This window comes from Streptococcus salivarius (genome assembly GCF_002094975.1).
Classification (GTDB): domain Bacteria; phylum Bacillota; class Bacilli; order Lactobacillales; family Streptococcaceae; genus Streptococcus; species Streptococcus salivarius_D.
In genome coordinates, this window is sequence record NZ_CP015283.1 from 1,244,217 (window position 1) to 1,301,887 (window position 57,671).

Below are 57,671 nucleotides of genomic sequence, written 5' to 3' on the forward strand. Positions count from 1 at the left end.
TAATTTCAATAGAAAACGGATACAAAAACGTCATGATTTTATAAAAAGATTCTTATATTCGTGATAGTTGTAGCCTATAAAAGAGTCTTCCTAATTTATTTATTTTTTCGTCTATAGATATGCTTGAAAGAGTAATTGTCCCCATACAGTTTGAGAAATAGAGTCTTTTTTTCAAAAATCATCCTGTGTAAAATAGAGGGCATAAAAACATGAGAGGTGATTGCAATGACAAATCGTTACGACTTAAATAAAAATTTGGCACAGATGCTTAAGGGGGGCGTCATCATGGACGTTCAAAATCCTGAGCAGGCACGTATTGCTGAAGCGGCAGGAGCAGCTGCAGTCATGGCCTTGGAACGCATTCCGGCCGATATCCGTGCGGTGGGTGGTGTGTCACGTATGAGTGATCCTAAGATGATTAAGGAAATTCAGGACGCTGTTAGTATTCCAGTGATGGCTAAGGTGCGTATTGGTCATTTCGTGGAAGCACAGATTTTGCAGGCGATTGAGATTGATTATATCGACGAGAGTGAGGTTTTGACACCGGCTGATGATCTTATTCATGTGGACAAAACCAAATTTGATGTGCCTTTCGTCTGTGGAGCAAAGGACCTTGGTGAGGCTCTTCGCCGTATTTCAGAAGGGGCATCTATGATTCGTACCAAGGGTGAACCTGGTACTGGTGATATTGTCCAGGCTGTTCACCACTTGCGACTCATGAATCAAGAAATTCGCCGTATTCAAAATCTCAGAGAAGATGAACTCTATATTACTGCTAAAGACTTGCAGGTGCCAATTGATTTGGTCCGTTATGTCCATGAACATGGCAAGTTGCCTGTTGTCAATTTTGCAGCAGGTGGTGTAGCGACGCCAGCAGATGCTGCTCTTATGATGCAGCTGGGTGCTGAAGGTGTCTTTGTTGGTTCAGGGATTTTCAAGTCAGGAGATCCGAAAAAACGTGCGGAAGCTATCGTCAAGGCAGTGACTAACTATAATCGTCCAGATATTTTGGCGCAAGTGTCAGAAGATTTGGGTGAAGCCATGGTTGGTATCAACAAGGATGAAATTGACATCTTAATGGCAGAGCGAGGAAAATAGATGACAAAAATCGGAATACTGGCTTTACAAGGAGCTTTTGCAGAACATGAGCAGGTCTTGAAAGCACTTGGGGTTGAAACGGTTCAAATCAGAAATCGACAGGATTGGGAAGCTCACGCTGATTTAGACGGGCTCATTCTACCAGGGGGAGAGTCGACAGTCATGGGAAAACTTTTGCATGATTTAGACTTGTTTACGCCGATTAAGACGAAAATTGATGCGGGACTACCTGTATTTGGAACCTGTGCAGGTCTGATTTTGTTAGCCAAAACCATAGTAGGGGACCAAACAAAACATTTGGCAAGCATGGACATCAATGTAGCCAGAAATGCCTATGGTCGCCAATTGGGCAGTTTTGTCACAGATGCTGAATTTAAAGGAATAGGGGAAATCCCAATGGTCTTTATTCGTGGGCCAATTATTGAAGCTGTTGGAGCAGAAGTGGAGATTTTAGCTCAAGTCAATGGGGCAATTGTGGCAGCTAGAGAAAAGCAGATGTTAGTGACCTCTTTTCATCCAGAATTAACGGGTGACGAAAGGGTACATGCTTATTTCCTAGATATGATTAATCAGGCAAAAGAAGAAAAGCTTTGATTCAAATTTCATAAATTCATTTACTTCTCCTTCACGCAAAAAAATCCAGAACCTAGGCCCTGGATTTAGGAGATTATGAAAAAGAAAAGTTTTAGGATAGTTATAGTATATAAATCAAAGCCTAAAGTTTTCTTAAAGTAGTAGGTGAGTATTTTTAAGAATTAACTATTGACCGTCTGACCATCCTATGCCAGTGGAACTATCATTGGGTACAACGTAATCATTAAGATTCATACCTGTTTGACTGTTATAGCCATTTCTATCAAAGAAACTGTGGTACTCAGGACCATCTTCAGGATTTCCGGATTTTTTCTCAAAGATATTTTCTCCAGTAAGCTTGTTATAGCCATTTGCATCAATATTACTGAGGTATTCAGATTGTTTTTCGCTAGAAGCAGTATTTGTAGTATTTTCGGTGGTAGAACTAGAGACAGTACCTGAATTCTTTTGAGTAGATTGTGTTGTTACGTTAGTTTGAGTACTAGTTTCAGAGCTATTATTGGTTTCAGTTTTTTGACTAGTTTCGCTTGTATCTCCATCTTTAATCTCAATCAACTTTTGATAAATCTTTTGAGTTAGGTCATTTTGTTGTGTAGCAGTCAATCTTCCAGAAGTTCGGATGATAATCGTACCATAAACATAATGAGATCCAGGATTTAACATAGCTGGGAGTCCGTCGAAAGCACTCAAATACTCATTTCGTTTTTGTGCATCTTCAACTGTTTTGTAGACTTCGATATTGCCACCAGCATCAGTTCCTTTAGTTACAATATCCTTTCCTTCAATAGTGTCAGTAACTAAACTATCAGTAAAATACACGGATGCTGTGTAACTACCTTGTTTATTCAATCCCTTATTTGGAACATTATCTTCGGTTGCTGACTGAACTCCTGTAATGGTATCAATTTCTTTAAGTTTACTTTCGATAAAGCTACTAGAAGGGTTGGTTATTTGTTTTAGTTGTTTAACACTTGTTGAATACTTTTGATTTAGCTCATCGAGTTTCTTTATTTCAGTTGTATAATCTAACGGTTTTTTAAGTACTTCTACCTGTTTGTTAATGTCACTTGTTGACTTTTTGATCTTAGGAATTTTTCGTTTTGCTTTCTCAGCAGAAGTGATTTCATTTTTTAATTCAGAGGAAAGATTTTCATCTAAAGGTTTGTCTTTATTACTTAGGAGTTGATTTGCTGTCTTTATTTTATCTTCTAAGAGATTATTCTTATTTTTTACCTTTTGAGCAATATTATTGAATGAGTCGACTGCCTTTTGATGGGGAGCAAAGGCTAGAAAATAATAAGCAGCAATAAGACAGAGAATTGGAATAAGTCCCCAGAGAGCATTTTTCTTGAGTTTATTTTTCAATTAATTACCTCCAAATATATGTTTTATAAATAAAAAAACAATTTTTTAATTATTCTAAATACTATACGATTTATTATACTTGAATTTTAGTATAATAGGAACCTTTTTTTGCTTTCCGAGTTAGTACTTTTTAAGTTAAACACAAAAAAATCCAGAACTTATGCCCTGGATTTAGGAGATTATGAAAAAGAAAAGTTTTAGGATGGTTATAGTATATAAAGCAAAGCCTAAAGTTTTCTTAAAGTGGAAAAAAGTTTACTTGTGATATGAAAAAGGAAGTTGACAGTTGGTCGACTTCCTTTTTAGCGATTCCTAAATCAAAGTAATTATGAGATATCAATAGTTGTTATTTGAATTATTTTCTTATACTTCACCAGGTCCCATCAAATGTCCATTACCGTCAGCATCGAATTTGAAGGCACCAGTGTTTGTTCTAACAATGGTATTTTCAGCGCGTGCCCCATTCTTAGCATCGTAATAGTGGACAGTTCCGTCATCGTCAAATTTGAATTCACCTCTAAGTTGTCTACCGTTTTGGTCGAAGTAAACATGAATGCCGTTTAAGGTTTGAGGTCCTGTCAGTTTATCCCCTTTAGCATCAACATAGTAGTAGAAATCTTCACGATCTAAATCTTTACTTTCTCTTGGGTACTGTCCATCCTGATCTACGAGATCATTTCCAGGAATGGTAATAGTGAAGTGGAAGATGCGATCACCATCGAGATTTCGGTAATTCCAGTTGTAGACATGAACAAAGCTATCAGTGACGAGAGCACCAGAGTTTTTATCATAATAGTGTCCATCAGGGGCGAAGCGTCCCTTGACTTGTGCGCCATTAGGAAGGAAGTAAAAGCGACTATTTCCAAAGGTTTGAGGTCCTGTTAATGGCTTACCATCAGCATCGAGATAGTACCAGGCAGTAGTATAGACATTTTGATTGTTGATGTCATCACGACCAATATAAGTTAAGATTTCTTTAAAAGCATTGGTTACGAGAGCACCAGAATCTTTATCATAGTATTTACCATTTGGTGCAAAATGTCCCTTGACTTGTATACCAGTGAAATCATCAAAGTAGACTTTAACACCATTGATAGTTTGTTCTCCCTTGAGTTTATCACCTTTATCATTGACGTAAACCCAGTTGCCATCTTCAGTTTCAAGATAGCGTTTTGTTACAAGTGCACCAGAGTCTTTATCAAAATAGCGACCATCCTCTGCAAAACGTCCTTTGACTTGTTTGCCATCCTTGTCAAAGTAGACTGGAATGTTGTCAACGAAGTTGAGACCGATGAGGTTTTTACCGTTTGCATCCTTGTAGTACCAGTTGCCCTCGTTATCACTATAATAGTGACCACCAAAAACTCGTGGTGCCTTGTCTAGGGAGATTGTAGGAATGACGGGAGTGTCTGTTTCTTCACCAGGTTCCATCAAATGTCCATTACCATTTGCATCGAATTTGAAGGCACCAGTGTTGGTTCTGACAATGGTATTTTCAGCGCGTGCACCGTTTTTTGCATCGTAATAATGAACGGTACCATCTTCGTCAAATTTGAACTCACTTCTAAGTTGTCTACCATTTTGGTCGAAGTAAACATGGATGCCGTTTAGGGTTTGAGGTCCTGTCAGTTTATCCCCTTTAGCATCAACATAGTAGTAGAAATCTTCACGATCTAAATCTTTGCTAGAAAGTGGGTAATGACTCATATCAATAAAGTGTGATTTACCGTCAGATCCTATAGCAGAGTCGTTCGGAATAGTAAGCATAAATTTAAGAACACGATTTCCGTCTTGATTTTGGAAATTCCAGTTATAAATATGAACAAATCTATTAGTTACAAGCGCACCAGAATCTTTGTCATAGTAATGTCCATCAGGAGCAAAACGTCCCTTAACTTGTGCTCCATTAGGGAAGAAGTACATGTTTGTACCACCAAGATTTTGAGGACCTTTAAGTGGCCGTCCGTCGGCATCAAGGTAGTACCAATCAGTAGTATAAATGTTTTGACCGTTGATATCATCACGACCAATATAAGTTAAGAGTTCTTTAAAGGTCTTGGTTACAAGAGCACCAGAATCTTTGTCATAGTATCGGCCATCCTCTGCAAAACCACCTTTGATTTGAATACCGTCTTGGCTAAAGTAAACAGGAACATTATCCACATAGTTCAGCCCGACAAGATTTTTGCCATTTGCATCCTTGTAATACCAGTTACCATTATCATCACTATAATAATGTCCACCAGAAATATGAGGTGCATTTTCAAGTGTTACAGAAGGTGTGACTGGCTTTTCATTTTCATCGATTGGGGCAGGTTGTACACTGTTTTTTGTAGGTGTTTTTGTTTCTTCGACAGGAACAGGTTCAGTGACTTTTTCTGCCGAAGTTTTTGTAGTAGAGGCTTCTGAAGTTGCCGTTTTAATAGGTATAGCTTTATTTGCCTGATTATCTTGATTGCTAATTTCTTGTTCAGAAGTGATTTCTACTGGTGATTCGCTTGCTAATTCAGATGATGCGACTTCACTGCTAGGAGCTTCACTAAGAACCGTACTTGTACTAGTAGGTAGCTCAGTATTAGTTGAAATAGGATTTGTAGTAGGTGCTTTGACCTCAACATTAGTTACTGCAGTTTCTTGTGCAGGTGCAAGAATCTCAGTTGGTTGACTAGAAGTTTCAGGTGTTTTCGCTTCATCCGCAAATGCAGGTCGTGCGAGTAAAGTAAAAGTAGCTAGAGCGGTTGCGCAAGAAAGTGCCACAAGGTGTTTCTTTGGGTTAGTCCTTTTCGTAATCATGATAAATTCCCCTTCATCTTAAAATCTTTTCAGTCTAAAAACTGAAATAATGCAAAAATAACTTAATTACAATTGATTGATGACTTAAATCTCTGTAAGGTAGCCGTTTTCATCAATATGATAATTTTTTCCATCAATATTGGCATTACGATTACGCCACATTTGACCATTGTTTGGATCGAAGTAAAGCTTATGTCCCTTGTAGTCTACAATTTCTCCCTGAACTCTTATTGGGAGACCAGCTGCATCACGGAAGTAGTAGTATTCACCCCAAACTTGTTGAAGTCCAGTTACTGCAATACCGTCTTTATCGAAATAGAGCCATCCAGGAATATAACCATGTGAATATTCAAAAAGCATATTCTTGTCGTTATAAATCATACGATTTTTGACAAGTTCACCAGTATAAGGTTCAAAGTAACGGATACCTTCTGGGAACCTAATAAATTGCCCCATAACATTGGTTTGGCTGTCATTGTTGTTGAATCCGATTCCTCGAGCTTGTCGTCCGTATTCAAAATAATAATATTCTTTTTCGCCTTTCTTTTGCCAGCCTGTAACGTATTGTCCGTCGTCGCCGAGGTAAAATGTTCCGAAATCCATGCTCTTATAGCCACCAGGAATTCCCCCTAGAGATCTGACATAGCGGTTTCGCCAAAGTTCACCATCATGTCCAAAGTAGTATGGCTTGCTATCAATGTAAACTTTATGGAAGTCATCCCAATCTCCTTGGTACCAAGGAATGGAGACTCTATACGCAGTGTCAGGATAGAAATAGTAACGGTTTCCATTAATATCTTGCCAGCCTGTTACAGCCACACCATATTTACCAAAGTAACGGTATTCATCGTGAGGAAAATCAGCTACCTTGACAAACTGTTCAGTTATCCTATGCCCTAGATTCTGGTCGTAGAAATAATAATGGTTATTACGTTGGACAGACTCACCTTTGGCTTGTTTACCATCTTCATGGAAATACACGTGCTGATTGTCAACAACGTGTGCGCCTATAAGGTCTTTACCGTCTTTTTTGTAGTGCCAACTACCTTGTACGTCACTATACCATTGACCACCTGTAATATTTTCTTCAGGATCTTCGTCTTGAATTTCTGTGTTTTCATCGTTATTGAAGGAAGAAACATCAGTCTTAAGTCGATTTTCTGAGATGTCCTCATATCTAGCGTTTTCCATACTAGCAGTTTCACTTACTGTAGCTCCTGTTTTAGAAGTAGGTATTTCTGATCTTGTTGAATTTGTTTCAGAGATAACTGTACTTGAAGCCTCTGAAGCGGGTTTAGCTGTTTCAGGAATAGCTGTAGTATCAGTGGTAACACTTGTAGCTTCGCTATTGATAATGCTTGTGCCTGTTGGTGCATCTGTTGTAGTTGCTGTTGGATTTTCATCAAGTGTCTTAGTCTCAACAGTAGCCACTACATTTTCTATAGCAGGTGCGACAACTTCGGTCTTAGCATTCGTATCAGATGCTTTTACTTCTTCCGCAAATGCAGGGCGAGCAACTAGGGAAAAAGCAGCTAGTGCGGTTACACAAGAAAGTGCCACAAGGTGCTTCTTGTACACGTGCCATGGATAATTCATTTCAGTATTCATGATAGACTCCTTTCATAAAATGAACACCGATGTTTGGGTGGTTATAAAGGAGCTCGCCGTTAAAATAGTGTTAAAAGTAGGCAAATCTGTTAAAACGACTGAGTCCCATATCTAAATCTCTCATGTCATGACCATAAGAAGATTTTATAGGGGAGCACGTCAAACGTGTGGCAAGGAGAATATGCTTATGCTGTGTAATTCATATCTAGAAACAAGTGTCTTCACTTATTTATCCTAATACTTTTATTTCTCTCCTTTCGTTTTATTATTGAATCCAGCCTATGGCATATGTCTTTAAATACAAAAAACTAGAACTTTTAGTTTGAAACATTCTCTCTAAAGCTCTAGTTTTGTATTATAGACAGATGTGTGTATGAAAAGAGCCTTAGATTATCATGCCAAAGTGCCTAAGGACCAGTTTTCATGCATAAAAAATTATTTTGACGTTAGAATTCTAAAGCCAAGTTCCTAATCCTAATCCCTCTGTAGTACACTTTCAACGTTTTGGTAAAACGCTTACATGCTCACCTATCTTTATTATAATACTTTTTTAATTACAAACAAGTTTTTTTACAAGATAATCGTAAATGTTAAAAAAATGTCATAATTGGGTTCTGTTTGAATGACAGTGATTGATTATATGAAAAAGGAAGTTGACCAACTGTCGACTTCCTTTTGTGTGAAATAATTGAAATTCATAGTCACTTGTAAATGACTATCGAAGGATATGGCCAACCCCGTCATTATCGAAGTAATAAGTAACGTGATTGATTGTCAAGGTTACATTATCAGCACGATTACCAGAGCCAGGAAGATAATAGTAAGTCTTACCACCTAAAATGATGAGTTTATCTTTAGCTTGTATACCCTTATATTGTCCATAATCATCATCGTAGAAGTAGACATGCTTGCCATCGATAACTCTTCTACCAGTCAGAATATTTCCCTTACTATTTGCATAATACCAGTTATTCTTATGTTCGAAGTATTTTCCGGTTACAAGGGCACCAGTCTCTTTGTCATAATAATGATCACCACGGTATGGATAATTAAACTCACCTTTCACTTTTTCGCCGTAGCTAAAGTAGTACTGAATTCCGTCCAAGTATTTAGCACCGTGAAACTTCTTTCCTTTTTCATCAACATAAAACTCTTTGCCGCCATCCTCAACCAATCTATCTGTTACTAAAGCACCGTTATCTTTATCGTAATAGTGATTATCAGGAGCAAAATGGCCTTTGTATTGGACACCATTGGTGCCGAAATAAACGTTGACGTTATCAATGGTATGAGCACCAAGGAGGAGGTAACCCTTGTCATTGACATAGTACCAGTTACCTTCGGAATCACTAATATAGCGGTTTCGTTCAGTTGATTGACTTTTAATGCTGAGGACACCAGATTGGTCTGCCACATAGGTCTTACCATCGAAATCAAAAGTTGTATCTTTAACCTTTCGACCGTTATCTTTATCAAAATAGTAAACCTTGCCATCGATATCAACGAACTCTCCCTTAGCTTGGCGATGAGTTCCTAAATGGAAATACATGTCATAGCCATCAATAGTTTCGGCACCAACACCAGGTTGTCCATACTCATCGTAGTAGTACCAGTAGCCCTCTTTATCTTGAGAAAAATGAGCGCTCTTAGGTCGAAGGTCCTTAAAATCACTAGAAATGAATTTACCAACCCCATCATTATCAAATTCATAGATATTTGGAAATTCTCTCATAATATAGTGCGTAGGAATATTCAATCGTCTATTTCTAGCAATAGTTCCATCATTGTAGAAGTAATAGTTATTGAAAAATCTGTGCACGACCATGTTTCCATCATCTTGGAAAAAGTACCTATTACCATTGATGGTTTGCCATCCTGTGACTGGTAGGCCATCGGCACCAAAATAATACCTTTCGAGTTCAGGATGTTCTTTGCTGTCATAATTGGAATAAGGAGCAAAGTCAAATCTTATTTCTTTAGCATAGTTTTCTTCAGGAATGAATCGTCCAGCTTTGAAGGTGACGAGTCGGTTCGTCACAAGGGCGCCGTTATCTGGGTCGTAAAAATAGGATTTACCATTGACCTTACGGCGTTCACCCTTGACCTGTCTACCATTCGAATCAAAGTAATAAGTCAAACCATCAATGGTTTGTAGTCCAGTAACTAGTTTTCCATCTTTATCCATATAGTACCAGTGACCACCATTATCTTGTAGAAAAGCTGGATGGTTATTTGCCACCGTAACGATACCATTAGGATCAATATTCAGTTTGAAATCACCGTTGTTGAGATGTGTGTCTTTAACTAATTGTCCTGCATTTTCTTTGCCAGCATCTCCAAACAGATAGAGCTTGTCTCCGACCACGTTCAAGCCATAGCTAAGTTGACCGTTTCTATCAGGATTAAAGTAATAGGTTTGTCCTTTGATATCTTGTAAGCCAGAAACTCGCACGCCATCGCTACCTAGATAGTAAGTTTGACCATTTTCTTCAACAAATTCATCATGGAGCATACGTGCACTATCTGTAAAGTAATAGAGTTTTCCATCAATAGTTTCGAAACCAGGATGTTCTCGCTCTTTTTTGAAATAATAGCGTTCACCATTAATATCTTGCCATCCCATAAGCTTATTACCGTTGTTATCGTAGTAATAAGTTACGTAATAAGGATGTCTTGTAGTGATAAGACTTCCTAGATAGTTTTCTGTTTCAATACGTTCTTCTTTTTCGGTAACAAATCCATTCCTTTTTTCAGTAAAGGCAGAACGGTCAGTTCCTCTTGTGGTATTTTCGTTTGGGATATCACCGACAGGTGACACATTCTCAGCTGTAACACTCTCACTAGTTGTTGCACTCACCTCAGAATGTGCAGTTTCAGAATTAGCTAGTTCCGAACTAGCTGTACTTGTGACTTCAGAGCTTGTTTTTTCAGAAATAGTTTCTGTTGAAGTAACTTCAGAGGTGACTACTGGTGTTTCTGATACTGTGGCGGCTTCGCTCGAAGCGGTAGCAACTGTGTTTTCTGCAGGTTTAGCTGTGGCTTCATTACTTGCTGGAGCATCGACGTCAATAGCGCCTTCTTTGATGATGGCTTCAACAGTTGCTTCATTAACAGGGGTAGGTTGTTCTTCAGCTGAAGCATAGTTAAGGCCAGCAAAACTCAATCCCAAAGCAAGTCCTGTCACTGCAATAGTTACCCAATGTTTTTTAACTTTGTGAAGTTTAAAATGTACTTTCTTTTCCATGATAATTCTCCTTTCATTGAAAGATAAATTGGAATTATATGTGTGAAATAAATATTATTCGTAAATATATTTAATAACTCTTCCATCACCGTTTTCATCGAAATGAACAACCTCAGCTTTCACCTTGTAACGAATTGAGTGATTAAAAGTAATGTCAACATTTTTAGCACGTTTTCCAGTTTTTGGGTAATAATAATGGTAGAAGTAGTCATTTCCCGCCCAAATTGTTCGCAATTCATCGTAGCCTAGTCTACCATCATCGTGAAAATAGTAGTAATCATCTCCAATCTTTTGTTCACCCTTATAACATTTACCATCACTACCAACATAGTAACGATAACCGTCAATGTCAACGAATTTGTCACGTCCTAAGTCAACAAGTTCACCAGTATTCTTGTCATAGTAATAACCATCATCAGCAACAATACCTTTAGCTTGTTTACCATCTTTATCAAAGTAAACCTTCACATTATCGATAGTTTTGTGTCCAGTTACCTTTTGACTATTTTCATCGACGTAGTACCAACTATTAGAATATTTTTTACCAAAATATCTAGTAATTGCACCAGTTGAGGTGTCTGCTAGACTAGGGTATCTATCGAATTGAAATACTTGAACATAATTATGGTCGATAGGCTCATTACCTAGGTCGGTGATAAAATGCCAAGGTTTTATTTGAACATAACGTTTTGTGACTAAAGCTCCGGTGTCTTTATCGTGATATCTACCATCTGGTGCGAAATCCCCTTTTAATTGTGGTCCATCAGGGTAGAAGTAGTAGTCCTCACCGTTAATAGTCTGATAACCTGACACCTTGTAGCCACTATTATCTAGGTAGTAGCGGAATGTAGTTGAGATACCATTAGCACGCCATTCACGAGCGATTCTTACAGTACGCTCTCTGAAAGTATTTCTTGCTAAGTTACCTGTATGTTTATCGTAATATTTACCGTTTTTTGCGAAACCTCCTTTTACTTGCTCTCCATTTTCATCGAAGAATACTGTTTCACCATTAATAGTATGCTCCTCTTTTAAAGCGATTCCTTCGGAACCAAAATAGTAAAATGGTTTTGTATCATCGCTAAATCCATTGTGGTTAGAAGGAACGTATAAGTTCCTAGCTAGATGACCATTATCATTCATATAATGGATATTGTGGTAGTCATCATAGAACAGTCCATTTTTTTTGATATCATCTTTCTTTTCAGTAATGACACCTTCTTGATCTGAAATATAAAGTTTATCGTTCACTTCAAAAAGTGTTCCAATGACACGCTCACCATTAATTTTATCGTAGTAGTATTTGTTTCCTCCTTGTTTAATAAACTCTCCTTTAGATTGCTTTCCGTTTTGGTCAACATAATACCATTTACCATTTATCATAACTGATCGGTTGACACCTAAATTAACACGAGCACCGGTATCTTTATCATAATAGTAACCATCGTCTGCGAACTGGTCTTTGATTTGTTCACCATAGGCATTAAAATAAACAGCAACACCATTTATTGTTTGGGGACCGTGAAGGAATTTTCCGTCATATCCTGCATAATAGGTGACTTTTCTAATTTTAGGGTTAAGATAGTCATTCTCTAGGTGATAGATAGTAACGTATTGATTTTTAACCATCATTCCTTGGTAGTCATAATAATAGCTGTTTTCAAATTCGTCGGTAACAATTTGGTTGCGATAGTTTAAAGCATATGGTACCTCAGAGAGTTTACCTTCATTATCAGCTTTATAGGTCTTTCCATCGATTTGAATAAGAGAGTTGATAACCATTTGTCCATTATGCAAATCATAGTAATGTTTTGGTAGACCTGAATTTGAGTAGCTAGCTTCACCTTTTAGTTGACGACCATTACCGTCAAAACAAACATGATAACTATCAACAATTTGGTTTCCAATGAGTTTTTGACCATTTTCATCGACATAGTACCAGTTTCCATTGTCTTCTACATAAGCATTAGTAACAAGTTCACCACTATCCTTGTCATAAAAGTGTCCATTCGGAGCGAAGTGTCCTTTAACTTGGACTCCACTGTCCTTAAAGTAAACTTTGACGTTATCAATGGTTTGTTCGCCAATGAGTTTATTGCCATCGGAGTTGTAGTAATACCAGTTGCCTTTATCATCGCTGACATATTGGTTATGGAATCTAGAATCACCTTGGATAGTAATGTTACCCTCTTTATCTGCGATATAATGGATACCGTTTAACTCAAAGGAAGTGTCCTTGACTTTACGGCCATTGTCTTTGTCAAAGTAGTAGATTTTATTATCAATATTAATGAATTCGCCTTTAGCTTGATGTCCTTCTGGACGAGATGATTCATGGAAGTAGAGTTCAAAGCCATCAATAGTCTTAGGTCCAGTGACTGGAAATCCGTCTTTGTTGAAGTAATACCAACGACCTTCGTAGTCCATCATAAATTGATTTTTTGGATATTCTATATTATTTTCTGAAGGAAGAGTATAGTAAATTGGGAACGGATAAGTCACAATGTTTAGTTGTTTATTGAGATAATCAGCCACCCCATTGTGGTCTGAATAAAATACATATGGCATAGACTTCCGAAGACCCTTTTCGATGATAGGAAATTGTTTGTTTTTGGCTAAGGCCCCTTTGTCATCAAAGTAGTAGCGTTTGTGATCTAATTCCATTAGTCTATGAACAGCAACTTGGCCATTGTCATAGATGTAATAGTCATCACCTAAAATTGTCTGACGACCTTTCTCAAGTGTGTTACCATTTTTATCGAAATAGTAACGTTCTAATCCAGGCATTACATAATAGTTTGGTTCGATATAAGCAGGTTCATTGAAGTAAACAACTTTACTATAGTTTTCTTCTGGAATATAGTGGCTGTCTTTGAATGTAATAAAACGGTCTGTTACTAGCTTGCCATCGTTTTCATCGTAAAAGTGGAGTTTATCGTCAACTTTCCTAAGTTGCCCTTTTACCATAGTGCCGTCATTGTTAAAGTAATATTGGAAACCGTTGATTTCTTTTGGTCCAGTAACCAGCTGCCCTTTTGTATCTACATAATAGGTAACACCATTTGCATCTGAAACGAAACTCTCTCTTTTATCTGTCTTTTTTGTGATACCTTCCGCTTCAACAGTGATGGTGAAATCGCCATCTTTTTGTGAGGTATCTAAAGTTGTTTTATCAGGAGAAGTACTTATGATGAGGTTTTCGTTGTTTGTAGGTGTATTTGTTGCACTTACCTCAGAATGAACAGTTTCAGAATTAGATGCTTCCGAACTAGCTGTGCTTGTGACTTCAAAGCTTGGTTTTTCAGAAACAATTTCTGTTGAAGCCACTTCAGAGCTAGCTACTGGTGTTTCTGACACTGTGGCAGTTTCGCTCGAAGCGGTAGCAGCTGTATTTTCTGTAGGTTTAGTTGTGGCTTCATTACTTGCTGGAGCATCGACGTCAATAGCGCCTTCTTTGATGGTGGCTTCAACAGTTGCTTCATTAACAGGGGTAGGTTGTTCTTCAGCTGAAGCATAGTTGAGACCTGCAAAACTCAATCCCAAAGCTAGTCCTGTCACTGCAATAGTTACCCAATGTTTTTTTACTTTGTGAAGTTTAAAATGTACTTTCTTTTCCATGATAATTCTCCTTTCATTTTAAACTGTCATTATTGAGAAGGAGTCTTTATAACTTCATTAACTAATGAGTGTTCCGTTTCCATCAGCATCAAAATGATAGGTTTCCCCTTTAATAGTAATGTCAATATTTGACAAACGGGCACCTGAGTTAGCATCGTAGTAGTGGATTTTACCATCGACGGTGACTAGTTCACCTTTGGCTTGTTTACCGTTACTGTGGAAGTAGACTGGAACATTGTCAATGGTTTGTTCACCGGTCAAGGCGTACCAGTTTGGACCAAAGTAATACCAACTACCTTCCCATTCATGGTATTGATTTTTAAGAGCAGCGCCTGTTGCTTCATCCAGATAGTAGATGTGGCTACTGTTAGGGATAGTATCACTGTAATACGCATAGATGAGCTCACCTCTACTTTGCATTCCGTAGTAGTATTTACGAGTAGGAAGTCCAAAGTAGTAGAGTTCGCCATCGATAACTTGAACGGAGACTAATTTGTTTCCCTTACCGTCTAAATAATACCAGTGATTATCTTTGGTTTTAACGAAACCAGCTTTTGTGACTTTTTTACCATCAAATCCGATATAGTCTCCACTATCTCCGTGGCCTGTGAATTCTCCGAAGGCCTGATGACCATCTCCAACGATAAGATTCACTTCTTCACCATGAACAATATGTGTTCCTGAGTAAACTTTTCTACCATCTTGACCAACATAATAGCGTTTGCCATCGACTTCGACGATTTGGTCTCGGACAGCAGCACCTGTGTCTTTGTCATAAAAATGATCAGCATTGGCAAAAATACCTTTGGCTTGGACACCGTCTTTATCAAAATAGACTTCTACACCACCTATAGTTTGAGCACCAATTAATTTATCGCCCTTATCATTGACATAGTACCATTTGCCATCTTTTTCGACATAACGGTTGGTAACGAGGGCTCCACTATCTTTATCATAATAATGGCCGTTTGGCGCAAAGTCCCCTTTAACTTGAGAATAGTCATCACGGAAGTAGACATTGACATAATCTATCACTTGTTCACCCTTTAAAGGATAACTAGATTTATCAACATAGTACCATTTACCTCCAGCAGTAACATAACTATTTTTGGCTGTAACTGGAGTCAATTTACCATTTTCATCTGCAATTGATGTTGGGTATCTATCATCTACAGCAATAAAAGTGAAAGCATTGGTGAGGATAGCACCTCTTACGCCGTTAATGTATTTAGAAAACTGAGCATAGTACCAGTTTCCATCAACTTGGAACAGTGGGTTTGGGCTGCCAGGGACATCATCTCTTAGTGAACCAGATTCATCAAAATAGTAGAGTTGTCCATTAATACGCTTGAATCCATGAACAACATGTCCATTTTCATCAGCATAAACGGAAGGTGTCCAGAGGTATCCTCTCAGGTACATGTATCTGATTTTACCCCAGCCATTATAGACTTTTTGTCCCTGTTCATTGTAATAACTTTCAGTACCATCAGGATTCTTGAATTTAGAATAATAGACCATGTCTGGTTGGAAGTAGTACTCTTTACCGTCGATGGTTTTAGGGCCAGTGTAAATATTACCGTCATTGTCATAGTAGTAATAAATGTCGTCGCTGGTTCCGTTAATGTAGCGAGTACTATGATAGAGGGCAATCTTATTATTCCAAAGTTCGCCATTTTCAGGATGGAAATAATATCCTTTACCCTCAATAACTACTCTTTGTCCTTTTGTTTGAAGCCCCTTGTCATTAAAGTGGTAAGTTTTGTCTCCAATTTCTTGAAGGCCAGTCACTTTTTCACCTGTCTTATCTACATAATACCAGTGGTTATCGCCAGTAGTAACAAAAGATTCAGTTGTTAGATGTCCAAGTTCACCATCATAATAATGTCCATCTTGGGCAAAGTTTCCTTTGACCTGTTTACCATCCTTGTCAAAATAGACATGCTGTCCATCAATTAGGTTTGGACCTGTCAGATCCTTGCCATCTTTTTTGTAATGCCAATTGCCTTGTTCATCACTATACCATTGACCACCCGTGATATTCTTTTCAGCAGAGGGAACTTGAGAATTAGGGGTATCAGTATCACTAGTTGTTGGTGACGAATTCTCAGCTGTAACACTTTCACTAGTCGTTGCACTTACCTCAGAATGTGTAGTTTCAGAATTAGCTACTTCCGAACTAGCTGTACTTGTGACTTCAAAGCTTGGTTTTTCAGAAACAGTTTCTGTTGAAGCGACTTCAGAGCTAGGTGCTGGTGTTTCTGACACTGTGGCAGCCTCGCTCGAAGCGGTAGCAGCTGTGTTTTCTGCAGGTTTAGCTATGGCTTCATTACTTGCTGGAGCATCGACGTCAATAGCGCCTTCTTTGATGATGGCTTCAACAGTTGCTTCATTAACAGGTGTAGGTTGTTCTTCAGCTGAAGCGTAGCTGAGTCCTGCAAAACTCAATCCCAGAGCAAGTCCTGTCACTGCAATAGTTACCCAATGTTTTTTAACTTTGTGAAGTTTAAAATGTACTTTCTTTTCCATGATAATTCTCCTTTCATTTTAAACTGTCGTTATTGAGAAGGAGTCTCTATAACTTCATTAACTAATGAGTGTTCCGTTTCCATCCGCATCAAAGTGATAGGTTTGCCCTTTAATAGTAATGTCAATATTTGACAAACGGGCACCTGAGTTGGCATCGTAGTAGTGGATTTTACCATCGACAGTGATTAGTTCCCCTTTAGCTTGTTTACCATCACTGTGGAAGTAGACAGGAACATTGTCAATGGTTTGCTCACCGGTAACTTTATCACCATTGACATCAACGTAGTAGAAATAGTCCTCACAATCGAAGTCTTTGCTTGAAAGTGGGTAGTGACTAATGTCTACTGGTATTGTGTTATCATTGGGATCAAGAATAAAATTATGTGGGTACTGGATAAAAAAGTTATCGACAGGATTACCGTATTTATCTTGAAATTTCCAGTTATAGATATGGACGTAACGGTTTGTTACAAGTGCACCAGTATCCTTATCATAGTAGTGTCCATCAGGAGCAAAACGTCCCTTAACCTGTGCTCCATTAGGGAAGAAGTACATTTTGACATAATCAAGTGTTTGAGGTCCTTTTAGTGGTCGGCCTTCCCTATCAAGGTAATACCAGTCCTTTGCATATATAGTTTCGCCATATATGGTACTACCAACGGAAGTCAATCCTTCTCTAAAAGTATTGGTCACTAGTTCACCAGAATCTTTGTCATAGAATTTACCGTTTTCAGCAACCCTTCCTTTGGTCTGAAAACCCCAAGGATTATCAAAGTATAGTTTTTGACCATTAATTTCAACTTCTCCTGTTGCAGCTGTACCATCTTTTGTAAAATAATACCAAAATCCATTACGTTCGAAAAAGCGATTTTTCAAGACTTTACCACTATGATCAACATAATAGACCTTATTATTTTCATAGATAAAACGATCTCGTAACATTTCTCCAATGTCATATTGTTTATACGTATTTTCTGGACGGAAGTAATAGAAATCGCCATTAATTTCCTGAAGTCCAAGAACTATTTGTCCTTTATCATCAAGGTAGTAGGTTGAATCATTTTCATTAACAAAGCCTGCATGGGTTACTTTGCAACCATTGTCTTTATCATAGTAGTACTTAGGCATGTAATAATATTTGGAGATAAACTTCGGATCTCTTACAAATCCTCCTTTAATCTGTTTACCATTATGGGGATCGAACATAACATCTTGTCCATCAATAATGTAGGCTCCTTTTAGTGGGCTACCGTATTTATTAACATAGTACCAATTACCATTAACTTCAACGTAACGATTGGTTACGAGATTTCCTGTATTGATATCGTAGTAACCTTTAAGGTCATTATATATATCTAAATAGGCCCCTTTGACTTGTTGTCCATTATCCCGGAAGAATACTCTTTGTCCCTTAATGATTTGGGAACCGATAAGGTTTTCTCCGCTTGCATTCTTATAATACCAGTTACCTTGTTCATCGCTATAGTAGCCGTTAGGGTTTGGAGCATCTTTACCAATCCCATTTTCATCAAAGTTATAAGTCATCCCATTGATCGTTAGGCTTGTATTTACAACACGAGCTCCAGAATCAGGATCATAGTAACGGAGGACCCCATTATCAAGAACAAGCTCTCCTTTAGCTTGACGGCCGTTTGAGTAGAGATAGACGATTTGTCCATTAATAAGGGTTTCCCCATCTTTAGGACGAATAGCATTTCCATCATCACCGTAGTAGTACCATTTATCATGTTCTTTAATTGTTTGTTTTTTGACTAACTGACCGGTTTCTGAGTCAAAATAGTAACGACGTGTAATGTTTGTGGGTGTTCCATATTTATTAGAAGTTGGAAGAGTCTTTCCATCTTCTAGCTCTATGCTGATTCCTTTTTGCATGACACCAGAGTCGATTTCGAAATAATAAAGATTACCATCAATCATACGAGTTCCTGTATATTTAGAACCGTCATTATTGATAAAAAATGTTCTTCCTTCTTTATCTTGAACGAGACCTTCTTTTCTAACCCTAGCTCCGGTGTTAGGGTCATAATAGTGCATCTTATCAAGATTACCGGAATACTTTTCACTAAAGTCTCCTTTGACTTGAGTTCCGTCATAATCAAAATAAACTTCTTGCCTATCAATGGTTTGTTCCCCCTTGAGAGGAATACCATCCTTGTCAACATAGTACCAGTTTCCCTTATATTCTAGATAACGTTTGGTTTGTAGTTGACCAGTATTATCATCAAAATAACGGTATAGTTTGTAATTTACGATTTGTGGTCCTTTAATTTGTTTTCCGTCCTCCCAGAAGGAGACTCTTACGTTATCAATCGTTTGATCTCCAGTAAGTTTTTTCCCATTAGCATCTTCATAGTACCAATTCCCCTGTTCATCACTGTAGTAGTGACCGCCAGTGATATTATTTTCAGCAGAGGGAACTTGAGAATTAGGGGTATCAGTATCACTAGTTGTTGGTGACGAATTCTCAGTTGTAACACTCTCACTAGTCGTTGCACTTACCTCAGAATGTGTAGTTTCAGAATTAGCTGCTTCCGAACTAGCTGTGCTTGTGACTTCAGAGCTTGGTTTTTCAGAAACAATTTCTGTTGAAGCCACTTCAGAGGTGACTACAGGTGTTTCTGACACTGTGGCAGCCTCGCTCGAAGCGGTAGTAGTCGTATTTTCTGTAGGTTTAGTTGTGGCTTCACTAGTTGCTGGAGCCTCGACGTCAATAGCACCTTCTTTGATGATGGCTTCAACAGTCGCTTCATTAACGGGGGTAGGCTGTTCTTCAGCTGAAGCGTAGTTAAGGCCTGCAAAACTCAATCCTAAAGTGAGTCCTGTCACTGCAATAGTTACCCAATGTTTTTTAACTTTGTGAAGTTTAAAATGTACTTTCTTTTCCATGATAATTCTCCTTTCATTTTAAACTTTTACATATCACAAATAAGGACTGTCATGAGAGTTTATGAAAAGTGAGCATTGGGTAGAGTCCCTAACGATGTAAGTTAATCTTTTTATGGCAATCCTTATTTTCTCCCAATCTCCTCAATTTCAGTATTGTGAGACTGTTCAAGGCAAACATGAGTTATAGATAAATAATTTTTTGTAACACGAGAATGGTTTGAAATATGTTCTCCTTTCTATGCTTAGACTATCTCGTTTTTTTTAAGGCTATGAGACACAAAAAACTAGAGCTTCCTAGTATGAGGTATCTCCTCTAGAGCTCTAGTTAGAAACGATGTTTTTTTAGAAATGAGCCCTAGTTTTATGGTTGAGCAACTTAGGAATGATTACCCTACAATAAACCGTATTTAGGCATTAGGTAACTAATATCAATCTTTTAGATAATCCCCCAAGTGTCCTTTAAAGCAAAATTAAAACGCTTACATGTTCACCTAGCCTTATTATAATCCTTTTTTAAGAATAAACAACAGAAACTAACGGAATTATCAAAAATGTTAAAGAACTGACATAAAAGATTCTATATTTAGTTTCGTTAGTCAAATAAGAATTCACCTGTGTAAATCATTTATATTTTTAATTTTTGTTCCTCATAGACAGGACCTGGTCTTAGTCAGATGAAAAACTAGAGTCTTTCTATCTAAAATTTTCTTTTCAGAATTGTCTTTTTAGGGTCTACCTCTCTCATAGTTTTGCTATCTCTTAAGGTTAATTGAAGCTTGCTTTAATCTTCAAAAGCCTTTGAAGATAAGCGTTTGAAGGAGTTTGAGAAGCAAAAAAACTCTATTTAGGACCTTACATATGGTGTAAGGTCTCATTTTTACTAATCAAAGTTAATATAACTGAGCTTGTGGCAGAGATTTATGAAAAGAAGATGATTTTTTCCTATTTGTAATTTGTCTGAATATATCATAGAGTAGAGATGACAACAGAAAAAAGGATGATTGATATAGATGGAAAATAAGGTACGTTTTAAACTACACAAGGTTAAGAAAAACTGGGTAACTATTGGGGTGACCACTCTCTCAATGGTTGCCTTGGCAGGTGGAAGCCTCCTAGCTCAAGGAAAAGTAGAGGCCGATGAGACGAGCGCACCTAACGGTGACGGCTTGCAGCAACTGAGTGAGGATGGGACTGCCAGTCTAGTGACGACAACAACTGTTACTGAGCAAGCTAGTGCTCAAGCAAGTGTGTCAGCAGTAGCAACAGCCAGCGTAAGTCACGAAACAAGCTTCCAGGCGGCGACAAGTGCAGTCAGCCAGGAGGCAACTGCTCAAGCACAAACTAGTCCAGTTGCCAGTCAAGAAGTGGCAGTATCTTCGCAAACTCAATCCAGTGGCCAAGAGACACAGACTACTGAACAGGTGTCACAAGGTCAGACATCAACTCAAGTAGCTGGGCAAACAAGTGCTCAGTCTACTCCAAGTGTGACAGAACAAGCAAGACCTAGAGTCTTGACCAATGCAGCGCCAGCAATTGCCACACGCGCTGCTGATAGCACTATTCGTATCAATGCCAACCGCAATACTAACATCACGATTACGGCCAGCGGTACGACACCAAATGTAACCATTATCACAGGGCCAAACACGCCTAAACCAAACGTGACGGTGACAAGTCCAAATGGCACAAGACCAAATGTGACCATTGTAACGCAGCCAAATCAACCCAACAAACCTGTTCAACCAAGTCAACCGTCTCAACCTAACAAGCCGGTCCAACCAAATCAGCCAAGTCTTGACTATAAACCAGTAGCCTCTAACTTGAAGACTATCGATGGCAAGCAGTACTATGTTGAAAATGGCGTCGTGAAAAAGAACGCAGCCATTGAGCTTGATGGGCGTCTTTATTATTTCGATGAGACTGGAGCTATGGTGGATCAAAGTAAACCTTTGTATCGTGCCGATGCCATTCCAAATAACTCTATCTATGCGGTTTATAACCAGGCCTATGATACGTCAAGTAAGAGTTTTGAACACTTGGATAATTTCTTGACGGCTGATAGCTGGTACCGTCCAAAACAGATTTTGAAGGATGGGAAGAATTGGACAGCTTCAACTGAGAAAGATTATCGTCCACTTTTGATGACTTGGTGGCCAGACAAGGTGACACAGGTCAACTACCTCAACTATATGAGCCAACAAGGGTTTGGTAATAAGACCTATACGACAGATATGATGAGCTATGACTTGGCAGCTGCTGCCGAAACGGTTCAACGAGGCATCGAGGAACGTATTGGTCGTGAGGGCAATACCACTTGGCTTCGCCAGTTGATGTCAGACTTCATCAAAACACAGCCTGGCTGGAACTCTGAGAGTGAGGACAATCTCTTAGTTGGTAAAGACCACTTGCAAGGAGGCGCTCTGACCTTCCTAAATAATAGTGCGACAAGTCATGCCAATTCAGATTTCCGCCTCATGAACCGCACACCGACTAACCAAACGGGGACACGCAAATATCATATTGACCGTTCAAATGGTGGTTACGAGTTGCTCTTGGCTAACGATATCGACAACTCTAACCCAGCTGTTCAGGCAGAGCAACTAAACTGGCTCCACTACATCATGAACATTGGTTCTATCCTTGGCAATGATCCAAGTGCCAACTTTGACGGTGTTCGTATCGATGCGGTGGACAATGTGGATGCGGATCTCTTGCAGATTGCTTCTGATTACTTCAAGGAAAAATACCGTGTCGCAGATAATGAAGCAAATGCCATTGCTCATTTGTCAATCCTTGAAGCTTGGTCATACAACGACCACCAATACAACAAGGATACCAAGGGTGCTCAGTTGTCTATCGACAATCCACTACGTGAAACGCTTTTGACGACTTTCTTGCGTAAGAGCAATTACCGTGGCAGCTTGGAGCGCGTGATTACTAACTCTCTTAACAATCGTTCAAGTGAGCAGAAACACACGCCACGTGATGCCAATTATATTTTCGTGCGAGCCCATGATAGTGAAGTGCAAGCTGTTTTGGCTAATATCATCAGCAAGCAGATTAATCCAAAAACAGATGGTTTCACCTTCACTATGGATGAGCTCAAACAGGCCTTCGAAATCTACAATGCGGACATGCGCAAGGCTGATAAAAAGTACACCCAGTACAATATCCCAGCTGCCTATGCCACAATGTTGACCAACAAGGATAGTATCACTCGTGTTTACTACGGGGACCTCTTTACCGACGATGGCCAATACATGGCTGAAAAATCACCGTACTATAATGCCATCGATGCCCTGCTCCGTGCTCGCATCAAATATGTAGCAGGTGGTCAAGACATGAAGGTTACTAAGCTTAATGGCTATGAAATCATGTCATCTGTGCGTTATGGTAAGGGGGCAGAAGAAGCCAACCAGCTTGGTACTGCTGAAACACGCAACCAAGGAATGCTGGTCCTTACAGCCAACCGTCCAGATATGAAGTTGGGAGCTAATGATCGTCTGGTAGTCAATATGGGAGCTGCCCACAAAAATCAGGCTTACCGTCCATTGCTTCTCAGCAAATCGACAGGTCTTGCGACCTACCTCAAGGATTCTGATGTACCAGCTGGATTGGTTCGCTATACGGACAATCAAGGGAACTTGACCTTCACGGCAGATGATATTGCTGGTCATTCAACCGTTGAAGTTTCAGGTTATTTGGCAGTTTGGGTGCCAGTGGGTGCCTCAGAAAACCAAGATGCCCGAACCAAGGCTTCGACGACCAAGAAGGGTGAGCAGGTCTTTGAATCATCAGCAGCTCTTGATTCACAAGTCATTTACGAAGGCTTCTCAAACTTCCAAGATTTCGTTAAGACACCAAGTCAGTACACCAACCGTGTTATTGCTCAAAATGCCAAACTCTTCAAAGAGTGGGGAATCACTTCCTTTGAATTTGCGCCACAGTATGTGTCTAGCCAAGACGGCACTTTCTTGGATTCTATCATTGAAAATGGCTACGCCTTCGAGGACCGCTACGATATTGCCATGAGCAAGAACAACAAATACGGTTCACTCAAAGACCTCATGGATGCCCTTCGTGCCCTTCACGCAGAAGGTATCTCAGCCATTGCTGACTGGGTTCCAGATCAAATTTACAATCTCCCTGGAAAAGAAGTGGTAACAGCTTCTCGTACCAATAGCTACGGTACACCACGTCCAAATGCTGAAATCTACAATAGCCTCTACGCAGCTAAAACACGTACCTTTGGAAATGACTTCCAAGGCAAGTACGGTGGTGCCTTCCTTGATGAATTGAAGGCAAAATACCCAGCAATCTTTGAGCGCGTGCAGATTTCAAACGGCCGTAAATTGACTACCAATGAGAAAATCACGCAATGGTCAGCCAAGTATTTCAATGGAAGCAATATCCAAGGTACTGGAGCTCGCTATGTCCTACAAGATAACGCTACCAACCAATACTTCAGCGTCAAAGCAGGTCAAACCTTCCTTCCTAAACAAATGACTGAAATTACTGGAAGTGGTTTCCGTAGGGTTGGAGATGATGTCCAATACCTCTCAATTGGTGGCTACCTTGCTAAGAATACCTTTATTCAAGTCGGTGCCAACCAGTGGTATTACTTTGATAAGAATGGCAACATGGTCACAGGTGAGCAGGTCATTGATGGCAAGAAATACTTCTTCCTAGACAATGGTCTCCAGCTACGTCATGTCCTTCGCCAAGGTAGTGATGGTCATGTGTATTATTACGATCCTAAAGGGGTTCAGGCCTTTAACGGATTTTATGATTTTGCGGGTCCTCGCCAAGACGTTCGCTACTTTGATGGCAACGGTCAAATGTATCGTGGCCTCCACGACATGTATGGCACAACCTTCTATTTTGATGAAAAGACTGGTATTCAAGCCAAAGACAAGTTCATCCGTTTTGCGGACGGACGCACGCGTTACTTCATCCCAGATACAGGAAATCTCGCAGTCAACCGATTTGCGCAAAATCCTGAGAACAAGGCTTGGTATTACCTCGATAGCAACGGTTATGCCGTGACAGGACTACAAACCATTAACGGTAAGCAGTATTACTTTGACAATGAAGGACGTCAGGTTAAGGGACACTTTGTCACTATCAATAACCAACGTTACTTCCTTGATGGTGATAGTGGTGAAATTGCTCGCTCACGCTTTGTGACGGAAAACAACAAGTGGTACTATGTCGATGGCAATGGTAAACTGGTTAAAGGTGCTCAGGTCATCAATGGTAATCACTACTATTTCAACAATGATTATAGCCAAGTCAAGGGTGCCTGGGCCAACGGCCGTTACTATGATGGTGACTCAGGTCAGGCCGTAAGCAACCGCTTTGTCCAAATCGGTGCCAACAAATGGGCTTATCTCAACCAAAATGGTCAAAAGGTAGTTGGTCTCCAGCATATCAATGGTAAACTTTACTATTTTGAAGGCAACGGTGTCCAAGCTAAAGGGAAACTTCTGACATACAGAGGCAAGAAATACTACTTTGATGCCAATAGTGGTGAAGCCGTAACCAATCGCTTTATCCAAGTTTCTCGCGGTGTTTGGTATTACTTTAACGCCTCAGGACAAGCAGTAACGGGTGAGCAAGTCATCAACGGTCAACACCTCTACTTTGACGCTTCTGGCCGTCAGGTCAAAGGCCGTTACGTCTGGGTTAAAGGCCAACGTCGTTACTATGACGCCAATACTGGAGCTTGGGTCAGAAATCGATAAGGGGCAGAAGAAAATGTGATTTTGGGACTATCCTAGATGCTTTTAGATTAAAATTCAGTAGGTACCTTCCCAGTCTCACCACTTTTAAGCACTTGAAACAAAATGTTTCAAGTGCTTTTCTTTTATTACTATCTCTTGATATGTCAAGCAGATTGTAAGTAAACAATGAGTTTGATTAAGAGAATCGTCAATAGACTGCTTACTTTAGCTTTAAATTATGCTCAGTCATTCTAATGAAGAAGGTGGTGAAAGTGCTAAAAGTCGGAATTTCTGTGTACTTTTTAAAAAATCTGAACGTTTTTTGGTAACGTTTTCTAACATATAAAAGCTATAGCTATATATCTTAGGCTTATTTTTTCAAATGGATTATGGGTAGAAGGTTAGTCTTATGAGAATAGGGTTATGCATCTGTAATTGTATTCGTTTCCAAAATCCCTTAACATAGAATAGAGAAATAAAGTTATATTGAAAGGTGTATGTTATGGAAAAGAAAGTTGGATTTAAGTTACACAAGGTCAAGAAAAATTGGGTAACCATTGGAGTTAGTACGCTGTCGATGGTTGCACTTGCGGGTGGAGCCTTTTTGTCAGACCAATCGGCACAAGCAGATGAAGTGTCACTACCTAATGGTGACGGTTTTGAACAAACAGATGCAGGTATTGAATCAAGTGCCTCAATGATTAATGAAAGCTATTCGCCAACCTTGACAGAAGATGCTGGCCATTTGTCAGCGGTGTCATCTAACTATGGCAGTCAAACAAGCTCAAGCTACGAGTCTTCATCATCTGCCTCAACAGGAGGCTCATCACAGACTGTGGTAGGTGGTGGAGCTGGTCAAGTGAGCTCGTCACAATCTTCTCAAGTAGTAGGAACACAAAACTCTAATTCATCACAAACGGGTTCTGCTTACCAATCAAGTAGCAGCTCAGCATCAGTAAGTGCTAGTGCGTCAAGTTCGTCAAGCTCATCAAGTTCAGCTTGGTATTCTTACTCGTCGTCATCATCTTGGTCATCATCATCGTCAGCTAGCGGTTTTGCGACAATTACGACAAGTTCGTCTGACTCAAACGGCATTCATTGGAATGGTGGTCGAAACACGACGATTACCATCACGGCTTCAGGAACAACTCCGAATGTGACTATCGTTTCGAACTCTAATAAACTGTTTCCAAATGTGACAGTAGGTCAATCAAACGGTTCAAATGCTAATGTCACTATCATTTCACAAGGAAATCAACAAAATAACTCAGGTTACCAAATCATCTCAGGCGAGACTAAGCCAAGTGTTGATTCGAACAATGCCAAGTCTTCATTTGTCCGTGTAGGCGAGAACCAATGGTATTATTACGACCAATATGGCCAAAAGGTCAAAGGTGAAAAGGTCATCGATGGTAAGGCTTATTACTTCCTTGAAAATGGTCTTCAAGCTCGTGACTCACTTGTTAAAGGTAGCGATGGCTACACTTATTATTACGATAAAAATGGTGTGAAAGCTATCAACGGTTTCTACGATTTTGCAGGTTACCGTAAGGATGTCCGCTATTTTGACTGTTATGGTCACATGGCTACTGGTCTCCTTGAAATGGGTGGCACAACCTTCTACTTTGATACACAAACAGGTATCCAAGCTAAAGACAAGTTTATTCGCTTCTCAGATGGCCGTATCCGTTACTTCATTCCTGATACTGGTAATATGGCTGTAAATACCTCTGTTCAAAATAAAGAAAACCAAGCTTGGTACTACCTAGATGAACATGGTTACGCTGTGACAGGAAAACGTATCATCAATGGTAAAGAATATTGCTTTGACTCAGAAGGCCGTCAAATCAAAGGTCAGATGATGCAACAAGGCAACAAGCAATACTACATTTCTGCCCAAACTGGTGAAATGGCTGTTTCACGCTTTATCTTTGAAAATAACAACTGGTATTATGCGGATGCTTTTGGTTGCCTCGTTCAAGGTGCAAAAGTGATTGATGGTAAACTCTATTACTTCAACAAAGACCACAGTCAGTTAAAAGGTGGCTGGGCTGAAGGACGTTACTATGATGCCGTCACTGGTCAAGCAGTAATCAACCAATTCATTCAAATTGCGGCTAACCAATGGGCTTACCTTAACCAAGATGGTCACAAAGTAACAGGTCTTCAAAATATTAACAATAAAGTTTACTATTTTGGTAGCAATGGTGCTCAAGTCAAAGGTAAATTGCTCACTGTCCAAGGTAAGAAATGTTACTTTGATGCCCACACAGGTGAGCAAGTGGTAAACCGCTTTGTCGAAGCTGCACGTGGCTGCTGGTATTACTTTAACTCAGCTGGCCAAGCAGTGACTGGACAACAGGTCATCAATGGTAAACAACTTTACTTCGACGGTTCAGGTCGTCAAGTTAAAGGACGTTATGTTTATGTTGGTGGTAAACGACTCTTCTGCGATGCCAAAACTGGTGAATTGAGACAGCGTCGCTAATTAATATGTACTTTAAAAATCTAGAGATTTTTTCCCTTTCCAATATCAATTATTAATTTTTCCCATCAAATCTCTAGGTGATTAAATAATTCAAGAGTCCGAGACAAAAATAGTTTTCAACCACAAAAAAGCTAGAGATTTCCAATTGTGGAACTCTAGCTTTTTAATTTTGAGTCGTTCTCTTATTGTATTTTAGGAGGTTATTGGCCATGAGAACCAATCCCATGTCAATTTTAACCTGTCGTTTGCCTCTTAGATTACGTCTCTTGTAACCCAAACAAGCCTTTATCTGACCAAAGACAGGTTCCACATCAATCTTGCGTTGAGCGAAAATTTGTCTACCTTCGTCAGATAAAAGCGTTTGACTTTCTTTTACTTTTAAGTGCTGATAGCGTACGTTCATTTTGAGGAGCTGATTCAGGTTGTTCTGCCTTATAAACCCTGATTTCCTGTTTAAAACCTGTCGTGGTATGGTTGTGTTTGACGTGGTCAAACTGGTATACCCACCCCTCTGGATGGGTGTAGGAATCAGCCGTCCCATCGTAAGTCCAATTATCCAAATTCCTATCAGATTCTTTGTGTTTTTTCTTCTGTTCCTTATCAAAAAGACTATATTTAATCAAATGATCAACACCCATCCTATCCAAGGTGAGAAGATTCTCCTCGCTATCGTATCCCGCATCGGCGACAACTCTTTTTAACTCATGTGGATAGCTTTCTAAAAAAGGAAACAGCATGCTGGTGTCTGTTGGATTTGAGAAGACATCATAGTGAAGCTCAAATTGGTTTTCAGTAGCGATTTGAAGATTATAACCAGCCTTAAGTTGTCCATTTCTCATATGGTCTTCTTTCATCCGCCTAAAAGTGGCATCTGGATCGGTTTTAGAAAAGCTGTTGCGCCCTTCAAATGTCTCTTGATAGTTCTCATCTTTTTCAGCACGTACTGAAAAATCATCCTTAACTTTACGCAGGACTTTCTTGAGCTTACGACGTTGAGTTTTACGTTCGTCCTTTCCTTTAACTGGTGTTTCCTCAATATCATGGCTTAGTTCAGCCAATTCTTCTTCAAGAAGCTGAGCGAACTCAGTCAACTGTTCTGAGGAGATAGGTTCTTGTGTATCCAGTTCAATAGCTTGATGGATAAGAGTTGTGATTTCTTCTTGGAAATAGACCTGCATCTGTTCTTGAAGTTTAGCGGATAATTTTTCTGTCGCTTTTTTCCAAACAAAGCTGTACTTATTGGCGTTAGCTTCAATCTTAGTTCCGTCAATAAACAAACAATCTAAGGTCACTAACTCTTCTATTTTTAAACGAAGATTGAGGTCGATGAAAAGATTACGAATGAGGTCTTCCATCCCTTCAGCGACTCGAAAACGATTGATGGTACGGTAGCTGACAACCAACTGTCCTGTTAGGTATTGAATAACGAGATTTTTAATCATCATTTTTTCAATTTTTCGACCAGAGAAAATTCCTTGTGAATAGGTAAATAGAAGAGTAGATACAAGCATTTTAGGGTGATAAGACGGACGACCGAAGGCATGATAGAAGGCCTGGAAGTAACTGTCATCTTGTGCATTGACAACCTTTTCGATGGTGAAAACGATGTGGTCTTGAGGTAAGATGCAAGCAAGTTCTAGTGGTAAAGTTGTTTGATTTGTGTTATAGCGAATGTGCATGGGATGGCCTTTCTAAATGGTTTTTTGGCCAATTCTATTTCACCAAGACTATCACAATCATGCAAAAAGCAACGGCATAAAACCGTTGCTTTTTGGAGCTAAAGGACTTTTGTCCCAGACTCTTTATCCCACGACGATAACGATAATGCCTTCAAATACGACAAGAAGAAGTGTTAGTAAATTTTGCTTTTTCATGTGATAATCCTCACTTTTGTTTTTCTTTATTGTATGATATGATGAAAGCAAATGAAAATTATTCCCATATATGCGTGATGGAGGTGTAGTATGAAAAAATTTGGAGAAATTTTTAAAAAGTTTCGAGAATCGAGAGGATTACGATTAAAAGACGTCGCAAAGGCTGGTATATCAACGTCTCAGCTCTCTCGATTTGAGAAAGGAGAAACAGATTTAACGATTTCAAAGTTCATGTTTATTTTAGATGAAATCAATATGCCAATAGATGAATTTATGTATGCGGTCCATGATTTTCATAGAGATGAGTTAAACGAACTGTTATCGAAAGTACGTCATTTTGTGTCAACACGTGACGTAGAAGGTATGAAAAAATTACTTTATTCTCAGATGGAACTGGAAGATAGGCGAGAAAAATTTCATCAAATCAATATTATTTTATTGAAAATTCGTCTACAGGATTTATCAGGAGAAACTTACTATACAAAGGATGATTTGACATATTTAACAGATTATCTCTTTAGTGTAGAATACTGGGGGTACTATGAGTTATTGATTTTCTCGAATACTTTAGATGTATTAAATCATGATGTTTTCATGGTCTTAGCAAGAGAAATGTTTAGGCGTTCTGATTTTTACAAAGAAATTCCAAATAACAGACGATTAATTTCAACGATGCTTTTAAATGGATATATTACATGTGTTGAAAGAGAAAAATTTATGGATGCTTTATATTTTGAAAAGCAGCTAAATCAATGCTTTTTTATTGAGACAGAAGTATATGAACGTTTAGTCTTTAAGTATGCACAAAATCTTTATCAATATAAAGAGGATGGAAATGTGAAAGCAATTATTGAAATGAAGAAGTGTGTTGGAGCGATGAAATTAGCAGGAAGTCATCACTTAGCAAAGACTTATGAAGGACATTAAGAAAATATTTTAGCTAGTAGTTAGAAAATGCAAATATGGGAATATTTTATTGTAAGTGTTGAAAAGGAATATAATCACAGTATCATATTCGAAAGGAGTACCAAATATGTCTAAAGAGCTTGAAAAAGTCCTTGAGTCTAGTTCAATGGCAAAAGGTGACGGCTGGAAGGTGATGGCAAAAGGTGACGGCTGGAAGTGATAAAGTAATTTATCCCATAAGTTAAGCAGAGGCTATATTTTCCTCTGCTTTTTTAGAAAGGTATTCAATATGATGACAATTTCAGAAGATTTTTTATTTAGACTAGAAAAGTTTGGTGGAATTTTGATAAATAAAGTAACTTTTGACCGAATTGAGTTAGATGAGAGTGAAGCTTATTTTCTTTATTTGGTTCAAAATCATGGTTTTGAAATTGCTACGTCCTTTTTTAAGAAAGAAATAAAAGCAGGAAAACTAGAGCGAGTACTCTTATTAAATATCTATTCTGATAATAATATTGAGGGATCATCGAAAAATCCTGACGAGACTCTTCAAAATGCGAGAAAGCATGTAGCAAAATTAAAAAAACATAACATATTGAGTTTTCCGCTTGAACTAGTAATATACCCCAGTATGTACTGTGATTTAAAATGTGGTTTTTGTTTTTTAGCAAATCGTGAAGATAGAAATGCCAAACCTGCTAAAGATTGGGAAAGAATTTTGCGCCAAGCAAAAGATAATGGAGTGTTAAGTGTTTCAATTTTAGGAGGGGAACCGACTAGATATTTTGATATTGATAATTTGTTGATAGCTTGTGAAGAACTGAAGATAAAGACTACTATAACAACTAATGCCCAATTAATAAAGAAAAGTACAGTGGAAATTCTAGTTAAATCTAAATATATTACACCGGTTTTATCTTTGCAGACTTTAGATCCTAAATTAAATTTTGAATTAATGGGGGTGAGACCTGATAGACAAATTAAATTAGCGAAGTACTTTAAAGAGGTTGGAAAAAAATGTAGAATTAATGCAGTGTATACAAAGCAAAGCTATGAGCAGATTATAGAATTGGTTGATTTTTGTATAGAGAATAAAATAGATAGATTTTCAGTAGCTAATTATTCTGAGGTAACAGGATATACGAAAATAAAGAAAAAATACGATTTAGCTGATTTGAGAAGGTTGAATGAGTATGTTACAGATTATATAACTCAACGGGAAGCTAATTTAAATTTTGCTACTGAGGGATGTCATCTTTTCACCGCTTATCCGGAGTTGATAAATAATTCAATTGAATTTTCAGAGTTTGACGAAATGTATTATGGATGTCGTGCAAAATATACTAAGATGGAAATAATGTCTAATGGGGATATCTTGCCTTGCATTGCTTTTTTAGGAGTTAATCAAACTAAGCAGAATGCCTTTGAAAAAGATTTGTTAGATGTTTGGTATGATGATCCGTTGTATGGAGGGATTCGTTCTTTTAGAACGAAGAATTCTAAGTGTTTATCTTGTGGATTGTTAAAAATTTGCGAGGGTGGCTTCTATGTTAACTTGATTAAGGAGAAGAGTCCAAAATATTTTAGAGACCCAGTTTGTAACTTATGAGTAAGAAGATTTTTAATTTATACGGAATGAATATGTTTCTATCTGGATTACCGTACTACTTTGTAGGAATTTTACTATTAAAGCACTTAGGTTTTTCGTTCACAGAAATAGCTACTTTATCAGTTATTACTGAGCTATGTGGTTCAGTTTTTGATATTCCTTTAAGTTATATTTCAAGTAAGATTGGTTACAAGAAAATTTTGGCTATTTCAAATTTATTATTAATTTTAGCATTATGGGGCCTATTGTTTGGAAAATCAAATATAATATATATTTCAGCGATATTTTTTGGATTGTCAGAATCATTATCTTCAGGAGTTCTTATTTCTTATAATTTTGAAATAATTGATGACGAAGTTGTATATAAATCATTTTTGAAAAATCTCAACACATTAAAATATATTTTTATTGCTATTATTACGATTATATCTCCACCTTTATTGCATAGGAATTATATTTATCCTATTATTATATCCATTGTATTTGTAATTTTCAGTCTATTATATTTAATAGGATTACCCGAGATTAAAAAGGAACAAAATAATAAACAAAAATTTTTTAGTCTCGATAATATTCAAAATATTCCATGGTTATTAATAATATTAGGAGTAGCATTCTCAACTCTAATTATGATTAGCAATTCTTATGCAGGGATATTCTTAAATGAACAGGGACTTTCACTAGATATGCTGGGAATTATACTATTTATGTTTAATATATCTATGGCTTTGGGGAGTTATCTAAAAATTAAGTTTGAAGTAAGCTTGATGTTACCAGTATTAGCTATACTCATGTTTTTTCAAACTAATCTAATCATCCAAATTATAATCCTTTTATTAATGCGTGTTCTTAATTCCAACTACAATAATCATTTTTATTATAAATTTAATATGTCAATAGAAAAAAATAGAGCAGTATCATGGTCAGTATATAATTTGTTTATTTCGATTAGTTTTATGTTAGCTGATTTCCTAGCTGGTATTTTTGCTGATAACTTTAGTATTAGGAGCAATTATTTAATATTTGGTATAGTAGCTCTTTGTTGCTTAGTATCTTATTCATTTTCTAACAGAGAGAAAAGAACTTAAAAGTTGTATTTCTAATTCATTTGCCAAATTATTGATAGCACAATTGTTTGCAAATTTAGCAGATATTTTCTTTAGAGTATAAGATTGAATGATATGCTTGGTATTAAGTATATGTCAGTTATGGTTATTTGTCCTACTGGTAGGGCTAATGACGGTAGTATTTTAGCAGATAAAAAACAACTGCTTCAGCTTACGATCTTTACACTCTAGCGGATGAAGCCCTTCCGTCAAGTGTCTGCTGATCATGCCTATAAGGAAGGGGAAGGTGACAAATCCCTAGCCTATTGGCGTCAGGTTCATGAGGACTGTTTCGTCGAGTGGCTGAGAGAGGCAGGAATGACTTTTACACCTAACAGCAAGGTTGTTTTAGAAGAATTTCGCAAGGTTTATCCATTATAGAACATGAGAGTGGGACAGAAATCGGTAATTCGTTAGAATTCGATTTCTGTCCCACCTCCGCACAATTGAGTAGGGCTGTAAAAGCTGATGAAATCAGCGTAGTAGAGCCCACTCAACCACTGCGTCTTGCTCGACAATCCAAAGACAATTGAGAGGCTAGGACTTTTGTCCCAGCCTCTTTGATTTTAGAGGAAGATTTGCCTTGGCTTATGAAATGATAGCAGTAACTCCTTATAGCGGTGTAACAGTTTTTAGCACTTGGACCAGTCGTTCAGGTGCTTTTTTTATTTAAATTTACATTAATTTTGTAGGCTTGGGAGGAGTTATTGAAAAGTCCCTAGCCTAATGATTATCGTTAGTTATGCCATCTCTAGTTTAGGAGCAACCTCATTTAGACCAACTTTCTGATAAAAGAAAGGCGTCTACATTAAGCTGATATTGCAGTTTTGTAATTGTATTCCCTTGTCAAATAGCTTATGATGGAAATAATATAAGGGAAAAAGGTAAATATTATGGAACAAAAAGTACGCTTTAAAATGCATAAAGTGAAGAAGAACTGGGTGACTATTGGGGTGACAGCACTCTCAATGGTTACCGTTGCTGGTGGAACTTTGTTGGCGGATCAACAGGTTCAGGCCGACGAGCAAAATCCTGCAAATCAGTCGAGTGATAGCAGTCAGGATTTGCTTCAAGAAACACCTGCTACAACTAATGATGTAGCTACTACTGTAGCGCCAACTATCTCAGCAGATGCTAATACTGCGAGCGTGGCCATTCCTGTCGCAGATGCGACTAGCACGACAACAAATGCTACAGATAGGGCAGCAGCATCTGCTTCAAACGTAGCGACAGTGCAAACTAACTCAGGTCAAGCAGCACCAAGTACAAATGTGCAACCTGCTGCAACAGATACTAGCGCCACAGCTACAGATACAAATACTAACACTAACACTAACGCTTCAGTAACTGCAACGGATCGTGTAGCTACTACAGACCGTGCAGCAACAACTGATACGGCAAGTACAGAAGCTCGTACACGTAGTCGCCGTGACTTGGCAGAAACTCGAGAAGCCAACACCAACACAGCGACTGGTATCCAATGGATCAACGGCAAACAATACTATGTCAATAGTGACGGTAGTGTGCGTAAGAACTTCGTCTTTGAGCAAGACGGTAAGTCTTATTACTTTGATGCTGAAACAGGGGCTCTTGCGACTAAGTCACAGGATGAATTTTCAACAGAACCTATCAAGGCGACTGTGGATTTTTCATCTGGAAACCAGCTCTACAAAAACGATGACAAATCTTTGGACCAACTGGACACCTTCATCACAGCGGATGCTTGGTACCGTCCAAAGAGTATTCTCAAGGATGGTAAGACTTGGACGACTTCAACTGAGGCTGACAAACGTCCACTCTTGATGGTTTGGTGGCCTGACAAGTCAACTCAGGTTAACTACCTTAACTACATGCAAAATCAAGGTCTTGGTGCAGGGTCATTTTCAACCAACTCTAGCCAGGAAAGTCTAGACCAAGCTGCCAAGATGGTTCAGACTAAGATTGAAGAACGTATCGCTCGTGAGGGCAATACCAACTGGTTGCGTACAAGTATTGACCAGTTCATCAAGACTCAGCCAGGTTGGAATAGTAGCACTGAAAATAGTTCATATGACCACTTGCAAGGTGGACAGTTGCTCTTTAACAACAGTAAGGGTGATACTGGCAACCGTACGAGCCACGCCAACTCTGACTATCGTTTGCTTAACCGCACACCGACTAACCAGACGGGTACACGTAAGTACTTCAAGGACAATTCTATCGGTGGTCTTGAGTTCTTGCTTGCCAACGATATTGATAACTCAAACCCAGCTGTTCAGGCAGAGCAACTTAACTGGCTCCACTTTATGATGAATATCGGAAGTATCATGGCCAATGACCCAACAGCCAACTTTGACGGTTTGCGTGTCGATGCCGTGGACGATGTGGATGCTGACCTTCTCCAGATCGCTTCAGATTACTTCAAAGCAGCCTATGGTGTTGACAAGTCTGAAGCCAATGCGATCAAACACTTGTCATACTTGGAAGCGTGGTCTTACAACGACCCATATTACAACAAGGACACTAAGGGGGCACAACTACCGATTGATAATGCCCTTCGTAATGCTCTTACCAACCTTTTGATGCGTGATAAAAATACACGTATGCAGCTTGGGGACATGACTGCTTTTATGAATAGTAGTTTGAATCCACGAGGTGCTAACGATAAGAACGGTGAACGTATGGCCAACTATATTTTCACCCGTGCCCACGATACTGAAGCTCAAACCATTATTCAACGTATCATTCACGCTCGTATCAATCCAAATGTGTTTGGCTACAATTTCACTCGTGATGAAATCAAGAAAGCCTTCGAGATTTACAATGAGGATATTGATAAGGCTCATAAAACTTATGCGTCTTACAACTTGCCATCTGTCTATGCCCTCATGTTGACCAACAAGGACTCTGTAACACGTGTTTATTATGGAGACCTCTACCGTGAGGATGGTCACTATATGGCCAAGAAGACGCCTTACTTTGATGCCATCGACACCCTTTTACGTGCCCGTATCAAGTATGTAGCCGGTGGTCAAGATATGGACTATAAGACAGTTGGAAATGGTAATCTCTTGACTTCTGTTCGTTATGGTAAGGGTGCTAATAACAGCACTGATTGGGGAACTGCTGAAACCCGTACACAAGGAATGGGTGTCATTTTGACCAATAAGGACGATTTCCGCTTGGGTAGAAATGAAACTGTAACGATGAACATGGGTAGAGCTCACCGTAATCAGCTTTACCGTCCGTTGCTTTTGACAACCAAAGATGGTATCAAGACCTATCTAAATGATTCTGATGTCCCTTCAAACCTTCTTAAGCGAACAGACCGAAACGGAAACTTGACCTTCAATGCCAATGATATTTTTGGTGTGGAAAACGTGCAAGTATCAGGTTACCTCGGTGTCTGGGTACCAGTCGGGGCTAAGGCTAACCAAGACGCACGTACACAGCCAAGTAACCGTGCCAATAGTGACGGACAAGTTTATAAGTCTTCAGCAGCTCTTGATTCTCAAGTTATGTATGAAGCCTTCTCAAACTTCCAAGCTTTTGCGGACGATCAGCCAGAACTCTACATGAACCGTGTCTTGGCTAAGAACACTGACTTGCTCAAAGCTTGGGGTATTACGTCTGTTGGACTTCCACCACAGTACGTTTCAAGTAAGGATGGTACCTTCCTTGATTCAACGATTGACAATGGTTATGCCTTTGATGACCGTTATGATATGGCCTTGAGTCAAAATAACAAGTACGGCTCACTTGAGGATCTCCTTAACGTCCTTCGAGCTCTGCACAAAGACGGTATTCAAGCCATTGCTGACTGGGTGCCAGACCAAATCTATAACCTTCCTGGTAAAGAAGTAGTTAACGCTACACGTGTAAATGGTTACGGTTATCATCAGGCGGGCTACCAAATTGTTGACCAAGCCTATGTGGCCAATACCCGCACAGATGGTACAGACTATCAAGGCAAGTACGGAGGTGCCTTCCTTGATGAGTTAAAAGCTAAGTACCCATCTATTTTCAATCGTGTACAAATCTCAAATGGTAAGCAGTTACCTACGAACGAAAAGATTACCAAATGGTCTGCTAAGTACTTCAACGGAACCAACATCCTTGGACGAGGCATCAACTTTGTTCTTCGTGATGATAAGACCAACCAGTACTTCAATACTTCAGCCAACAGCCAACTATTGCCAACACCACTTCGTGACACAGGTGCCATCACAAGCACTCAAGTCTTCCAACGTCGTGGACAAGACGTTTACTTCCTTCGTGATAACCAAACCGTTAAGAATGAATTTGTTCAAGATGGTAGCGGTAACTGGTATTACTTCGGTGCTGATGGTAAGATGACCAAGGGTGCCCAAAACATCAATAACAAGGATTACTATTTCTTTGACAATGGTATCCAATTGCGTAACGCCCTTCGTCGTGCTAGCAACGGCTATACCTACTATTACGGTCTAGACGGCGCAATGGTTAAGAATGCCTTCGTTGATTTTGATGACAAACATAAGCAGGTTCGTGCCTTTACGACTCAAGGAACAATGGTAGTGGGTAACCTTCATTGGAGTGGCCACCATTTCTACTTTGACCGTGAAACTGGTATCCAGGCTAAGGATCGCGTTGTTCGTACAGATGATGGCAAATTGCATTACTATGTTGCTGAAACTGGTGACATGGGACGTAACGTCTTTGCGACAGACAGCAGCACAGGTAAACGTTATTACTTTGACGCTGACGGTAATACTGTGACTGGTTCACGTGTCATTGATGGTAAGACTTATTACTTTAACCAAGATGGTAGTGTTGGTACGGCCTACAGCAATCGTGCAGATTCTATTATCTTTGAAAATGGTAAGGCTCGCTACATCACACCAGCAGGTGAAATCGGACGCAGCATCTTTGTCTACAACCCAGCAACTAAGGCATGGAACTACTTTGATAAAGAAGGTAACCGTGTCACAGGACGTCAATACATTGATGGTCACCTCTATTACTTCAAGGAAGATGGTAGCCAAGCTAAGGGTGAAATTATCGAGGAAAACGGCATTAAGTATTACTATGAGCCAGAATCAGGTATTCTTGCTAGCGGACGCTACCTCCAAGTTGGTGATGACCAGTGGATGTACTTCAAACAAGACGGTTCACTGGCTATCGGCCAAGTTCGTGCTGATCATGGATACCTTAAGTACTTTGATAAAAATGGTATCCAAGTCAAAGGTAAAACCATTGTCGAAGATGGTAAGACTTATTACTATGATGCCAATAGTGGAGCCCTTGTCACAAGCAGCTTTGCCGAGATTGCACCAAATCAATGGGCTTACTTCAACACTGAAGGCCAAGCTCTTAAAGGCAAGTGGACCATCAATGGCAAGGAATACTACTTTGACGAAAATGGTATCCAATACAAAGGCAAGGCTGTTAAGGTCGGCAGTCGTTACAAGTACTATGACGAAAACGACGGTCAACCTGTAACTAACCGCTTTGCTCAAATCGAGCCTAACGTCTGGGCTTACTTTGGAGCAGATGGTTATGCCGTAACAGGCGAACAAGTCATCAATGGCCAACACCTTTACTTTGATCAATCAGGTCGTCAAGTTAAAGGTGCCTACGTCACAGTTAACGGTCAACGCCGTTATTACGATGCTAACACTGGCGAATATGTCCCAGGAAGATAAGCAGTAGTAGCTCATGTGACTGACCAGAGAACACACAGCCGAGAATGAGGGAAAATTCTCAAGAAGAAAGATCGTGAAAACGGTCTTTTTTTGTATCACTATTTCGATTTTTTTCGAAATAGCCTTGACAGTGCTTTCAGAAAAGCGTAGAATCTATTTCGAAAAGTATAGAAATAGGTATTCTGACCTAAGTCGTATTGATGCTCCGTTTCAATGAAAGGATAAATCAAATGGAAACATTCCTTTTTATGGCAATTCTTACCATGTTGGTTATCGCCGTCATTAGTTTTATCGTTCTGAAGAAAAGATGGCAATTTTCAATCAAGCTTTTTTTAGTCGGTCTGATTGGTTTTGCCTTACCTGTCATGATGATTGAAGGACCTATCAATGCCCTAGTTCTTTCAAGCTTTGGTCACTCTTCTAAATGGTTCACCATTATTTATGGAGGGCTTATGGCTGGCCTTGTTGAAGAAACAACTCGCTATTTGGTTTTTAAGGTACTTGCAAAGAAAAGAAGTTTGATGACGTCTGGTATTGTAGCCTACGGTTTTGGACATGGTCTTAGTGAATTTATCTTCCTTGGAGTGATGGGCTTACTCACTAACATCATTGTTTTACAGGCCATCCATTCAGGGCAGGCCAGTGAGTTACCTTCAACTCTTGTGAGTCAGGTCAACCAATTAACGGGCTTTGCTGTGCTTATGTCTCTCTTTGAAAGACTAGTTGCCTTGGTGTTACAAGTCTTGCTTACAGCTTGGGATTTTCTAGCAGTCACTAAGCATAAGCTTTCATTCTATTTCTGGGCGATTATACTCCATGCTGCCATTGATTTTTTGGCAGGTGCTTATCAGCTAGGGATAGTCAGCAATCTCTTACTAATCGAACTTATTTTAGCTATTTATGTGTTAGGTATTGGACTTCTGACACGTCGGATTTGGAGAAAGGAGGGAACTCATGGGCTTATCTGAAACCTTAAAAGCCATCTCTGCCCCTGTGAGGAGAGAAATTTTAGACTATCTAAAGTCTGGACCAAAGTCCGCTGGTGAAATCAGCCAGCAGTTTGACTTAGCTCCCGCAACAGTTTCCCATCATCTGTCTACCCTGAGAAAAGCTGGGCTTATTGAAGAAGAAAAGCAGAAGAATTTTATCTACTATAGTTTGAACTTGACCGTTTTTGAAGAAATTTTAACTTGGATTCAATCACTTGGAGGAAAAGAAGATGAAAAATAATATGCAAAGAGTCATTGGTAATATAGTGATACTTACACCGGTTATTATCGGACTAGTCTTTTACAAACAACTACCAAATCAGATTGCAATCCACTTTAATGTAGAAGAGCAAGCCAATGGTTTTATGAATCGCAATTTAGCAATTGTTGCACTTCCTTTTCTTGCGTTAATCATATATAATCTCTGTTTTTCATTCTTTAAACAAATAACGATTCCATTCTTAAAAGAGTTTATGCTATGGTTAGTCCCAATTTCTGCTGTGCTTATCCAAGGTCTTATATTGACTGTTGCCTTAGGAGGCCATGTTCAAGTTCGCTTGACTGTGATTTGGTTAGTAGCACTCATTTTTCTAGTGATTGGAAATTATCTTCCTAAAAGCATTGGCTTGGCTACAAAAAATCATAACCAGAGCAGTAAATCAGTAGTGAGAAAGTTGGGATACCTAATGATTGGAATAAGTCTTGCCTTGCTAATAAGTCTCTGCTTTAATCCCTATACTACAATTATGGTTTTAGGCATTTTTATAGTTCTTATCTTGAGTATCTTGTTACCCAATTTTCGCTGTTTAAGAAAATAAAGAGAAGTAATCATCTGATTACTTCAATCTGAGCTGAGAAATTCATCTCAGCTTTTTTTGTGATAGTCAAAGCGAATGACTTGCTCTGTTGCATCTACATACGCGTGAACTCCAAAGGGAACAATCGCTCTTGGTGTGGCATGTCCGACATTCAGATTATAGACAATCGGGATATTGCTATCAATGATGTCCATTAAAGCCTCCTTATAGTCGTCATAGAAGGTTTCATCCATAGGTTTCCCGACCAAGAGTCCACTGATGATCTCGAATATACCAGTTTCCTTTAAAGTCCACAACATCTTTTTGAAATCATCAGGTTCAGGCTTTTCTTCACTTGTTTCTAGCAATAGAATCTTTCCTTCCCAGTCGGATAAGTCAGGGAAAAGTTTGTATTTTTGGCAGAGGTCTGTGCTATCTGCGTGTAGAGAGTTGTCAAAAATATCATAGAGAGACTCAAGACAACCACCGAGGATTTCTCCCTCAAACTGAGCATTGCCTTGTAACAAGTCAAAACCTGTATTTGCATGGCTGACACGAGGTGTTCCCAAGGCTTTGGGACTAAAATCAGTCCGTTCCTCATACCAAACGTTACTAGGGCGAATTTCTGAGATTTTTCCAGTCTCAATCAATTCTTTAAAGTAGTGGCGGCTATATGGCAACATTTCTTTGTCTAACTCACAAATGTCTGCTAGAAATGATTGGCCGTAAAAAGTCTTGATTCCTAGTTTATGCAACATGAGATGGTTCATGGTTGAATCTGAGAAACCATGAAAAATCTTTTGTTTGATAACCTTTTGTAGTTGGTCATTTTCAAAAAGATGGGGCAATAAACGATAGGTATCATCTCCGCCGATGGCGCATAAGATCATGTCGATGCTATCATTAGAAAATGCCTGAATCAAATCCTCTGCACGAGCTTCGGGATGTTCTTTGATAAAGTCTAAGCCTTTTAGTGAATGAGGTAAAAAAATAGGATTGAGTCCCAGGTCTTTGAGTCGTTGGACCCCCAAGTCCACTTCGTGCTTGACAAAGTCTTCTCCGATAATGCCACTAGACAAACTAACAATACCAATAGTAGAAGCCATATATTATCCTCCTAGAAATAAATTGATGCTATTGTATCATAAAGAATGATAGAAAAATATAAGGAATAGCGTTAGACATATGATTTTATGTCAATAAAGTAATAGAAAAATAACCGCTCGATGTGCTTACTTCAGAATATAGGCAAGCCCTTTTAAAAGTTAGTTACCACGTCGTTAAATCTCTTAGGAATATTGCTGTAATGGAATTTATAAGAGTTTTTCACTTTATACTCTAAAAGAAACAGATTGAAGAAAGTTGCCTAAAATGGACTTTTTCTTTAATCTGAAAGAAGTAATCGTCTGATTACTTCTTTTTGTCTGTTTGTGCTAAATTTGGACCATTTGTGGCAGAAGGATATTTTTAGTCTTGAATTTGATATGCTAGATGTGTATAATGATGTCACAGCGAACTATTAAAAGAGGTCGTTGCTCATGACAACACAAACAATTAACCAATTTAATTCACTTGCTCGACCTAATCTTGCTACAGGTTATAGGAGGTAATCTAGATGACAAAAAGTAACAACAACCAAATTACGGATATCTTAAACACTATCTATAATCTTATTGTAAATCCAGAAACAACTGAAAATGAAAGAGAGTTGCTCGTAACGTATAAAAATGAAATAGAAGTTGGGAAGAAGGATAATAATGAACTTCTTGCAGAATTATGTAGAGCTATTCAAGCTCTAGCAGTCAGCAATCTTTCTAAAGGGAAATCACTGAGTTCTGGAGTGAGTGACTTGAGTAAGACTCTCACAGAATTCCAAGAAAAATCAGAGCGTAACATTAATCTAGCAAGAGGATTAACATCACTCGGCAGTTTGTCTTTTAAATGATTTATCTGCTTGTGATGATTAGTAAATGACCAAAAAGATCAACTGAATTCAACCTGCTAAGTTGGATTTAGTTGATCTTTTATTGTTCTTATCTTGAGTGTCATGATACCTAATTTTAGCTATTTAAGAAAATAAAGAGAAGTAATCGTCTGATTACTTCTTTTTGTCTCCCAAAAACAGCTTGCTAAAATTTGTGTTCTAATGATATAATACAAGTATATTAATCTAATTTTCTAAGGAGTATCTATGAAAAAGCGTAAGAAAATTATTCTTGGTTCCATAACGGGAGCCTTGGCCTTGGCTCTTGCAGGAGGTGGTTTTTGGGCTTATAAAACCTTTGTCCCACAAGAGACACCGATTGACAAGAATGCTACGGTAGCCTCAAATTTTTACCAAGCTGTTAACAAGGACTGGCTCCTGAAAACCAAAATTCCTGCTGATTCTCCAAGCATTGATAATTTTTATACTTTAGATGAAGATATCAAAGGAAAACTAAAGAAGGATATCAAAAATTTAGGGGAGGGCAAGGAAACGTCAGATATTACAGGGATGTCTGAGTTTATTACATTCTACAAGGCTGCTAGTGATTACAAGCAACGTGAGAAAGATGGCCTTGAACCTCTCAAACCTTATCTAAAAGAAATTGAGGATATCAAAGATCTTAATGATTTGGCCAGTAAATCTGCTAGCTTGACTGATAAAGGGATTCCTCTTCCATTTGGTTATGACGTAGGAACTAACGCAGAGAATACTAGCCAAAAACAAATCCAATTGAGTCCCCCAAGTATCTTATTGCCAGATGTGTCTATTTATAAAGACGAGGCCAGCAAGAAACAATATTTAACTCCAATTGAAACAGCCACGCAAAAAGCCTTGGAAATGCTTGGATATAGCGAAAAAAATAGTAAACGCATTGTCAAAGAAGCACTGGAGTTCGACGAAATCATTGCTAAGTACAGTCTCAGTAACGAAGAGATGTCTGAAAGTAAGAATTTGGTTCACCCTAAAACAGCAGAAGAGATTAATGCCTACTCTGGTTCCTTCAAATTATATGATGTCATTAAAGGCATTATGGGACGTGATTTAGAAACCATCAATGTCCCTAATACCAAGTATTTTGAGAATTATAGTAAGATCGTCAATCAGGACAATTTTTCTAAAATCAAATCATGGATCTTGGTGCAAGAAGCTATGGCAGCCTCAAATTCTCTGACAGAAGATTACCGCTTGAATTTTGCATCGATTAGCATGGCTATTATGGGTACACAGAAGCCAGTTTCTAAGGAAGATACGGTTTACGAGATGAGTGTCCATCTGTTTAGTGATGTCATGAGTGTCTATTATGGACGTAAATACTTTGGTGAGGAAGCAAAGACTGATGTGACAGGCATGATTGATAAAATCAAAAATGTCTATCGTGGCCGTCTCCAAAAGAATAATTGGTTGACGGAAAGCACACGCAACAAGGCTATCGAAAAGTTGGATAAAATGAAGGTTTTCGTAGGTTATCAGGAAGATGTCAATCCTGGTACTAAGGAACTACATCTTGACCCTAACAAGTCCTTCTTTGAACTGTCAGAAGATATTGCCCAGTTCGGAAAACGTTATACCATTGATCATTTTGATGATCCTATTGATAAGAATAAATGGTCAGGTTCTGCTTTTGATATCAATGCTTATTACAACCCAGAAAGCAATAGCATCAACTTCCCAGCTGGCATTTTGCAAGCGCCGTTTTATGACAAAAATCAAAGTACTGAAAAGAACTATGGTGGTATCGGTGTCGTGATTGGACATGAAATTACCCATGCCTTTGATTCCAATGGTGCCGACTATGATGAGAACGGCGACATGCATAACTGGTGGACAAAAGCAGATACTAAAGCTTTCGATAAGAGGATCAAAGCCTTTGAAGACCAGTGGAATGGGTTGGAAATTTACGGGACTAAGGTAAATGGAAAACTCACAGTCACTGAGAATGTCGCAGATGCTGGTGGTCTCTCATCCACACTACAAGTTCTCAAAACAGATATGACAAAACCTAACCTCAAGGATTACTTTGAGAACTACGCAGATATCTGGAAACAAAAGGCCAGCCTACAGTACAATAAATATACCATGGTACAAGACGTCCACGCACCAAATGAGTTACGTGTTAACCAACAACTTAAAAACCTTCCTGAGTTTTATGAGGCCTACCCTCAAATCAAAGAAGGAGACGACATGTACTTAGCACCAAGCAAACGCATTAGTTTGTGGTAAAAAGTCTTGCTACTTTGCTAATCAAGAATAAGAGAATTTGGAATGGAAACATCCCAGATTCTCTTTTTATGTTGTCGCTTTGGAGAATCATTTTCTAGTGTTATAATGGTGCTATTAAGGAAAGGATTCAAGAATGATGCATAAAAGGAATCTGATAGAAGATAATAAAAGAGGTGAGAATCAGAGCTTTCTCTACTTCCTACACGAGGAGAAAAAATTTGACGTAAAAGCACTTGATGATTTGTGTCACTACATCATAGAACTGGATACAATCAGCCTAGAGCAGTTGAGAGATATTCATTATATTGAAAATCAAATACTACGCCATCTCGTGTATCATTTTGATGAAAATGATTTAAGTAAAATCTCAAATCTCCCTTTTGACTATTGGGAGTATATAGAGCCCTTTGAACGTTTGGTGGCATGTTTGTATGAGGGTGATGGTGAGGAAGAATAGTTGTTCTTATATTAGTTTTAACTTAGTAGACCATCAGTAAAGGAGTATAGATGAAACATCGTATTGCAATTTTGTCAGATATTCATGGGAATACAACAGCTCTTGAAGCAGTTATTAAGGATGCACAAGAGTTGGGTGCAACAGAATATTGGTTAATGGGGGATATTATATTACCTGGACCAGGAAGAAATGAACTCTTTGAGCTTCTGTCTTCTATCCCGATAACAGCTACCGTTCGAGGAAATTGGGATGATTGTGTTTTGGAGGCTTTAGATGGGGAATATGGTCTGGAGAATCCACAAGAAGTTCAGCTCTTGCGACTTACCCAGTACTTGATGGAAGAATTGGATACTGAATATGTTGATTGGATACGTTCTCTGCCTCTGGTTTTGAAGAAGGAAATCAATGGGATTCGTTTTTCTTTGACGCATCACTTACCGGAGAAGAACTACGGAGGTGAGTTACGTCCAGCTAATGATACCAGTCATTTTGATCAGTTATTAGATGATCAAACAGATATGGCGATTTACGGTCATGTGCATAAGCAATTGCTTCGTTATGGTAGTAAGGGGCAACAGATTCTTAATCCTGGTACGATTGGGATGCCCTATTTTGATTGGTCACCCTGCAAAATCATAGGGCTCAGTATGCCATAATCGATGTCGAAGAAGATGGTGTTACTAATCTCCAATTTCGAAAGATTGCCTATGCTTATGAAGCAGAGTTGCAGTTAGCCAAAGACAAACAGTTGCCTTATATCGAGCTTTATCAAGAATTACGAAGAAATGACAATTATCCAGGCCATAATAAAAACTTGCTCGAGCGTTTAAATCAACAGTATGGCTATGCTAAAGATGTCAAGAAATATTTTGACTTGAAGTAGATTGATGATAGAGATTTTGCCGGTAGCCTTACTAGGTTTTAGACAAAAAGAAAACACCAGAAAAAATGATTTCTGGTGTTTTTGAATACATTTTGGCAAAAATGAGGTATTTTTAAATGCTTACAGTTGTTAGTTTGATATTAATCCTTTTTCTCTGTAGCTACGCCATTTTCGTCAATAATATAGGTTTTTCCATCTTTTTCAAGCGTAGTGTTAGTGGTAATTGGAGAACCTTTTGAGTATGGACTAACTGATATCGGCATTTCAAAATGATAAAGTTTACCATCAAACTCTGCCCATTCGCCACTAAAAGGAGTAGTCATATAAATTTCAGGGTTGAAATAATAAAGCCTATTATCTTCTAACCGAATGACACCTGTTTTTACAACTCCATTTTCATCAGAGATACAGAAACCATTCCAAGAGGTCGAGGTGTCTGTAGCTGTATTCCTTAGAAGTCGTCCTTTAGGGCCCAAAAGATAGGTCTTTTCATTGATAGTTTTTAGATATGTTCGGTCTTCAGCTCCCCATGGTGGGCTAATATAGTAGGTTTCATTATTGTGATTAACCCACCCGAACTGTAGATGACCGTCCTTATCAGCATAATAGTATTTGTAGTTGCCGTCAATATCATTAGCAAGCATACTACCGTCTTTTTTGAAGAAATAATCGAAACCACCTATCTTGTATGTATCATTTCGAACTTGGTAGCCATCTTCTTTAAAATAAACACGTTTACCGTCAATAGTTGCCCAACCAAATATCTGGCTTCCATCCTCGCCAAAATAAGTATATTTTTTAGAAAAGTAATCGCCTGTTTCATGGAATTTATTTACGAACATAGCACCAGTATCGTTATCGAAGAAATAGTACTTTCCATCAAGCAGAAGTCGTTTTCCTTTGGCTTGTTTTCCAGTTGGATCAAAGTAGTATTTTTGATGATTAATAATTTGAAGTCCAGTGGCTAACTGTCCATTTTCTTTAATATAAGCCCAATCACCATCTTTATCTTGAATAAATTGTCCAGGTTTGTTCATCGTTACATAACCATTTTGGTCAATGACATAACGAATACCATTAAGTTCAAGTGTTCGGTTAGTCCACATAGCTCCGCTGTCTCTATCGAAATAATGTGTTTGACCGTCAATTTCGACAAGTCGTCCCTTAGCTTGTTTGCCCTCTTTATCAAAGTATAGAGTGACATTATCTATTGAATGGAGTCCGGTGACAGCTTTTCCCTCGTTATCAAAGTAGTACCAATTCCATGCATCATCGTGTTCGAAACGATTTGTTAGTTTAGTTTCGGTCGCTACTCCTTTATCATCAATGAGGTAGGCTTTTTTATTGTAAACTAAGGTCTTGGAAACTGTAAGAGGGGAAGTTTCGGAAAGCGAACTTGTTCTATTGAAAGCATAGAATTTATTGTCACTTTGAATTACAGTTTCTTCAATCTTGGTTAAATCTGTGTTTTCTGGAAGTAGATGTCCGATGTAAAAATCATTGTTTTCATCAAGATAGTATAGATTACCAAAATCATCATCAATAATACGTTTAATCTTATCGGTCTTTGTTCGTACTCCGTGGTTAATAATGTCTACTTCTTCTCTGACGGTATAGGTTCGGCTTCTTCCAGATTTGTAAGTTCTGTTTATGCTAGGTTCTAAGTGGTATAGCTTACCATCAATCGTTTTCCATGTAGGTGTTGTAACTGTAACCATTTGGGGGATATATCTTTCATGGTAAATATCTCCTTTATTTTCAAAATAATAGAGTTTACCATTATTTGCAGTGCTAACACCAGTAAGTACCCTCCCATCCTTATCTGTACCTACGATGCCATGGTAGTAAGTATAATCATCCATATACTGACGTACGAGTAAAGGTCCGAGATAGTTTTTCAGAAGTTTACCTTCAAAATAATAATAATCCTTGCCACCTTTTGTGACAATAGCAGTGACTGCTGAACCAGAATTTGAAAAATAGTAGTCATCACCATTAATATGATGTTCTCCGGTTAGTACTTGACCAAATTTATTGGAGCGATAACTAGTATTTAAAGTTCCAGCAAAGACACGTAATGACTGAATATAAAAGGCATCTTTTACCAATTTTCCATGATTATCAAAGAGGTAGTCTTGTCCTTTGAAGGTAGTAAGAGCATTTTCAACTCGACCAGTATGATCAAAATAATAAAGTTGATCGCCAACTCGATGCCATCCATAGTAACGTCGACCATCAGAACCATAATAGATGTTATACGTTTTTGCAAATGGTTCCCATCTTCTGATTTCAATAGACCAAGTATGCCAATAGTTGGTTTTTACAGCACCTGAATAGTGACTAAAATAGTAATGGAAGCCGTCTATGATTCTTTCGCCATCTTTCGCTTGACGACCTTCTTCATCAAAGTAAAGAGTTACTCCATCTACATTTTGCCATCCTCTTAGTTTCTCTCCTGTTGCGGTGTAATAATACCAGTTCCCTGAGGAATCCTCTTGGAAATGGCCACCAGAAACAAGTGGAAGTTGTGGAAGTTTCTGCTCAGTTTCAATCAAAAGTCCATTAGCTTCTGCGTGGTAAGTTTTTCCATTAATAGTGATGTCGGTATTTATAACCTTATGACCACTATCCTTATCAAAGTAATAGGGTTCGATACCTATTGTAACGATTTCACCCTTGGCCTGAACACCGTCTGGGTAGAAATACATGTCGAAGCCATCTATAGTCTGTTCGCCTGTTAGAAGTTTCCCTTCTTTATCACTATAGTACCAGTTGCCGTCGTCATCCGACCAAAAACGGTCACGAACCAATTGGCCAGTATCTTTTTGAAAATAATAGGAATTTCCATCTAGGATGACAAAGGCATCTTTAGCTTGAACACCATTAGGGTAAAAGTAGAGTGGAATATTGTCAATAACTTGGCTACCAGTAAGTGCTTTCCCATCGTGGCCTAAATAGTACCAATTTCCATTCTTATCAGATGCAAAAGCATTACGGGTAAGTCGTCCACTATCTTTCTCAAAGTGATATGTTGCTCCATTAACATGACGGGTGTCTCCTTTGACTTGCTTACCATCGGCATCGAAGTAGACATTCACATTATCAATATTTTGCATACCAGTAAGTGCTTTCCCATCCTTAATATAGTACCAGTTGCCCTGATCATCGCTAGTGTAATGACCGCCGGATATTACGGGACTTTCTTCTACTTCATGGGCTGTATTTGTTTCAGAATGTGATGTTTCAGAGCTTACGACTTCACTGCTAGTAACAGTAGAGACTTCCGAACGAAGAGCTTGTTGAGAGTTAATTTCAGAAGTACTTGTTTCTGGAACAGTTGCTTCAGTGGTACTTAGGTCAGATTCAGTAGAAGTAGTTTCAGTGATGTTTTCTCTTGTATTGGGGGCGTCGAAAGATTTGTTTTCTTCTGGTTTAGTAATAACTTCATTAGTTGACGAGCTTACGACATCAATTGCGTTTTCTTGGATGCTGTTTTCAACAGTTGGTTCTGAGGTGGGGTGAGTCTGTTCAGCTGCGGACACATAGCCCAAGCTTGCAAAACTAAGTCCTAGAGCTAGACCAGTTACTGCAATGGTTACCCATTGCTTTTTTACTTTGTGAAGTTTAAAGTATACTTTCTTTTCCATGATAATGCTCCTTTCATTAAACTGAACAATGTTAGCAAGGATATGGTTAACTCATGAGTAAAATTAAGTTAGTATTATAGTTCTATTGCTTACATATCAAGTTTATCATCACATTTTAATAAAATCAAAGAATTATGTAAGCGTTTTTGCTTTTTGTATAAACTCTTTCCAACTCTACTCAAAACAAAACTGATAGTATATGAATGATGAATTTTCATTAAAGAGAGTTAATGATGTATTTGCTTTAAGTTAGCAGCGGATAGATCCTTGAGTAGGGTATTTTTGATATTCTTAATATGCTATTCACTGATTTTAGAACGTCATCAAAAAAGCCACTGGCATACAAAACCAATGGCTTTCAACAATTTATTTTTTCTTCCCTAGTACAAAATAGCGGCTAGGGATTTGTTGTGTCAAACTGACTGCGATGGCGATGGTAAATGAGGCCAGGAAACAAGCTCGTAGGAAGCTGAGGCCGAGGTCTGCATTTCCGATTAAGAGGAAGTAGACCGCACGGTAGAAGCTCATCCCTGGGATGAGTGGGAACATGCTTGAGGCTAGGAAGACTGTAGCTGGACATCTACGGTAGTGGGCCAAAAAGCGTGAGGTGATAGTGACTAATAGGGCTGGGAAGAGGATGGCGAGGACCTCGTGATGGGTATTGTTCCAAATCAAGAGGTAGAGGAGCCATGAGCCGGCACCTAGGGTCCCAAGGTCTAAGAAGTATTTCTTAGGCACTCGGTAAAGCACGGAGAAGGCTGCTGTCCCAAGTCCTGCCATGAAGGTCTGAATCAAGACCCCCAGCCATGAGGTTGACGGTGTTGAGAATATGCCTGATAACTGTTCCGCAAAGGGGAGGATGGAAATCATGGCAAGAACACCGACAGAGATAGATAGACAAGTGGAGACCCCTGACAACATCAGGGCCAGACCGCTATAGTAGTTGTTCTGGGTGAATTCTCGAATGGCATTTACAAAGTAAGCCCCAGGAATCAAAATCATCAAGGTGCCCAGAATAATCACGCTACGATGTTGCCCGATACCCAAATAATAGAGAATGTTAGCTGATAAAGCGGCAATGGCACTAGAAAGGATAATCTGCAAGAAACTGGTATGAATAAAACGGGAAAAGAGTTGCATGCCAATCCCTACAAAAACTCCCGATATAGCCGCAGCAGTTCCATCAATCCAGCTACTTCCAAGGGCTAGCGAGAAGCTCCCTGCACCAATGACACAGGCTATAATATCCTCTAAAGGACGATAGAAAGTCTTCTGCTCAATGGTTTTCAGCTTTTGGAAAATGCTAGATACAGGCTGATTTGGCTGTTCTGCCAGTTCTCGAGACAGGCGGTTTACTTCCTCTAGTTTACCTAGATGGATAGACGGGACTGAGGTAGCTAGGACACGAGACTCTTTAAGACCTGAGCGGTTGAGTCCAGAAATCATGACTCCTCGATTGACCACATAAGTGGAGAAGTCTCTGATACCAAGAGACTTGGCCATGTGTCCCATGGTGTCTTCGATACGGTAAATCTCGGCACCGCTCTCCATAAGGACACGGCCTGCCTGAAGGACGGCATCCATTTCATTTTTGGTTTCTATTTCTGTCTCTCTTGGAAAATCGATGGTCATTTGAACCTCCTTATCACTTAATTCGTCATTCCATTATAAGGCTTGAATGGTGGTTTTTCAATAGCTTTGACGACTAAAATAGGACTTTCTATGAGATTTTTCTTCTACTTAATGATAGGGGGCAGGAAAATGGAGGGCTTGCCTTTTGCCTTGCTATTGGTAGAGGCAAATGCTACAATTAAATTATAAAATGTATGCGTTTACATATTTTTACGCTACCTTTCTTAAAAAGCGTTTAAGTCCTTTATTTATAGGGGTCTTAGCAATTAAAGAAGGGAACAAATGTAAGTGCAAATAGATGATACCTTTGAAAAGGAGACAATTCCATGAAAAAAATTATCAATAAACCTGAAAATGTTGTGACAGAGATGCTAGATGGTTTGGCTTATGTTCACAGTGATTTGGTGCATCGTGTTGAGGGGTTTGACATCATTGTAAGAAATGAGCAGGCTGCTGGTCAAGTTGGTCTCATTTCTGGTGGTGGAAGTGGTCATGAGCCAGCCCACGCTGGTTTTGTGGGTGATGGTATGCTTTCAGCAGCCATCGCAGGTGCAGTGTTCACATCACCAACACCTGATCAAATTTTGGAAGCTATCAAGGAAGCAGATCAAGGGGCTGGTGTCTTCATGGTTGTTAAAAATTATTCTGGGGACATCATGAATTTTGAGATGGCTCAAGAATTGGCTGAAATGGAAGGTATCGAGGTTGCCAGTGTCGTTGTGGACGACGATATTGCTGTGGAAAATAGCCTCTATACTCAAGGTCGTCGTGGGGTTGCAGGTACCATTTTCGTGCATAAGATCCTAGGTCATACGGCTCGCGAAGGTAAGTCACTGGCTGAAATCAAAGACTTGGCTGACAAGATTGTTCCTAATATCCACACCATTGGTTTGGCCCTTAGTGGTGCGACGGTTCCCGAGGTTGGTAAACCTGGTTTTGTCCTAGCAGAGGATGAAATTGAATACGGTATTGGTATCCATGGTGAACCAGGCTATCGCAAGGAGTCTATGCAACCTTCTCGACAGTTAGCTGAAGAATTGACTGGTAAGCTCCTTGAAGCCTTTGAGGCTAAGTCAGGTGAACGCTATGCCCTTCTCATCAATGGTATGGGTGCGACACCTCTCATGGAGCAGTATGTCTTTGCTAATGATGTGGCAAGTATTCTTGGAGATGCCGGACTAGATGTGGCATATAAAAAATTAGGTAATTACATGACATCTATTGATATGGCAGGCCTCTCATTGACTCTGATGAAGATTGAAGATGAGGCTTGGCTTGAGGCTTTGGAGAGTCCAGTTAAGACTATTGCTTGGTAGTCTGACGTGAGAACTAGAAATTAGGTATATTATGGATAAAACAGTTGCAGTAAAATGGATGCAAGACTTTGACCAAAAAGTTGAAGCAGAAAAAGACCACTTGTCTGAATTAGACGGTCCTATTGGAGATGGTGATCATGGTGCTAACTTGGCGCGTGGTATGGCGGCAGCCATTGAGGCTATTAACACTACTGAACCAAAAAGTGCAGCAGAAGTTTTTAAGGCGGTGTCAATGGCCTTGATTAGTAAGGTTGGTGGTGCCTCAGGTCCGCTTTATGGGTCTGCCTTTATGGGCATGATGAAGGCTGAACAAGCTGGTCAGGATTTGGCAGGTGTGCTTGAGGCAGGTCTCGAGATGATTAAAAAACGTGGCCATGCAGAAGCCGGTGAAAAGACCATGGTGGATGTTTGGCATCCAGTTGTTGAAGCTGTCAAACAAGGCCAACTCACCATTGATGTCATTGATCAAGCTGTTCTTTCAACCAAGGAAGTTGCGGCTACAAAGGGGCGTGCCTCTTATGTCGGTGAGCGTTCAATTGGTCACATTGACCCAGGTTCCTATTCGTCTGGCTTACTCTTCAAAGCCTTACTAGAAGCGGAGGAATAGGACATGCCAGAACTTGGAATTGTGATTGTATCCCACTCTGCTGATATCGCTAAAGGTTTGGTGAGTCTGATTCGTGAAGTTGCACCAGATATTCCTTTAACGGCTACAGGCGGTCTTGAAGATGGTGGACTGGGATCTAGTTTTGACCATGTTCAAGTAGCAGTGGATAGTCAGCCTGCTAACCGTCTCTTGGCCTTTTATGATCTGGGCAGTGCTCGCATGAATTTGGAGATGGTTGAAGAATTTTCAGACAAGGAAATCCTTATTCAGCAGGTACCTCTCATTGAGGGGGCCTATGCGGCATCAGCCTTGCTTCAGGCAGGAGCGAGTGAAGTTGAAATCTTATCACAGATAAATGAATTAACCATTCAAAAATAGAATAAAGGAAAACTATGACAAATCAAATTAAGTATAAATGGGCTAGTCTTGGGACGGGTGTTATTGCCAATGAATTAGCGCAAGCACTTGCAGCACTTGGCGGTAAACTCTATTCCGTTGCAAATCGTACCTATGATAAGGGAGTGGCCTTTGCTGAGACATATGGTATTGAAAAGGTTTATAAAGAGATTGATGAAGTGTTTAAAGATCCTGAAGTGGATATTATCTACATTTCAACGCCTCACAATACGCATATCAATTTTCTTCGCAAGGCACTCGCAGCAGGTAAACACGTCCTCTGTGAAAAATCTATCACCTTAAATAGTGAGGAATTGGCAGAAGCTATCCAACTCGCCGAAGAAAATCATGTCAAACTGGCAGAAGCCATGACCATTTTCCATATGCCTATCTATCGAAAACTATCTGAAATCGTGGAAAGTGGTAAGCTAGGTCCCCTTAAGGTTATTCAGATGAACTTCGGTTCTTATAAAGAATATGACATGACCAACCGCTTTTTCAATCGTAATCTAGCTGGTGGTGCCCTACTTGATATCGGTGTCTATGCCCTATCCTTCGTGCGTTGGTTTATGACATCACAACCGACAGAGATGGTTTCACAGGTTAAATTAGCTCCAACTGGTGTTGATGAACAAGCGGGTATTCTCCTTACCAATGCAGAAGGGGAAATGGCGACGGTGACGCTAAGTCTTCATGCTAAACAACCTAAACGTGGCACCATCGCTTATGACAAGGGCTATATCGAACTTTACGAGTACCCACGTGGGCAAAAGGCGGTCATTACCTATACGGAAGATGGCTCACAAGAAGTCATCGAGTCAGGAGAAACTGCCAAAGCCCTCCAGTATGAGGTCCTAGACATGGAAGCAGCTGTTGCAGGCGAGGATGATCATACCTACCTCAATTACAGCCGAGATGTCATGGAGCTCATGACTCAACTCCGCAAAGATTGGGGCTTGGTCTACCCAGAAGAAGAGTAGCGATTAGATGATAAACAAGACCAGTATAATGTACTGACTACAAAAGATAGACAGTCTCTTAAAAGGATTTAGCCCTGCATAAGATAGGAATAGGTCCATTTAACCGATTCTATATAAATACATTTATGTCAAAGGAGAAAGACATGAGAAATTTTGCAAGTCCGTCACGTTACATTCAAGGTGAAAATGCCTTATTTGAAAATGCAAAAGCCATTTCAGAATTGGGAACTCATCCTGTTTTACTATGTGACTCAGTCGTTTATGATATTGTAGGTAAACGTTTCGAAGAATACCTTGTTCAAAATGGACTCACAGTTGTACCAGTCTTCTTTAATGGAGAAGCATCGGATAATGAAATTAATCGTGTGGTCAGCCTAGCCAAAGAAGAAGACTGTGATTTAGTTATTGGACTCGGTGGTGGTAAGACTATCGATAGTGCAAAAGCTATTGCAGACCTTCTACAATCGTCAGTTGTTATTGCCCCAACTATCGCATCTACAGATGCTCCAGTTTCAGCTTTGTCTGTTATCTATACTGACGAGGGTGCCTTTGAGCGCTATATCTTCTATTCTAAGAACCCAGAGTTGGTTTTGGTGGATAGTAAAGTGATCTCTCAAGCACCAAAACGTTTGTTAGCATCTGGTATTGCAGATGGCTTAGCAACTTGGGTAGAAGCTCGAGCAGTTATGCAAGCCAACGGAAAAACTATGCTAGGTAAACACCAAACTCTAGCAGGGGTTGCCATTGCTGAACGCTGTGAAGAGATTCTTTTTGCAGATGGTCTACAAGCCATGGCTGCTTGTGAAGCTAAAGTGGTAACGCCTGCCCTGGAAAATATTATTGAAGCTAATACCCTTCTTAGTGGTATTGGATTTGAAAGTGGTGGTTTGGCTGCTGCTCATGCCATCCATAATGGTTTCACAGCTCTCACTGGCGATATTCACCATTTGACTCATGGTGAAAAAGTAGCCTACGGAACTCTTGTGCAATTGTTCTTAGAAAATCGTCCAAAAGAAGTTTTGGATAAATACATTCGCTTCTATCAACAAATTGGCATGCCAACTACTCTTAAAGAAATGCATCTTGAAAATGCAAGCTACGAAGATCTTCTCAAGGTTGGTCAACAAGCGACTATTGAAGGAGAAACTATCCATCAAATGCCATTTGAAGTGAAAGCCTCTGATATTGCCCAAGCAATCGTAGCAGTAGATGCTTATGTTAATGGATTGGACTAAGTAAATGAGGTCTTTTGTAAGGAAAGTGCCTCTATTCCCGTATAGGAATACTATCCCCCTCAGGCACTTATCCCAACAGGATAGACAAATTGTTATAGGAAAGGGTTCAGTTCTGTATTAGATAGGACTGAGCCCTTTTTACTATTTAAAAACCAATATTTCCAAAGTCCCTCAAAGCGGTTTAAGAACTTTTGAAAACATAAAACATTTTCAAGAAATCTTGATTTAACAGTCATTTCCCTTGTGTAAGCGTTTCAAAAGGTGTATACTATAAATGAAAAGATAGGAAAAGGAGATGACTAGTGGCTAGTATTACAATTGAAGCGAGCAAGGTAGCTAGAAAGAGTCCTATTCGCGTAGACACTAGTCTTGTGGGGACAGTTTCTGGAGTGGAAGACGTGAGCGTTTCCCTACCATCGTCAAAAGCTCGTTTGAGTGTCGGAAAATTGGGTTACAAGTCTAACACTATTACGGTGGAGGACGGGCAAATTGTCCGTGTTACTAGCAATTTTCTAAATCGCTTTATAGCGATAGCGCCATTGTTACTTTATCTTGTTGGAGGTCGTTATCTTCCACTTGTTGCTGTCCTATCTACTATAATTTTGCTTTTTAGCTTACCTTTTCTCAAGTTAGAAATCGTAGGCTGATTAGAATCGGGAGTGGCTTAGCCCTCTGTTTGATACCTTTAACTCACTTTTTCATAATAATGCTAGGCCACTCCCTTTTCATTGGGAACGGGTCGAGACGAAAGAGTGGGTTATCAAAAAGGGAACTCGATAGAGTTTCCCTTTTTTTTCTCCAGCTAAAGTGATTTCGAAAAGACCCCAGTTGGTAAAACTGAGGTCTTTCTTGTTTTAAATCATGAATTACTTACGGTACAATTTGTCGTATTGATAGTAAGGATCGAAGGTCACATTGATACCGAGCTTACGAAGAACATTTTTGTCTTCATCGGTAAGAATGATTGTTGAGTGAGCTTCAGAACCTTTGAGGTTACCAAGTTCCTCCATGGCACGGGCCGCATCCGCATTGTTGGCAGCAGTAATGGCCAAGGCGATAAGGATTTCGTTGGAGTGGAGACGAGGATTACGGCTACCCAGATGGTCAATTTTCAGACCTTGGATAGGTTTAACCACTTCAGGCTCGATAAGTTTAGTATCCTTATCAATACCTGCAGAAGTCTTGATAGCATTAATCAAAGCAGCTGCAGTTGGACCAAAGAGTTCTGAATTCTTACCAGTGACGATTTGACCATTTGGCAATTCGAGGGCAAGAGCAGAACCACCTGTTTCTTCAGCCTTAGCGCGTGCTGCAACGACCACTTGGCGATCTTCAGGAGTAATACCAAGATCATTCATGAGCAACTCAATCTTCTTGACAGCAGTCTCAGGAACACGTTC

32 protein-coding genes and 4 pseudogenes (1 of these 36 only partly in view) are annotated in these 57,671 nt (G+C 39.2%); 24 read left to right on the top strand and 12 right to left on the bottom strand.

Annotated features, from left to right (window positions below):
• The first annotated feature begins 225 nt into the window (after positions 1-225).
• A complete protein-coding gene (gene pdxS, locus V471_RS05960) occupies positions 226-1,098 on the top strand; it encodes a pyridoxal 5'-phosphate synthase lyase subunit PdxS (protein ID WP_002883851.1) in 873 nt (290 codons plus the stop codon).
• The gene (pdxT, locus tag V471_RS05965) at positions 1,099-1,692 is read left to right on the top strand and encodes a pyridoxal 5'-phosphate synthase glutaminase subunit PdxT (protein WP_084871226.1); all 594 of its coding nucleotides are present in this window, start codon (positions 1,099-1,101) and stop codon (positions 1,690-1,692) included. It begins immediately after the preceding gene.
• Between the two features lie 165 nt (positions 1,693-1,857).
• On the opposite strand, the gene V471_RS05970 is transcribed toward pdxT, so the two are convergent.
• From V471_RS05970 to V471_RS06000, 7 genes are all read right to left on the bottom strand, one after another.
• Positions 1,858-3,057, bottom strand: a complete 1,200-nt coding sequence (locus V471_RS05970) for a hypothetical protein (RefSeq protein WP_084871227.1) — start codon at positions 3,055-3,057, stop codon at positions 1,858-1,860.
• Positions 3,058-3,420: 363 nt separating this feature from the next.
• Positions 3,421-5,850 (bottom strand): glucosyl transferase, encoded by a 2,430-nt coding sequence (locus V471_RS05975; protein ID WP_084871228.1) that lies wholly within the window; start codon positions 5,848-5,850, stop codon positions 3,421-3,423.
• A gap of 84 nt (positions 5,851-5,934) precedes the next feature.
• A complete protein-coding gene (locus V471_RS05980) occupies positions 5,935-7,458 on the bottom strand; it encodes a glucosyl transferase (protein WP_002883853.1) in 1,524 nt (507 codons plus the stop codon).
• Positions 7,459-8,173: 715 nt separating this feature from the next.
• Positions 8,174-10,702: a KxYKxGKxW signal peptide domain-containing protein gene (locus tag V471_RS05985; RefSeq protein ID WP_084871229.1), complete on the bottom strand. Its 2,529-nt coding sequence runs from the start codon at positions 10,700-10,702 to the stop codon at positions 8,174-8,176.
• Positions 10,703-10,756: 54 nt separating this feature from the next.
• Positions 10,757-14,320, bottom strand: coding sequence for a KxYKxGKxW signal peptide domain-containing protein (locus V471_RS05990; protein ID WP_084871230.1), 3,564 nt, complete (start codon positions 14,318-14,320; stop codon positions 10,757-10,759).
• Positions 14,321-14,377: 57 nt separating this feature from the next.
• Positions 14,378-16,849 (bottom strand): KxYKxGKxW signal peptide domain-containing protein, encoded by a 2,472-nt coding sequence (locus V471_RS05995; RefSeq protein WP_002883855.1) that lies wholly within the window; start codon positions 16,847-16,849, stop codon positions 14,378-14,380.
• A gap of 57 nt (positions 16,850-16,906) precedes the next feature.
• Positions 16,907-19,756, bottom strand: coding sequence for a KxYKxGKxW signal peptide domain-containing protein (locus tag V471_RS06000; protein WP_084871231.1), 2,850 nt, complete (start codon positions 19,754-19,756; stop codon positions 16,907-16,909).
• A 1,010-nt stretch (positions 19,757-20,766) separates the two neighbouring features.
• Between V471_RS06000 and V471_RS06005 the strand changes: the two genes are divergently transcribed.
• Entirely contained in the window at positions 20,767-25,500 is a 4,734-nt protein-coding gene (locus V471_RS06005; RefSeq protein WP_084871232.1) for a glycoside hydrolase family 70 protein, read from the top strand.
• 481 nt (positions 25,501-25,981) lie between these two features.
• Positions 25,982-27,967 (top strand): KxYKxGKxW signal peptide domain-containing protein, encoded by a 1,986-nt coding sequence (locus V471_RS06010; protein WP_084871233.1) that lies wholly within the window; start codon positions 25,982-25,984, stop codon positions 27,965-27,967.
• Positions 27,968-28,130: 163 nt separating this feature from the next.
• On the opposite strand, the pseudogene V471_RS06020 reads toward V471_RS06010, so the two are convergent.
• Positions 28,131-29,646 (bottom strand): annotated as a pseudogene (locus V471_RS06020) (IS1182 family transposase).
• Positions 29,647-29,931: 285 nt separating this feature from the next.
• On the opposite strand from V471_RS06020, the gene V471_RS06025 reads away from it, so the two are divergent.
• The 10 genes and pseudogenes from V471_RS06025 to V471_RS06065 all read left to right on the top strand — a co-directional run bounded on the left by V471_RS06025 (position 29,932) and on the right by V471_RS06065 (position 40,932).
• A complete protein-coding gene (locus tag V471_RS06025) occupies positions 29,932-30,768 on the top strand; it encodes an Rgg/GadR/MutR family transcriptional regulator (RefSeq protein WP_084871235.1) in 837 nt (278 codons plus the stop codon).
• Between the two features lie 106 nt (positions 30,769-30,874).
• Complete coding sequence (locus tag V471_RS11215; protein WP_084871236.1) at positions 30,875-30,967, top strand: KxxxW-cyclized peptide pheromone; 93 nt, start codon at positions 30,875-30,877, stop codon at positions 30,965-30,967.
• 69 nt (positions 30,968-31,036) lie between these two features.
• On the top strand, positions 31,037-32,356 hold the full coding sequence (gene kwcM, locus V471_RS06035) for a KxxxW cyclic peptide radical SAM maturase (protein ID WP_084871237.1): 1,320 nt from the start codon (positions 31,037-31,039) through the stop codon (positions 32,354-32,356).
• Positions 32,353-33,444: an MFS transporter gene (locus V471_RS06040; RefSeq protein WP_011681382.1), complete on the top strand. Its 1,092-nt coding sequence runs from the start codon at positions 32,353-32,355 to the stop codon at positions 33,442-33,444. The genes kwcM and V471_RS06040 overlap by 4 nt, the downstream gene beginning before the upstream one ends.
• Before the next feature lie 7 nt (positions 33,445-33,451).
• Positions 33,452-33,523, top strand: a pseudogene (locus V471_RS11430) (MFS transporter); the annotation flags it as partial.
• Between the two features lie 134 nt (positions 33,524-33,657).
• Positions 33,658-33,843, top strand: a pseudogene (locus V471_RS06045) (ASCH domain-containing protein); the annotation flags it as partial.
• 512 nt (positions 33,844-34,355) lie between these two features.
• The gene (locus V471_RS06050) at positions 34,356-39,125 is read left to right on the top strand and encodes a glycoside hydrolase family 70 protein (RefSeq protein ID WP_084871238.1); all 4,770 of its coding nucleotides are present in this window, start codon (positions 34,356-34,358) and stop codon (positions 39,123-39,125) included.
• Between the two features lie 248 nt (positions 39,126-39,373).
• Positions 39,374-40,093 carry a YhfC family glutamic-type intramembrane protease gene (locus V471_RS06055; protein ID WP_229040015.1) on the top strand — a complete coding sequence of 240 codons (720 nt, stop codon included), beginning with the start codon at positions 39,374-39,376 and terminating at the stop codon, positions 40,091-40,093.
• Positions 40,080-40,355, top strand: coding sequence for an autorepressor SdpR family transcription factor (locus V471_RS06060; protein ID WP_002891308.1), 276 nt, complete (start codon positions 40,080-40,082; stop codon positions 40,353-40,355). The genes V471_RS06055 and V471_RS06060 overlap by 14 nt, the downstream gene beginning before the upstream one ends.
• Positions 40,345-40,932 (top strand): DUF1648 domain-containing protein, encoded by a 588-nt coding sequence (locus V471_RS06065; protein WP_084871240.1) that lies wholly within the window; start codon positions 40,345-40,347, stop codon positions 40,930-40,932. Before V471_RS06060 ends, V471_RS06065 begins: the two co-directional genes overlap by 11 nt.
• Before the next feature lie 47 nt (positions 40,933-40,979).
• Here V471_RS06065 and V471_RS06070 read toward each other — a convergent pair whose 3' ends face one another.
• Positions 40,980-42,017 (bottom strand): S66 family peptidase, encoded by a 1,038-nt coding sequence (locus V471_RS06070; protein ID WP_084871241.1) that lies wholly within the window; start codon positions 42,015-42,017, stop codon positions 40,980-40,982.
• 509 nt (positions 42,018-42,526) lie between these two features.
• Here V471_RS06070 and V471_RS06075 point away from each other — a divergent pair.
• From V471_RS06075 to V471_RS06090, 4 genes and pseudogenes are all read left to right on the top strand, one after another.
• On the top strand, positions 42,527-42,856 hold the full coding sequence (locus tag V471_RS06075; protein WP_049527987.1) for a bacteriocin immunity family protein: 330 nt from the start codon (positions 42,527-42,529) through the stop codon (positions 42,854-42,856).
• A gap of 246 nt (positions 42,857-43,102) precedes the next feature.
• Complete coding sequence (locus V471_RS06080; protein ID WP_084871242.1) at positions 43,103-45,118, top strand: M13 family metallopeptidase; 2,016 nt, start codon at positions 43,103-43,105, stop codon at positions 45,116-45,118.
• A 133-nt stretch (positions 45,119-45,251) separates the two neighbouring features.
• Positions 45,252-45,575 carry a hypothetical protein gene (locus V471_RS06085; protein ID WP_084871243.1) on the top strand — a complete coding sequence of 108 codons (324 nt, stop codon included), beginning with the start codon at positions 45,252-45,254 and terminating at the stop codon, positions 45,573-45,575.
• Between the two features lie 50 nt (positions 45,576-45,625).
• A pseudogene (locus V471_RS06090) lies at positions 45,626-46,458 on the top strand (metallophosphoesterase family protein).
• A gap of 140 nt (positions 46,459-46,598) precedes the next feature.
• On the opposite strand, the gene V471_RS06095 reads toward V471_RS06090, so the two are convergent.
• Together V471_RS06095 and V471_RS06100 are read right to left on the bottom strand one after the other, a co-directional pair.
• Positions 46,599-50,105 (bottom strand): KxYKxGKxW signal peptide domain-containing protein, encoded by a 3,507-nt coding sequence (locus V471_RS06095; RefSeq protein WP_084871244.1) that lies wholly within the window; start codon positions 50,103-50,105, stop codon positions 46,599-46,601.
• 366 nt (positions 50,106-50,471) lie between these two features.
• Positions 50,472-51,737 (bottom strand): threonine/serine exporter family protein, encoded by a 1,266-nt coding sequence (locus V471_RS06100; RefSeq protein WP_002891300.1) that lies wholly within the window; start codon positions 51,735-51,737, stop codon positions 50,472-50,474.
• 326 nt (positions 51,738-52,063) lie between these two features.
• Between V471_RS06100 and dhaK the strand changes: the two genes are divergently transcribed.
• The 6 genes from dhaK to V471_RS06130 all read left to right on the top strand — a co-directional run bounded on the left by dhaK (position 52,064) and on the right by V471_RS06130 (position 56,918).
• Positions 52,064-53,053 (top strand): dihydroxyacetone kinase subunit DhaK, encoded by a 990-nt coding sequence (gene dhaK / locus V471_RS06105; protein ID WP_084871245.1) that lies wholly within the window; start codon positions 52,064-52,066, stop codon positions 53,051-53,053.
• A gap of 31 nt (positions 53,054-53,084) precedes the next feature.
• Positions 53,085-53,660 carry a dihydroxyacetone kinase subunit DhaL gene (dhaL, locus tag V471_RS06110; protein WP_084871246.1) on the top strand — a complete coding sequence of 192 codons (576 nt, stop codon included), beginning with the start codon at positions 53,085-53,087 and terminating at the stop codon, positions 53,658-53,660.
• 3 nt (positions 53,661-53,663) lie between these two features.
• Positions 53,664-54,038, top strand: a complete 375-nt coding sequence (dhaM, locus tag V471_RS06115) for a dihydroxyacetone kinase phosphoryl donor subunit DhaM (protein ID WP_013990335.1) — start codon at positions 53,664-53,666, stop codon at positions 54,036-54,038.
• A gap of 14 nt (positions 54,039-54,052) precedes the next feature.
• Complete coding sequence (locus V471_RS06120) at positions 54,053-55,036, top strand: Gfo/Idh/MocA family protein (RefSeq protein ID WP_084871247.1); 984 nt, start codon at positions 54,053-54,055, stop codon at positions 55,034-55,036.
• A 143-nt stretch (positions 55,037-55,179) separates the two neighbouring features.
• Positions 55,180-56,271, top strand: coding sequence for a glycerol dehydrogenase (locus V471_RS06125; RefSeq protein WP_084871248.1), 1,092 nt, complete (start codon positions 55,180-55,182; stop codon positions 56,269-56,271).
• Positions 56,272-56,573: 302 nt separating this feature from the next.
• Complete coding sequence (locus V471_RS06130; protein WP_022496780.1) at positions 56,574-56,918, top strand: hypothetical protein; 345 nt, start codon at positions 56,574-56,576, stop codon at positions 56,916-56,918.
• 219 nt (positions 56,919-57,137) lie between these two features.
• Here V471_RS06130 and V471_RS06135 read toward each other — a convergent pair whose 3' ends face one another.
• On the bottom strand, positions 57,138-57,671 hold the end of the coding sequence (locus V471_RS06135) for a DUF1846 domain-containing protein (RefSeq protein WP_022496779.1). The gene runs 951 nt beyond the window's last position; the window shows 534 of its 1,485 coding nt (coding positions 952-1,485); its start codon lies off the right edge, out of view; the stop codon is at positions 57,138-57,140.

Bases quoted from the DNA above. Each gene is read 5' to 3' on its own strand.
- pdxS (WP_002883851.1), top strand. From the start codon at position 226: ATGACAAATCGTTACGACTTAAATAAAAATTTGGCACAGATGCTTAAG.
- pdxT (WP_084871226.1), top strand. From the start codon at position 1,099: ATGACAAAAATCGGAATACTGGCTTTACAAGGAGCTTTTGCAGAACAT.
- V471_RS05975 (WP_084871228.1), bottom strand. From the start codon at position 5,850: ATGATTACGAAAAGGACTAACCCAAAGAAACACCTTGTGGCACTTTCT.
- V471_RS05980 (WP_002883853.1), bottom strand. From the start codon at position 7,458: ATGAATACTGAAATGAATTATCCATGGCACGTGTACAAGAAGCACCTT.
- V471_RS05985 (WP_084871229.1), bottom strand. From the start codon at position 10,702: ATGGAAAAGAAAGTACATTTTAAACTTCACAAAGTTAAAAAACATTGG.
- V471_RS05990 (WP_084871230.1), bottom strand. From the start codon at position 14,320: ATGGAAAAGAAAGTACATTTTAAACTTCACAAAGTAAAAAAACATTGG.
- V471_RS05995 (WP_002883855.1), bottom strand. From the start codon at position 16,849: ATGGAAAAGAAAGTACATTTTAAACTTCACAAAGTTAAAAAACATTGG.
- V471_RS06000 (WP_084871231.1), bottom strand. From the start codon at position 19,756: ATGGAAAAGAAAGTACATTTTAAACTTCACAAAGTTAAAAAACATTGG.
- V471_RS06005 (WP_084871232.1), top strand. From the start codon at position 20,767: ATGGAAAATAAGGTACGTTTTAAACTACACAAGGTTAAGAAAAACTGG.
- V471_RS06010 (WP_084871233.1), top strand. From the start codon at position 25,982: ATGGAAAAGAAAGTTGGATTTAAGTTACACAAGGTCAAGAAAAATTGG.
- V471_RS06025 (WP_084871235.1), top strand. From the start codon at position 29,932: ATGAAAAAATTTGGAGAAATTTTTAAAAAGTTTCGAGAATCGAGAGGA.
- V471_RS11215 (WP_084871236.1), top strand. From the start codon at position 30,875: ATGTCTAAAGAGCTTGAAAAAGTCCTTGAGTCTAGTTCAATGGCAAAA.
- kwcM (WP_084871237.1), top strand. From the start codon at position 31,037: ATGATGACAATTTCAGAAGATTTTTTATTTAGACTAGAAAAGTTTGGT.
- V471_RS06040 (WP_011681382.1), top strand. From the start codon at position 32,353: ATGAGTAAGAAGATTTTTAATTTATACGGAATGAATATGTTTCTATCT.
- V471_RS06050 (WP_084871238.1), top strand. From the start codon at position 34,356: ATGGAACAAAAAGTACGCTTTAAAATGCATAAAGTGAAGAAGAACTGG.
- V471_RS06055 (WP_229040015.1), top strand. From the start codon at position 39,374: ATGGCAATTCTTACCATGTTGGTTATCGCCGTCATTAGTTTTATCGTT.
- V471_RS06060 (WP_002891308.1), top strand. From the start codon at position 40,080: ATGGGCTTATCTGAAACCTTAAAAGCCATCTCTGCCCCTGTGAGGAGA.
- V471_RS06065 (WP_084871240.1), top strand. From the start codon at position 40,345: ATGAAAAATAATATGCAAAGAGTCATTGGTAATATAGTGATACTTACA.
- V471_RS06070 (WP_084871241.1), bottom strand. From the start codon at position 42,017: ATGGCTTCTACTATTGGTATTGTTAGTTTGTCTAGTGGCATTATCGGA.
- V471_RS06075 (WP_049527987.1), top strand. From the start codon at position 42,527: ATGACAAAAAGTAACAACAACCAAATTACGGATATCTTAAACACTATC.
- V471_RS06080 (WP_084871242.1), top strand. From the start codon at position 43,103: ATGAAAAAGCGTAAGAAAATTATTCTTGGTTCCATAACGGGAGCCTTG.
- V471_RS06085 (WP_084871243.1), top strand. From the start codon at position 45,252: ATGATGCATAAAAGGAATCTGATAGAAGATAATAAAAGAGGTGAGAAT.
- V471_RS06095 (WP_084871244.1), bottom strand. From the start codon at position 50,105: ATGGAAAAGAAAGTATACTTTAAACTTCACAAAGTAAAAAAGCAATGG.
- V471_RS06100 (WP_002891300.1), bottom strand. From the start codon at position 51,737: ATGACCATCGATTTTCCAAGAGAGACAGAAATAGAAACCAAAAATGAA.
- dhaK (WP_084871245.1), top strand. From the start codon at position 52,064: ATGAAAAAAATTATCAATAAACCTGAAAATGTTGTGACAGAGATGCTA.
- dhaL (WP_084871246.1), top strand. From the start codon at position 53,085: ATGGATAAAACAGTTGCAGTAAAATGGATGCAAGACTTTGACCAAAAA.
- dhaM (WP_013990335.1), top strand. From the start codon at position 53,664: ATGCCAGAACTTGGAATTGTGATTGTATCCCACTCTGCTGATATCGCT.
- V471_RS06120 (WP_084871247.1), top strand. From the start codon at position 54,053: ATGACAAATCAAATTAAGTATAAATGGGCTAGTCTTGGGACGGGTGTT.
- V471_RS06125 (WP_084871248.1), top strand. From the start codon at position 55,180: ATGAGAAATTTTGCAAGTCCGTCACGTTACATTCAAGGTGAAAATGCC.